We start from the raw sequence: 56,147 nt of genomic DNA, 5'->3' as shown, positions 1-56,147 counted from the left end.
GCGTTTTTATTTTCAGTTCTCCGTCCTTTTTTCAGTCTTGAGCCCAGGGAGCGTCCATGTTTGTCCAGATTCTAGGTTCCGCCGCCGGCGGTGGTTTTCCGCAGTGGAACTGCAACTGTGGGAACTGCGCCGGATTTCGCGACGGTAGCCTGCGGGCCCAGGCGCGCACTCAATCCTCCATCGCGATTTCCGATGACGGGATGAACTGGGTGCTGTGCAACGCCTCTCCGGATATCCGCGCGCAGTTGCAAAGCTTCGCCCCCATGCAACCGGGCCGCGCACTGCGGGACACCGGCATCGGCGCCATCATCCTCATGGACAGCCAGATCGACCACACCACCGGCCTGCTCAGCCTGCGTGAAGGCTGCCCGCACCAGGTCTGGTGCACCGACATGGTCCATGAAGACCTGAGCACCGGTTTCCCGCTGTTCAAGATGCTCAGCCACTGGAACGGCGGCCTGAGCTGGAACCGCATCGAGCTGGACCAGAGCTTCAGCATCCCCGCCTGCCCCAACCTGCGCTTCACGCCGCTGCCCCTGCGCAGCGCAGCGCCACCCTATTCGCCCCACCGTTTCGACCCGCACCCGGGGGACAACATCGGCCTGATCGTCGAAGACCTGCGCAGCGGCGGCAAACTCTTCTACGCGCCGGGCCTGGGCAAGGTCGACGCGCCACTCCTGGAGATCATGGCCGCCAGTGATGTGCTGCTGGTGGACGGCACCCTGTGGGAAGACGATGAAATGCAGCGTCGTGGCGTGGGCACCCGTACCGGCCGGGAAATGGGCCACCTGGCGCAGAACGGCCCCGGCGGCATGCTCGAAGTGCTGGAACAGTTGCCCCGCCAGCGCAAGGTGCTGATACATATCAACAACACCAACCCGATCCTCGATGAAGACTCCGCCGAACGTGCCGAACTGGTACGCCGAAAGGTGGAAGTGGCTTACGACGGAATGAGTATTGAGCTGTAGGGCGAATCGCCCACAAGCTCGCCCCACGAGCCTTGGCCCTTTTGCGTAGGAGCGGGCTTGCCCGCGAAAGGGCTGCCCCCCGGAGAACACACATGACCGACACCCCGCTGTCCGCCGCCGAATTCGAGCAGGCACTGCGCGCCAAAGGCGCCTACTACCACATCCATCACCCTTATCACGTGGCGATGTATGAAGGCCGGGCGACCCGCGAGCAGATCCAGGGCTGGGTCGCCAACCGGTTCTATTACCAGGTGAACATCCCCATGAAGGACGCGGCGATCCTCGCCAACTGTCCGGACCGGGAGATTCGCCGCGAATGGATCCAGCGCCTGCTGGACCATGACGGCGCCCCGGGCGAGGACGGCGGCATCGAGGCCTGGCTGCGCCTGGGCCAGGCCGTGGGCCTGGATCCGGACCAGTTGCGCTCCCAGGAACTGGTGCTGCCCGGTGTGCGCTTTGCCGTGGACGCCTATGTCAATTTTGCTCGCCGGGCCAGTTGGCAGGAGGCGGCCAGCAGCTCGCTGACCGAACTGTTCGCGCCGCAAATCCACCAGTCGCGCCTGGACAGCTGGCCCCAGCATTACCCATGGATCGACCCCACTGGCTACGAGTACTTCCGCACCCGCCTGGGCCAGGCCCGCCGCGATGTCGAGCACGGCCTGGCGATCACCCTGCAGCACTACACCACCCGTGCCGGCCAGGAACGCATGCTGGAAATTCTCCAGTTCAAACTGGACATCCTTTGGAGCATGCTCGACGCCATGAGCATGGCCTATGAACTGAACCGCCCGCCCTATCACAGCGTCACCGATCAGCGGGTCTGGCATAAGGGGATCACCCTATGAGTTTCGACCGCAGTAAAACCCCACGCTGGCGCCCCGGCTACCGCTTCCAGTATGAACCGGCGCAAAAGGGCCACGTCCTGCTGTACCCCGAGGGCATGATCAAGCTCAACGACAGTGCCGCCCTGATTGGCGGCCTGATCGATGGCGAACGTGACGTGGCGGCGATCATCAGCGAGCTGGAAATCCAGTTCCCGGGGGTGGCCGAGCTCGGTGAAGATATCGAGCAGTTCATGGAGGTCGCCCGTGCTCAGCACTGGATCGAACTCGCCTGAAGCGGCGGTTCTGCCCGGCAAACCGGAAGTTGGCCTGCCGCTGTGGCTGCTGGCCGAGCTGACCTACCGCTGCCCGCTGCAGTGCCCCTACTGCTCCAACCCCCTGGACTTCGCCGAGCAGGGCAAGGAGCTGAGCACCGAGCAGTGGATCAAGGTATTTCGCGAAGCGCGGGAAATGGGTGCAGCGCAGCTGGGTTTCTCCGGCGGCGAGCCGCTGGTGCGCCAGGACCTGGCCGAACTGATCGGCGAGGCGCGCAAGCTGGGCTTCTATACCAACCTGATCACCTCCGGCATCGGCCTCACCGAGCAGAAGATCAGCGACTTCAAGAAAGCCGGCCTGGACCATATCCAGATCAGCTTCCAGGCCAGCGACGAACAGGTGAACAACCTGCTGGCCGGTTCGAAAAAAGCCTTCGCGCAGAAGCTGGAAATGGCCCGTGCGGTCAAGGCCCATGGCTATCCGATGGTGCTGAACTTCGTCACCCACCGGCACAACATCGACAAGATCGACCGCATCATCGAGCTGTGCATCGCACTGGAAGCCGATTTCGTCGAGCTCGCCACCTGCCAGTTCTACGGCTGGGCCCAGCTCAACCGCGTGGGCCTGCTGCCGACCAAGGAGCAATTGGTGCGCGCCGAGCGCATCACCAACGAATACCGCGCCAGGCTGGAAGCCCAAGGGCATCCCTGCAAGCTGATCTTCGTCACTCCGGACTACTACGAGGAGCGCCCCAAGGCCTGCATGAACGGCTGGGGCAGCATCTTCCTCACCGTGACTCCGGACGGCACCGCACTGCCTTGCCACGGCGCGCGGCAGATGCCGGTGCAGTTCCCCAATGTGCGCGACCACAGCATGCAGCACATCTGGTACGACTCATTCGGTTTCAACCGCTTTCGCGGGTACGACTGGATGCCCGAACCCTGCCGCTCCTGCGACGAGAAGGAAAAGGACTTCGGCGGCTGCCGCTGCCAGGCCTTCATGCTCACCGGAGATGCCAGCAATGCCGATCCGGTGTGCAGCAAATCGCCACACCATGGGATGATCCTCCAGGCCCGTGAAGAATCTGAAACGGCCACCCACACCATCGAGCAACTGGCTTTTCGCAATGAACGAAACTCCCGCCTCATCGCCAAGGGTTGAGCCCTTCAGCGCCAGCCAGGCCACTACGGCCGGGGTCGATTTTGCCGAACTGCAACTGACGACCCACGGCCTGTTCTGGAATGAATATCGTCCCGAGGACGGCCGCTGCCGAATCTGGCAACGGCATCAGGGCCAGGCCCAGTGCCTGACGCCAACCGGCTTCAGCGTGCGCAGCAGGGTCTATGAATACGGTGGTGGCGCCTTCTGCCTCAGCGATGATGCCCTGCTGTTCGTCAACGAGGCGGACCAGCAGCTGTATCGCCAGCCCCTGGCCGGTGGAGCGCCCAGCGCCTTGACTCAAGGCACGTGCCGCTACGGTGACCTGCGATGCCACGCTGGCCAGGTGCTGGCCGTTGAGGAGTGTGCCGAACAACACCAACTGGTGAGCATTGACAGCATCACCGGTCAACGCCGGCTACTGGCTGCCGGGGCCGACTTCTATGCCGCTCCTACCCTCAGCCCCAATGGTCTGCGCCTGGCCTGGATCGAGTGGGACCGGCCCCATCAACCTTGGACCAGCACCCGCCTGATGCTTGCTGAGCGCCTGGGCAACGGGACCTGGGGGGATCCCCGCTGCGTGGCGGGCGATGGCGAGCCAGAGTCACTGCAACAGCCGCGCTTCGACCAGCACGATCATCTGTATTGTCTCAGCGATCGCGGCGGTTTCTGGCAACCCTGGACCGAGTCGAGCGATGGTTTGCGGCCGTTGCCCAGCACCGCCGCGGACCATGCCCCGGCGCCTTGGCAACTGGGAAGTTGCACCTGGCTGCCCCTGGGCGGCGATGCCTGGTTTGGCAGCTGGACCGAGCAGGGTTTTGGCCGCCTCGGGCTGCGTCAGGACGACGGTTTCCAGCAGGACTTTAGCGGCAACTACAGCCGCTTCCGCAGCCTGGCGCTGGACCAGCACTACCTGTACTGCATCGCGGCCTCGCCTGTCAGCCCCTCGGCCGTTATCGCCATAGACCGCAAGACCCGGCAGGTCCAAGTCCTGGCGGGAGGGATTGCCCCTCTGCCGGCGGAACGCATCAGCCGCCCGCAGACCCTGTGCTACCCCAGCGGCGACGGCCAGGCCCACGGTTTCTTCTACCCGGCGATGAACGGTGTCAACCGGCCGCCCCTGGTGGTATTCATCCACGGCGGCCCGACTTCGGCCTGTTACCCGATACTCGACCCGCGTATCCAGTTCTGGACCCAGCGCGGCTTTGCCGTGGCCGACCTGAACTACCGCGGCAGCACCGGATATGGCCGGGCCTATCGCCAGGCCCTGCACCTGCGCTGGGGCGAGGTGGATGTGCAAGACGCCTGCGCCGTGGTGGCCCACCTGGATGAGCAGGGGCTGATCGATCCGCAACAGGCATTCATACGCGGCGGCAGCTCGGGGGGCTACACCACCCTCTGCGCCCTGGCCTTCGCCAAGGTCTTCTGCGCCGGGGCCAGCCTCTACGGAGTCAGCGATCCGATCAGCCTGGCCCGCGCCACCCACAAGTTCGAAGGCGACTACCTGGACTGGCTGATCGGCGATCCTGAACGCGACAGCGAACGTTATCTGGCCCGTACTCCCCTGGCCCACGCCAGCAGCATCGGCGTGCCGGTGGTGTTTTTCCAGGGCGAGCAGGATGCGGTGGTGGTGCCCAAGCAGACCCGCGACATGCTCAAGGCGCTACAGGACCAGGGCATCGCCGCCGAGGCCCACTACTATCCCGATGAGCGCCACGGCTTTCGCAAGGCCAGCAACCAGGCCCACGCCCTGGAGCAGGAGTGGCGGTTTTACCGCCGAGTGCTGCAGGCACAGCACTGATCAGCTACTGCCCGTTCCCCTGGAACGGGCAGACCATCAGCGTTTGGCGATGATGTACACCGCATGCACGATCCCCGGAATGTAGCCGCACAGGGTCAGCAGGATGTTCAGCCAGAAAGCGCCGCCAAACCCCACTTGCAGGAAGACCCCCAGGGGCGGCAAGAGAATGGCGAAGATGATGCGGATCAAGTCCATGGGCAGCTCCTGATAACAATCGGCTCGAATGAGCCTTACCTGCAATCGACCTTGGCCATACGCCAGGGTTCAGGGCGATTCGAGGCCGCGCTGCCACTCGGGCGAGGATCTGGAGGCCATGTTCCTGCACCACGCTCAACAGCTTGAGGGCCATGGCGCCCGTACAACGAGCCGTTACTTGAAGGAGGTTGCAAGAACAAAGAAGGGGTTTGAAAAAGCTGGAGATAAAAAAACGCCCCGTGCGAAAAATCGGACACGGGGCGATGCGTTATACCGCGAGACGGTTCAGGAAGTCAGTCAACGTAAGGTCGCATGTGGCCCGGAAAGGTAATCCAGCACCCGGAACAGCGTGGGTGCCAGACCACTGCAATGCGGGATTCCGGCGAGAATCGCCTGTTGATCCTCGACGCTATCGGGCTCGGCGCTGTGTTCAGCGCTCAGCCAACCGTTGGGGCGCGCCTGCAAAAGTGCCTCGATGCTGTGCAAGTCGCTCTGCAACAGGCATTGCAAGCCGATGGCCCGCTCCTGCCAGATAAAGCCCTGGTGATCGCAGGCCGCCGAGCGATAGAGCGGCAACGCGCCCTTGGGCAGATCGAAGCTTTCGCCGTGCCAATGAAAGGCCATCAGACGTTCCGGCAAGGCCAGCCCCAGAGGCGAGTCCTGGGCATTGGGGTACTTTTCCACAGGCCACCAGCCAATCTCCCGCGCTGCACTGGGGCGAACCTGCGCCCCCAGCGCCTGCGCCAGGAGCTGGCCACCCAGGCCGATACCCAGCACGCGCTTGCCGGCAGACAGGGCCTTGCGCAACAGGCGTTTTTCCGCGGCCAGCCACGGAGTCTGGGCCTCGTCGTGCACACTCATGGGCCCACCCAGAGCGATCAGCAGGTCGAAACTGTCGAGCCGCGGCAAACGTGCCTGGGCGTACAGATGGCAGATGTGCACGGCGCTCGCCCGCTCCAGCAGCCACTGGTTGATCCGCCCCGGCCCGGAGGCAGGCGAATGTTGCAGGATCAGTACACGCATCAGACGGCCACTCCCTTGCGACAGTGCAATTGCGCCGTGCGCACCCGGGAAAAAGCCCGGGCCAGGCGCAGGAGCATCTCGTCGATATTGCCTTTGCTGACACTCAATGCCGGGGTAAAACGCAGGCAGTCCGGTTGCGGCGCGCTGAGCAGCAGGCCTTCATGCAAGGCAGCCTTGACCACCGCGTCGGCGGACTCATCCGCCAGGGTCATGCCCCAGAACAAACCCTGCCCCCGCACTTGGCCCTGTGCATACCGGCTCGCCAGGCGGGTCAGTCCCTGCCCCAGGTACTGGCCGTTATGGCGCGCCTGCTGGAGAAAGCCATGCTCCTGCAGGCTGTCCAGGACCGCCAGGCCGGCCGAGGTCATCAGCGCATTGCCATGGTGAGTGCCATCCAGCTCGCCCGCCTCGAAACAGCAGGCCTTGCCCCGTGCCAGCAACGCCGCCAGTGGCACGCCACCGCCGAGCCCCTTGCCCAGAGCGATGATGTCGGCACGCACGCCATACAGCTGTTCGGCCAGCAGGGTGCCGCAGCGGCCGATGCCAGTCTGGACCTCATCGAGAATCAGCAGGATGCCCAGTTCACGGCACAGGCGCTCGACACCCTTGAGGTAATGCTCGGTCGCCGGAATGACACCAGCCTCACTCTGGATCGGCTCCAGCATGATCGCCACGGTTTGCGCATCCACCGCCGCGTGCAAGGCCGGCAGATCGTTGAACGGCACCTGGCTGAAACCCGGCAGCCCGGGGCCGAACCGATTGCCCGGAGCGCCGCTGCCAGCCGCCGACAACGCAGCAAAGCCACGACCATGGCAGCTCTGGCTGGCGGTGATGATGCCAGCCGCGCCGCCACGATGCAGTTGCCCCCATTTACGCGCCAGCTTGATTGCGGCCTCGCAAGCTTCAGTGCCGCTGCTCAGCAGGTAGGCCTGGTCGCTGCCGGTGCTGCGGCACAGGCGATCGGCCAGCTTGAGCATGCCACGGTTGTAGAACCCGGAACCCGGGTTGATCAGCGACTGCGCCTGCTCGGCAAGCGCGGCGACCAGGACCGACGGGCTGTGGCCAAGACTGTTGGCGGCCCCGGCCTGGGTGAAATCCAGGTAAGTGCGGTCTTCACTGTCCCACAGCCAAGAGCCCTGGCCGCGCACGAAGACCGGCTGGGGGCGCTGCACACTGGGCATCAGGCACTCGTTGGAAAAGGCCGGGGCCGAAGCGTTTGCATAGGGCTCGGCGGCCAGATCTTCCAGGCTCGGCACAGTGCGGCGCAGGTTGAACAGATTCATGCCCGCAGGCCCTCCAGCGGCAGCCCCAGCAGGCGCGCGGACCAGTCTTCAACCCGGCCAGTACGCATGCGCTTGATAGCGATATCACGCCAGCGCGAGGAAAGCGCCGGGCAATCAATGAGGGTTTTCAAGCCAGCATGTTCCAGAGGTTCCTGGAAAAAACAGCGCAGGGCCCAGGCCACGGTGAGGCCGGGGTAACTGCGCTGAATCAGTTCAAAAGGTTCATCCGCTTGTACGAAACCTGGCTTGAGGACCCGGTAAAACCAGCCGCAACGACCATTGTCCTGGGCCTGTTGCGGCAGATTGGCCAGGCCCCAGCGATGGCTCAGGCGATAGCAGGGCGAACGCGGTTGGCTGACCTGCAATAGCGCACCGCCCCAGCGAAACAGATCTCCCAGGCACACCTGTTCTTCGGTGAGGCCATGGGTGGACAGGTTTTCACCGAAGGCCGGCGCGCACCAGGCGAACTGTGGGTAACGTTTGCGCCAGTGGTCATAGTGTTCAGCGGGGTAATGATGCAAGGCGCGCTCGGGACCGGTGTGAAAGCGCGGATCGCCGTGCTCATCGCTGCCCAGGCCTTGTGGCCACAACCAGAGTCGGTTGGCAACCGGGTACTTGTCGGTGTCGCAGACCAGACCCTGGCCGAGATTTTTTGCCTTGCCTATGTAAACACCATCGACGCAAACGGTATTCATCGCCCTTCGTGGCCCTGTAAGCCTTGTGAATAGGCGCTAGACTAGGCCTCTCAGGGGCTTCGGGCCATTTCGTTTTTTAAGCTTTTTCGATAAGAAATACTTATGGATTTTAAGCAACTGCGTTATTTCGTCGCGGTGTATGAAGAAGGTCATGTGGGACGTGCCGCCGAACGGCTGTCGATCTCGCAACCGGCGCTTTCCCAGCAGATCCGCCAGCTGGAACAGAACCTCGACGTCAGCCTGTTCGAGCGCAGCAGTAAACGCCTGTTGCCGACACTGGCGGCGCATACGCTGTACAACCACGCCCTGCCCCTGCTCGACGGCTTGCAACAGGCCCGCGAAGCCTTGCGCAACTTCAAGGGCCAGGCGCTGCGCACCTTGGCGATCGGCGTACTGCAAACCGTGCATACCAGCCTGGTGCCGCAGATGCTTGAGCGTGTACGCAAGGCCCAGCCCCATCTTGTGGTGCAGATCTATGAATTGACCGGCCTGGAGATCGAAAGGCGCCTGCTCAATGGCTCGCTGGATATCGGCATCAGCTACTTGCCGCCACGCCAGCCAGGTCTGCATGGGGTACCGCTGTACGAAGATGAACTGACCCTGGTCATCCCGGAGCAGCATCCGCTGCGCGAGTTCAAGAAGGTCTCCATGAGCCAGGCAGCAGAGTTGCCGATGCTGTTGTTGGGAGAGGAGTTCCAGATCCGCCAGATCTGGCAGGCTCAACTGGCCAATCTGGGGCGGCGCCCGCAGGTGCAGGCGGAGCTGAACAACATGGCCGGGATTCTCGACAGCCTGCCCCATACACGGCTGGCCACCGTGCTTCCCGGGCGCTCCCAACAGCAGCACGGCAACAAGGAACTGTTGTGGAAACCGCTGAGCGAGCCCAGGGTGCCGCTAAAGGTGGGGTTGGTCTGCCGGGATCTGCAGCGTCAGCAAGGGACGCTGGAGCTGCTGCGCAGTTTGTTGGAAGACTCGATGAATGCGCAGGAACCGCGCCTGGGGGGAACTTCCGCCGTTGAGGTGCCGGGATAAGCCCGCCAAAATAAAAAACCCGGACAAAAGAAAACCCCGCCGAAGCGGGGCTTTGCAGACTGTTTCCCTGACATCCTTTTCACTCCACCATCCTGGCGGAATCCTACGTGTCCGTGTTGTTGCTTTGCGCTTCCTGCGCGACGTCCATGTGAAGTAGATTAGCTTCAGCCGTCATCTACCGATATGGACGATCAGCAGCACGTTATGTAAGAGATGACTTACAAACGCCCTTGCTGGTTAAAACTGCTCAGCCTGCAACAGGAACAGCGATTCGCTACCGGCCTTGACCGAGGCGCTAAGCGAGTGGATACGCGGCAGCAGGCGGGCGAAGTAGAACCGCGCCGTCCCCAGTTTGCTGGCATAGAAGTCATCTTCCTGCTCCTTGCCCAACGCAGCCTTGGCCATCAGTGCCCACATGTAGGCGTAGGCGGTGTAGCCAAATACCTGCAGGTATTCCACCGACGCTGCCCCGATTTCGTTGGGGTTGCTGGCGGACCGGTCCAATACCCAGGCGGTCAGCTCATCCAGATTGTCCAGCGCCGCGTTCAGCGGGCGGGTGAACTCCCCCCATTGCTCATCCGCCGTAGCGGTGAAATGGCGGATCTCGTCGGCGAACAGCTTATAGAACGCACCGCCGCTCCCGACGATCTTGCGTCCCACCAGATCCAGAGCCTGGATACCGTTGGTGCCCTCGTAGATCTGGGTAATCCGTACATCGCGCACCAGTTGTTCCTGGCCCCACTCACGGATATAGCCATGGCCGCCGAAGATCTGCTGGCCATGAACCGTGGTTTCCAGACCCAGGTCGGTCAGGAAAGCCTTGGCCACCGGGGTCAGCAATGCCACCAGGCTTTCCGCGCGCTTGCGGGTATCCGGATCTTCGCTGAACTTGGCGGTATCCAACTGCATCGCCACGTAGGTGGAAAATGCCCGGCCGCCTTCGTTTGCAGCCTTCATGGTCAGCAGCATGCGCCGCACATCCGGGTGCACAATGATCGGGTCGGCTACCTTGTCCTTGGCTTGCGGGCCGGTAGGCGAGCGGCTCTGCAGGCGATCACGGGCATATTCAATAGCGTTCTGGTAGGAACGCTCGCCAGTGGCCAGCCCCTGGATACCTACCCCCAAACGCTCGTAGTTCATCATGGTGAACATGGCCGCCAGGCCCTTGTTCGGTTCACCCACCAGGTAACCGATGGCCTGATCGAAGTTCATCACGCACGTGGCCGAAGCCTGGATGCCCATCTTGTGCTCGATCGAACCACAGGTCACCGGGTTGCGCTCGCCCAGGCTGCCATCGGCATTGACCATGAACTTGGGCACCAGGAACAGGGAAATACCCTTGGGACCAGCCGGCGCATCCGGCAGCTTGGCCAGCACCAGGTGAATGATGTTTTCCGTCAGGTCGTGCTCACCACCGGTAATGAAGATCTTGGTTCCGCTGATGGCATAGGAACCGTCGGCCCGAGGCTCGGCCTTGGTGCGGATAATCCCCAGATCGGTACCGGCATGGGGCTCGGTCAGGCACATGGAGCCTGCCCAGACACCGGCATACATGTTCGGCAGGTAGGTGGCTTTCAGCTCTTCGCTGGCATGGGCGTTGATCGACAGGCAGGCCCCGGCAGTCAGCATCGGGTACAGGCCAAAGGCCAGGCTCGCGGAGTTGACCATTTCCTCGACCTGGGCCGATACCGCCTTGGGCATGCCCATGCCGCCGAACTCGGGATCGCCACCCACACCGACCCAACCACCTTCGGCGTAGGTCTGATAGGCCTGTGGAAAACCTTCAGGGGTGGTCACCACGGTGTTGTCCCAGTGGCAACCTTCCTCGTCGGCACCGCGACTCAGCGGAGCGATGCTTCTGGCGGTGACTTTGCCCGCTTCCTCCAGAATCGCCTCGACCGTCTCGACATCCACAGTCTCAGCCAGAGCCGGCAACTGGGCCCAGAGTTTGGCGACCTCGAAAACTTCATTGAGGACGAAGCGCATATCGCGCAAGGGCGCTTTGTAGTCAGCCATGGCAAACCTCGCAAGAACTAAAAAAGCGGGCCGAAACGGACCCATTTAGAAAACCAGAGTGTACCCGAACAACTTTTGCGACACATAGGGTCAACTAGTGACCTTTATGTAATTTTTAGTCACAGATATTCCCAAGCACGAAAAAACCCGCAGCAGCGGGCTTTGTTCGTGCCGCCCTAGCAGTTACAAGGCGAACAACTGCGCGGGAAGCTTCATCAGGCAATCACTGCCGGCCTCGATGGCCGCCCGATGAGCCCCCGTACGGGGCAGCAGGCGCTTGAAATAGAACTCGCAGGTGATCAGCTTGGCGGTGGCGAAGTCCTGGTCGCCCTGCCCGGCGTCCAGTTGCTGCTGGGCGACCAGAGCCATGCGCAACCAGAAATAGGCCAGGACGATGTAGCCGCTGTACATCAGGTAATCCAAGGCCGCGGCCCCCACTTCGTCGGGGTTGTTCATGGCTGCCATGCCGACCTTGGTGGTCAACTCGCCCCACTGACGGTTCAAGGCATCGAGTTGCGCGACATAAGCCTGGAGCTGCGGATGCTCGGCATGCGCGCTGCAGAACTTGTGCACAATCCGGGTAAAGCCCAGCAGCAGCTTGCCCTGGCTGCCCAGCACCTTGCGGCCCAGCAGGTCCAGGGCCTGGATGCCATTGGTACCTTCATAGATCGGAGCAATGCGGCAATCACGTACCAACTGCTCCATGCCCCATTCGCGAATAAACCCATGACCGCCGAACACCTGCATGCCGTGGTTGGTCACTTCCAGCCCGGTCTCGGTCATGAAGGCCTTGCAGATCGGGGTGAGGAACGCCAGGAGGTTCTCGGCGTCCTGGCGCTGGGCTTCATCGCGGCTCAGATGCGCCACATCCAGCAACTGGGCGGTGAAGTAGGCCAGGGCCCGGTTGCCTTCGTTGAACGCCTTCATGGTCAGCAGCATGCGCCGCACATCAGGGTGGACGATGATCGGGTCCGCCGCCTTGTCCGGAGACTTGGGGCCGGTCAGCGACCGCATCTGCAAACGATCGTTGGCGTATCTGATCGCCCCCTGGAAGCTGGTTTCACCCAGACACAGGCCCTGCATTCCGGTCCCCAGGCGGGCGTGGTTCATCATGGTGAACATGCAGTTCAGGCCTTTGTTGGCCTGACCAATCAGAAAGCCCCTGGCACCGTCGAAGTTCAGTACACAGGTCGCGGACGCCTTGATCCCCATCTTGTGCTCGATGGAGCCGCAGCTCACGCCATTGCGCTCGCCGGCCTCACCTGCCGCATCCGGCAGGAACTTGGGCACGATGAACAGCGAAATACCCTTGGTTCCGGCCGGCGCGTCCGGCAGCTTGGCCAACACCAGGTGAACGATGTTCTCGCTCATGTCGTGCTCGCCGGCGGAGATGAAGATCTTGCTCCCCGTCACCGCATAGCTGCCGTCTGCCTGGGGCACCGCGCGAGTCTTGATGATGCCAAGATCAGTGCCGCAATGGGCTTCGGTCAGGCACATGGTGCCGGTCCATTGCCCGGCGGTGAGCTTGCCCAGGTACAACTGCTTCTGTTCCGCGCTGCCATGGGCATGAATAGCCGACATGGCACCGTGGGTCAGGCCCGGGTACATGCCCCAGGAGGTGTTGCTGGAGCCCACCATCTCGCTGATCACCAGCCCCAGCGAGTGGGGCAGTCCCTGGCCGCCATAGGCCGGATCGGCGGCCAACCCGTGCCAGCCGCCTTCAACGTACTGGGCGAAGGCCTGCTTGAAGCCCTTGGGCGTGGTGACCACGCCGTTATCAAAGTGGCAACCTTCCTCGTCACCGGAACGGTTCAACGGGGCCAGGACGTTTTCGCAGAATTTCGCGCCTTCCTCGAGGATGGCACTGACCATGTCCGGGCTGGCGTCAGTGGCCCCCAACGCCGCGTAACTGGCATGAAAGTCGAAGACGTGATCGATCAGAAAGCGCATGTCGCGCAAGGGGGCTTGATACTCGGGCATGGTGGTTTCTCCGGCAGCAGATCAGACCAACCTACTGCCGCCGCCCTCAGCCTGCCAATGACTGTGCAGGCGCTGAATGCGCCATCATCACTCAACCCGCAGCTGTATCCATGCGCACCGCACCGCGGCGGTTCTGCCCGAATGCAATGACACAGTTACGCCCCGCCCCCTTGGCGCTGTAGAGCGCCTGGTCTGCAGCCTTGAGCACTTCCTCCGGAGTCCGGTGCTCTGCCAGCCGCTCGGCGACGCCGATACTGATGGTCACCGAGACACTGGACGCGGCAGCGACACCGCGACGCTGGCGACCCTGCTGGTCGTCCTGAGGGCGGTTGTCCTGATTACGCAGTTGAATGTTGTAGGTGGCGATGATCTCGCGAATCATCTCCAGATGCGGCATGCATTCGTCCATGGTCTTGCCGGCGAACACCACGGCAAACTCCTCGCCTCCGTAACGGTAGGCCCGGCCGCCCCCGGTGACTTTCGAGAGCTTGCTGGCCACCAGGCGCAACACCTGGTCGCCCACATCGTGCCCGTGGGTGTCATTGAATTTCTTGAAGTGATCGACGTCGGTCATCGCCAGCACATAGTTGCGCCCCAGGCGCTGCATGCGCTCGTTAAGCGCGCGGCGTCCCGGCAGGCCGGTCAGCTCGTCGCGGAACGCCATCTGGTAGGCCTCGTGGGCGACAGCAGCAGCGATCATCAGCATCACCTGGCTGCACATGATGTTCAGGGTGAACGGCAGGATGAAGGTCTTGGGCAGCATCCAGAACAGCCCCAGGAGCCCCACCAGTTGCGCCGCGTGCAGCGGACGCGGGCTGCGCCAGTACTGGATCGCCAGCAGCAGGAAGGCTGCGAAGAACACTGGATACGACAACTGGATCAAACTCATCCAACTGCCATGCAGGGCCGGCCAGCGGATCTCCGCCAACCAGTTCAGCAGAGCCTGTGGGTAACTCTGCTCGAGCCCCAGAGCCACACTGCCGAAAGCCAGCAGCACGGCAAAACGCGCCACCATGTCCTGGAACAGGTGCGTGCGCTCCTGCCAGGCAGCGAACAGGCCGAACAACAGGGGCAGCAACAGGCAGCAGAGATGGAACACCACCGCCGCGTCTTCCCGGACCCTGCCGTTGTCCCGGTAGTAGTCGGTCTGGGTGTCCAGCAGGAAATAGGCGATGTACACGGTGACCATCAAGAACAGCTCGCGCTGGCGCCGATACACCGCGCAATACGCCCCGCCCAGCAACAGCACCAAGGTTGGCAGCACGTTGAACAGCGAGGTGAAGAAGACGTTGAGGTCCTTGACGTAGGCGGCCGCCAGCCCCGCAAGCAGAAGCAGTAAAGACGGTACAAAGTGACTGAAACGTACAGCGAAAGAACGCGGCAAGGGTAAAACTCCGACCCGGCTGATCAATGAATGGCATTGTGCCTTCATTTGTTGAAGTTAAGCACACGCGGTGTGATGGACATCACATTGCCATCTCTTTAACGGCAGGAAATCGCTTCTGCTTAGCGATTTAGTCGGGAATTTTCATGAAGATTCTGCGGGCATAAAAAAACCGCTCGCCCCAAGGGGCGAACGGCTTTTCGAACCACTGCGGTCGGGCTTAGTAAGCCAGGCCGAAGTCTTCTTCCTTCATGTCCATCAGGTTGTTGGCACCCGAAAGCATGGTTGCAACGTGAGTTCGGGTACGCGGCAGGATGCGCTGGAAGTAGAAACGCGCAGTCTGCAGCTTGGCGGTGTAGAACGCCTCTTCGGTGGTGCCGGCTGCCAGCTTTTCAGCCGCCAGGCGTGCCATGTCGGCCCAGAAGTAGGCCAGGCAGGCATAACCGGAGTACATCAGGTAGTCCACGGAGGCCGCGCCGACTTCTTCGCGATCTTTCATGGCAGCCATACCGACCTTCATGGTCAGCTCGCCCCATTCTTTGTTCAGTGCAGCCAGGGGTGCGACGAATTCCTTGACGGCTTCGTTGCCTTCGTTGTTCTGGCAGAACTTGTGGACGATCTTGGTAAAGCCTTTCAGAGCCTCGCCTTGAGTCATCAGCACTTTACGGCCCAGCAGGTCGAGTGCCTGGATACCGGTGGTGCCTTCGTACAGCATCGAGATACGGCTGTCGCGAACGTTCTGCTCCATGCCCCACTCGGCGATGAAGCCGTGGCCGCCATAGATCTGCACACCGTGGTTGGCGGATTCAAAACCAACTTCAGTCATGAACGCCTTGGCGATCGGAGTCATGAACGCCAGCAGTGCGTCGGCTTTCTTCTTCTCTTCTTCATCCACACCGTACTTGACGATATCGACCTGCTTGGCAGTGAAGTAGACCATTGCCCGGTTGCCTTCGGCGAAGGCCTTCATGGTCAGCAGCATGCGGCGCACGTCAGGGTGCACGATGATCGGGTCGGCAGCCTTGTCCGGCGCTTTCGGGCCAGTCAGGGAGCGCATTTGCAGGCGATCGCGAGCGTACTTCAGGCCGCCCTGGAAGCCGATTTCGGCATGGGCCAGGCCTTGCAGAGCGGTACCCAGGCGCGCGGTGTTCATGAAGGTGAACATGCAGTTCAGGCCTTTGTTCGCCGGGCCGATGAGGAAACCGGTGGCCGCGTCGAAGTTCATCACGCAGGTGGCGTTACCGTGGATCCCCATCTTGTGTTCCAGGGAACCACAGCTCACGGCGTTGCGCTGACCTACGCTGCCATCAGCGTTAGGCAGGAACTTGGGCACGATGAACAGCGAAATACCCTTGGTACCGGCCGGTGCGTCCGGCAGGCGGGCCAGAACGATGTGGACGATGTTGTCGGCCATATCGTGTTCACCGGCAGAGATGAAGATCTTGGTGCCAGTGACTTTGTAGGAACCATCGGCCTGAGGTTCGGCCTTGGTGCGCAGCATGCCCAGGTCGGTGCCGCAGTGCGGCTCGGTCAGGCACATGGTACCGGTCCACTCGCCGGACACCAGCTTGGTCAGGTAGGCCTCTTGCTGCTCGGCAGTACCGTGCTCGGAAATGGTGTTCATCGCGCCATGGGACAGGCCAGGGTACATGCCCCACGACCAGTTGGCTTCGCCAACCATTTCGCTGACCGCCAGGCCCAGGGATTCAGGCAGGCCCTGACCACCGTGCTCAACGTCGTGAGCCAGGCTTGGCCAGCCGCCTTCGACGAATTGCTTGTAGGCTTCCTTGAAGCCGGTAGGGGTCTTAACGCCGGATTCACTCCAGGTGCAACCTTCCAGGTCGCCCACACGGTTCAGCGGAGCCAGCACCTGCTCACAAAACTTGGCACCTTCCTCGAGAATGGCGTCAACCATGTCCGGAGTGGCGTCCTGGCAAGCCGGGAGGCTCTGATAATGCGCCTCATAGCCGAGCAGCTCGTCACGAACGAAGCGAATATCACGCAAGGGGGCCTTGTAGTCAGGCATAGCGATAAACCTCTGCTGATGTAACCGGGAATGAACAACCGCGTTGAGTTTTTATAGCGGTCAAACAGTTGTTTGAAACATACGTTTACGCCCAAATCTTGTCAAGCGTCGCGCCAATGCCTTTCGTCATCGAAACAAAATGCATACGCAGGCGAACACCCACGGCACTGCCATGAAGTGTAGGAGCCGACGCACCGGCAATCAGTCAGGGAAAGGAATCAGCGAGAGCCGCTATCAACAGAAAAGGCATGAAAAAGCCCGGTCTCTCTGGGAGGCCGGGCTTTTGCAGAGGGTAATCAGGCGTAGGTATCGATCAGGGTGCCGAGGACTTCATCCGAGGCCTTGGCGACATTGACGCCCAGTTCTGCCTGGATCTTGCCCATGGACATCTCCACCATGCTGCTGGCCAGATCCGATTCCTGGCTGCGATCCACAGCGCGCAGGCGGTCAACCTGAACATCCGACGACTGGCTGCCGGCAGAGCGTTCAACTGCAGTGCTGGCAATCTGGCCGGCGGCTTGATCGACGCGATTCTGCCCGGTCTGGATAGCGTTCAGCCCGGCGTAGAAAGCGGTGTTCCCGGAGATTTGCATGGGAGAACTCGACCTTGAGAATGAGTGACAGGTGTCATTGAAGCAGACCCGTCAAGAAAACACCCGTCAAAAACACTAATGGCAATATGCCTTGCAATAGGCAAAATCTAGTCCAGCAGATCCAGTTGCAAATGCTCGGCCACCGCCTCGGCGCTGGCCGGCTTGAGTTTCGGCACCCTGCCCAGGCACGGGGCCGGCAAGCGCTCGGCCAGGGTTGCGAGGTTTTCCTCCAGACGAGAGGTCTTTGGATCGATGATATTGGCCACCCACCCCGCCAGTTGCAGGCCGTCCTGAGCGATGGCTTCGGCCGTCAGCAACGCATGATTGATGCAACCCAGACGCACGCCCACCACCAGGATCACCGGCAGCCCCAGCGCCATGGCCAGATCCGACAAATTGTCCTGGTCTGCCAGGGGTACCCGCCAACCACCCGCGCCTTCGATCAGCGTGAAGTCCGCGCCCTTGGCCAGCAGATGGCGCATGGGCGTCAACAGCGACTGCACGGTCAGCGCCACCCCGGCCTCTCGCGCTGCCAGATGAGGGGCGATGGCCGGTTCGAAGGCAACCGGATTCACTTCTGCATAGGCCAACGGCAACGAAGACTGCGCCTGCAATGCCAGGGCATCGGCGTTGCGCAGGCCCTTGGCCGTCAGCTCGCAACCCGAAGCCACCGGCTTGCCCGCAGCAGTACTCAGGCCGGCCAGACGCGCCGCATGCAGCAAGCCGGCCGCAATGGTGGTTTTCCCCACATCGGTATCGGTACCCGTAATGAAGTAGGCAGGGCTCATAGCGGTTTCTCCAGCACGGCATAGACCACTTGATAAGTCGCCGGCAGGCCCTTGGCCTGTCGGAAACCCTCGTAGGCATCGATCAACCCGGCGATCCGCGCCCGTCCAGTCAAGCCGCCCGGGCGTCCGGGGTTGAGGTTGTGCGCGCCCAGGGCTTTCAACTCATGGGTCAGGCTGCGCACATCCGGGTAATACAGGACATGGGGCGCCTTTTCCAGACTGCGCACTTGCAAGCCACTGGCTTCACACAGCTGTCGATAACGTTCGAACTCACGGAAGCGATTGACGTGAACCTGGCCATCGACCTGTGCCCAACTATCGCGCAGTTCCTGCAAAGTACCCACGCACAGGCTGGCAAAAGCCAGCACGCCGCCCGGCTTGAGCACCCGCATCGCTTCACTGAGCACGGCAGAGAAATCGTCGCACCACTGCACCGCCAGGCTGGAGAAGATCAATTGGCAACTGTCGCCTTGCAACGGCAGGCGTTCAGCGTCCCCGGCGATGAAATGGTCCGCGCCACCCAAAGGCCGGGCGTGATTGAGCATGCCCTCGGCAATATCCAGGGCCAGCCCCTGGGCAGCACTGAAACGCTGCCCCAGCACCCGGCTGAAATGCCCGGTGCCGCAGCCCAGGTCCAGCCAGCACCGTGGCTCAAGGCCCGGGGGCAGACGGCTGAGCAATTGTTGCCCGACCGCACGCTGCAGCTCCGCGACACTGTCGTAGCTGGCCGCCGCGCGGGAGAACGAAGCCGCGACCTGGCGCTTGTCAGGCAGGCGACCGGGAAAGGCAGTCAGAGAAAGATCAGTCATCACCGGACTCATGCAAGAAAGCCTGGATCGCTCCCGCCACTCCATGGGGGTCCTCCAGGAGAAATCCGTGGCTGGCGTGTTCAATCAGGCCAACTTCAATATCCGGCAGCAAGGCCAGCAATTCACCGGCCGCCTCGGCAGGCACCAGAGCATCGAGCCCGGCAAACAAGTGCAACTGCGGCCCGCGAAAGCCTTGCAAGGCTTCGCGGGTATCCAACTGCGCCAGCAACTCCAGCCCGGCCATCAGCACCGCCGGCGCCGTGGTCGGCGCGCCGCTCAGGAGCAACCGCGACAGGCCTCGCGTGTCCGCGGCGCCCTGGGCGCAGAGCAAGGCAAAACGCTTGAGGGTGGTTCGCGGATCGGCCGCGCAGCCGGCCAGGAAGCCGTCGAAGGTTTCCCCGGCCATGGCACTGGCCCATTGTTCATGGGCGACAAAACTGGGATTGCTGGCCAGGGTCAGCAGGCCGCAGCAGCGCTCACCACGGCGCGCCGCCAGTTCCGACGCCAGCATGCCGCCGAGGGACCAGCCACCCAGCCAGGCATTGTCCGGCACGGCGTCATCGAGTTCGTCCAGCCAGTCCTGCGGGTCGCTGGAGGTCAACTCCGGCAAGGGCTCGATCTCCACCCGCAAGTGTTCATCCAGCCCCTGCAAGGCCGCCGCCAGAGGTTCCAGCGGCGACACGCCCAAGCCCCAGCCCGGCAACAGAATCAGTCGATCACGCATGGCTCGGCTCCGCTTGCTGTTCACTGAAACAGTCTGCCAACGCGCTTAACAATAGCTGCACCTGGGCCTCACTGTGGGCCGCGGACAAGGTCACCCGCAGCCGCGCGCTGCCGGCCGGCACGGTAGGCGGGCGAATGGCGCTGACCATGACTCCCCGTTCACGCAGCATCTGCGACAGGCGCACGGCCCGAGCACTGTCGCCCACCAGGATCGGCTGGATCGGGGTGAAACTGTCCATCAGCTGCAGGCCGATCTGCTCGGCGCCCTGGCGGAATTGACGGATCAAGGCCGCCAGGTGCTCGCGCCGCCAATGCTCGCTGCGCAGCAGCTCCAGGCTTTTCAGGGTGGCGCAGGCCAGGGCTGGCGGCTGGCTGGTGGTGTAGATATAAGGCCGGGCAAACTGGATCAGGCTTTCGATCAGATCCTCGCTGCCGGCGACAAAGGCTCCGGCGGTGCCGAAAGCCTTGCCCAGGGTGCCCACCAGTACCGGCACCTCATCCAGCCCCAGGCCGAAATGCTCCACCAGCCCGCCGCCATTGGCCCCCAGCGGCCCGAAACCATGGGCATCGTCCACCATCAGCCAGGCGCCACGGGCCTTGGTTGCCCGAGCCAGGGCCGGCAGATCGGCGACATCGCCGTCCATGCTGAACACCCCATCGGTGACCACCAGGGTATTGCCGGTGGCCTTTTCCAGACGCTTGGCCAGGCTGTGCGCATCGTTGTGCAGATAGCGGTTGAAGCGCGCACCGGAAAGCAGCCCCGCATCAAGCAGCGACGCGTGGTTGAGACGATCCTCCAGCACCGTATCGCCCTGCCCCACCAGCGCCGTCACCGCCCCCAGGTTGGCCATATAGCCGGTGGTAAACAACAGCGCCCGAGGGCGGCCAGTGAGTTCGGCCAGCACCTCTTCCAGGGCGTGATGGGGCGTGCTGTGGCCGATCACCAGATGGGAAGCACCACCGCCCACGCCCCAGCGGCTGGCACCGGAGCGCCAGGCTTCGATCACTTGCGGATGGTTGGCCAGGCCCAGGTAGTCGTTGTTACAAAAGGCCAGCAATGGCTGACCGTCGACCACCACTTGCGGCCCCTGGGGGCTCTGCAGCAGCGGGCGCTGGCGATAGAGGTGTTCGGCACGGCGAGCAGCAAGGCGCGCGGCGAGATCAAAAGACATGCAGGCCTCGATGTTGGCTTACGGACAGTTCATCGCCAGGAGCTGGCTTGCCGGCGAAGCAGGCGACGCGAAATCCATGAGGCTCGCGAGATTCGCCGGCAAACCGGCTCCTACGGCAGAAGGTCAGACGGCGGCGTTGTAGAACTGCTCGCTGCTTTTCTGCTCCACCAGGGCCTGTTCGATGGCGGCCTGGTGCACCTCGTCGGCGTGTTCTTCGCGGGCTTCGGGCTGGATGCCCAGGCGCGCGAACAACTGCATGTCCTTGTCGGCCTGCGGGTTGGCGGTGGTCAGCAACTTGTCGCCATAGAAAATCGAGTTGGCGCCGGCGAAGAACGCCAGGGCCTGCATCTGCTCATTCATCGCCTCACGGCCGGCCGATAGCCGCACATGGGATTGCGGCATGAGAATCCGCGCCACCGCGAGCATGCGGATAAAGTCGAAGGGGTCTACCTCTTCGGCATTTTCCAGCGGCGTACCCGCCACCTTCACCAGCATGTTGATCGGCACCGACTCCGGATGCTCCGGCAGGTTGGCCAGCTGGATCAGCAGGCCGGCGCGGTCATCCAGGGATTCGCCCATGCCGAGAATGCCGCCGGAACAGATCTTCATGCCCGCGTCACGCACATAGGCCAGGGTCTGCAGGCGCTCGCTGTAGGTGCGGGTGGTGATGATGTTGCCGTAGAACTCCGGCGAGGTATCGAGGTTGTGGTTGTAGTAGTCCAGGCCGGCCTTGGCCAGCGCCTCGGTCTGGTCCTGATCGAGACGGCCCAGGGTCATGCAGGTTTCCAGGCCCATGGCCTTCACGCCTTTGACCATCTCCAGCACATAGGGCATGTCCTTGGCCGAAGGGTGCTTCCAGGCCGCGCCCATGCAGAAACGGGTAGAACCGATGGCCTTGGCCCGGGCGGCCTCTTCCAGGACCTTCTGCACCTCAAGGAGCTTTTCCTTTTCCAGGCCGGTGTTGTAGTGACCGGACTGCGGACAATATTTGCAATCTTCCGGGCAGGCGCCGGTCTTGATCGACAGCAGCGTGGAAACCTGGACCCGATTGGCGTCGAAATGCGCGCGGTGCACCGTCTGCGCCTGGAACAGCAAGTCATTGAAGGGCTGGACGAACAGGGCTTTGACTTCAGCCAAAGTCCAGTCATGACGCAGGGTGGCGGTGGTGCTGGCGCTCATGGGCGATTCCTTGATTATGCTTGGCAAGCGGCGCAGGACAGGAAAGCCCACAGCCGCGACACGGATGTTGGGCATATTTAAGGAAGAGCCATGCACTGTCAACCCAGATACAAAGGACCGGTTTACATCTGGTTAAAAAACAATCAGACATGTTTATTGTGTGACGAACCCAGCTATTCGGCCCTGGCCCTGTGTGCTCCCTGCCTGGACGAGCTGCCCTGGCTCGGCGCCCAGTGTTCAGTCTGCGCCCTGCCCCTGCCTGGGCCCGGCTTCACCTGTGGCCAGTGCCTGCAAGAGCCGCCGGCGTTTCAGCGGGTGATCGCACCCTGGCGCTACGATTTCCCGGTGGACAGCCTGATCAGTCGTTTCAAGCACCATGAAAAATGGCCTTTTGGCCGGCTGATGGCCGAACTTCTCGGCCAGTTCCTCCACTATCGCTTCGATGAAGGCCTGCCACGGCCTGATTGCCTGCTGCCGGTGCCACTGTCCCGCAGGCGGCTGCGCCAGCGCGGCTTCAATCAGGCAGGCATGCTGGCCCAGTGGCTGGGCGCTTCGTTGCAATTGGTGGTGCAACCCAAGCTCCTCCTGCGCACCCAAGACACCCCCGCCCAGCAGGGCCTGGATGCCCGGGCCCGCCAGCGCAACCTGCGCCAGGCCTTCGCCCTTGCAGATCAGGCCCAGGTTGCAGGACGACACCTGGCCCTGGTGGACGATGTCCTGACCACCGGAGCCACCGCCCAGGCCCTTGCCCGTTTGCTGATCAACGCCGGTGCCCGTCGGGTGGATATCTACTGCCTGGCCAGGACCCCAAGCCCCGGCACCGGCGACTGACTTGACTCTCGTCGCCCAAGCCGCAAACTCCCAGTCCACCCCCAGTGTTCAAAGCGCCCCCCGCCATGTCCTTGCCCACTCTGTTGACCCAGCACATCGTCCGCCGCCCGCAACGCATTGCCTTGCTGCAACACATCGCCGAACAAGGCTCCATCACCCGCGCGGCAAAAAGCGCCGGCCTGAGCTACAAGGCAGCCTGGGATGCCATCGACGAGCTGAACAACCTGGCCCAGAGCCCGCTGGTGGAGCGCAGCGTCGGCGGCAAGGGCGGCGGCGGCGCCAAGCTGTCCGCCGAGGGCGAGCGAGTGCTGCGTCTTTACCAGCGCCTGCAAGCTCTGCAGGCCCAGGTACTGGAAGCAGCGGAAGACACCAGCGACCTCGACTTGCTCAGCCGCCTGATGCTGCGCACCAGCGCGCGCAATCAGTTGCATGGCAAGGTCCGGGCTGTCGAAAGCCAGGGCTGCAACGACCTGATCGTCCTGGAACTGCCCGAGGGCCTGCAACTCCAGGCGCAGATCACCCACGACAGCACCCTGCGCCTGGAACTGCTGCCGGGGACCGAAGTGGTGGCACTGATCAAGGCTGGCTGGCTGGACGTACAAGCTGCGGGCGCCCAAGTAACAACTGGACACAATTGCCTGAGGGGCACGATCGAGCAGATTCTCGACGCCGAGGACGGCCCCTGCGAGGTGCGAATTGCCCTGCCCAATGGTCAGACGTTGTGCGCCCTGGCCGAGCCGTTGCTGCTCAAGACCCTGGAGTTGAAGGAATCCTCGACCGTCCAGGTGCAGTTCTCACCGTCCCACGTGCTGATCGGAACCCCGCTCTGACCAAGGCTCCACCGCCATTTCACTGCAACATATTCGTCATGGGGGCTCATTAAGGTGGCTGCAAAAACCTGCAGGGAGCCTGATATGAGCCTGTTACTAGAAGAAGACCAACCCACCGACCTGGAACAGATGGTCGGCCTCAGCCGCCGCGGTTTCATCGGTGCCGGCGCCCTGTGCGGTGCAGCGCTGTTCCTGGGCGGCAACCTGTTGAGCCGCAGCGCCCTGGCCGCCAGCGTCAGCGCCGGCACCAGCCAGTTGCTGGGCTTTGCCGGCATCCCTGCCGCCACCAGCGACAGCATCACCTTGCCACCTGGCTACAAGTCCTCGGTACTGATCAGTTGGGGCCAGCCCCTGGCCAAGAACGGCCCGGCCTTCGACCCCAGCGGCAATGGCACCGCCCGGGCCCAGGAAGTGCAGTTTGGCGACAACAACGACGGCATGAGCCTGTTCGCCTTCCCGGACGACCGCCACCGCGCGCTGATGGCCATCAATAACGAATACACCAACTACCGCTACCTCTACCCCCATGGCGGCTTGCCGCAATCCGCCGAAGACGTGCGCAAGGCCCAGGCCAGCGAAGGCGTGTCGGTGATTGAAGTGCAGCGCAAGAATGGCCAGTGGCAGTTCGTCCAGGGCTCGCGCTACAACCGACGGATCCATGGCAACACGCCGATCCGCCTGAGTGGCCCCGCAGCCGGTCACGATCTGCTCAAGACCAGCGCCGACCCCAAGGGCAGGAAAGTCCTCGGCACCTTCCAGAACTGCGCCAACGGCAAGACCCCATGGGGCACCTACCTGACCTGCGAAGAGAACTTCACCGACTGCTTCGGCAGCAGCAACGCCGAGCAGAAATTCGACGCCGCGCAGAAGCGCTACGGCGCCGTGGTGGCCAGCAAGGAGATCAACTGGCACCTGCACGATCCGCGGTTCGACCTGGCGAAGAACCCCAACGAACTCAACCGTCACGGCTGGGTGGTGGAAATCGATCCGTTCGACCCGCAATCGACCCCGGTCAAGCGCACCGCCCTGGGTCGCTTCAAGCACGAAAACGCCGCCCTGGCCGAAACCCGCGACGGCCGCGCCGTGGTCTACATGGGCGACGACGAACGTGGCGAATTCATCTACAAGTTCATCAGCCGCGACAAGATCAACCACCGCAACCCCAAGGCCAACCGCGACCTGCTGGACCACGGCACCCTGTACGTGGCCCGCTTCGATGCCGGCGACGGCAACCCGGACCACCCCAAGGGCCAGGGCCAGTGGATCGAGCTGACCCACGGCAAGAACGGCATCGACGCCAGCAGCGGCTTCGCCGACCAGGCCCAGGTGCTGATCCAGGCTCGCCTGGCCGCCAGCGTGGTCCAGGCCACGCGCATGGACCGCCCGGAATGGATAGTGGTCAGCCCCAAGGACGGCCAGGTCTATTGCACCCTGACCAACAACTCCAAGCGTGGCGAGGACGGCCAGCCGGTAGGCGGCCCCAACCCGCGGGAGAAGAACGTCTACGGGCAGATCCTGCGCTGGCGCACCGGCGGCGACGATCATGGTGCCATGAGTTTTTCCTGGGACCTGTTCGTAGTGGCCGGCAACCCGGGGGTGCACGCCGGCCAACCCAAGGGTGGGTCGTCCAACATCACCCCGCAGAACATGTTCAACAGCCCCGACGGGCTGGGTTTCGACAAGGCCGGGCGCCTGTGGATCCTCACCGACGGCGACTACAGCAACAGCGGCGACTTCGCCGGCATGGGCAACAACCAGATGCTCTGCGCCGACCCGGACAGCGGTGAGATCCGCCGTTTCATGGTCGGGCCGGTGGGTTGCGAAGTCACCGGCATCGCCTTCGCCCCGGACCAGAAGACCCTGTTCGTGGGTATCCAGCACCCTGGGGAAAACGGCGGTTCGACCTTCCCCGAACACCTGCCCAACGGCAAGCCACGCTCCTCGGTCATGGCCATCACCCGGGAAGACGGCGGCGTCATCGGCGCCTGACCCCGCCTCGCGCCCAGCCGGCTTCTGCACCCGCAGGAACCGGCTGGGCGGCGAACCCGACGCACGGCCGAACCACCGGCAAACCCTCCCCCGCTGGCTCCCCGTCTGCGTTACCATGCTTGGCCGGACGCGGCAGCCTGCTGCGCGCAGGAGTAAGCATGTCGCACCCGTTTGAAACACTGACCCCCGATCTGGTCCTGGACGCCGTTGAAAGCATCGGCTTTCTCAGCGACGCCCGCGTGCTGGCGCTCAACAGCTACGAAAATCGCGTCTATCAAGTCGGTATCGACGAAAGCGAGCCACTGATCGCCAAGTTCTACCGGCCCCAGCGCTGGACCAACGAAGCGATCCTGGAAGAACACCGCTTCACCTTCGAACTCGCCGAATGCGACGTGCCGGTGGTGGCGCCGATCATTCACGACGGCACCAGCCTGTTCGAACACGCGGGCTTTCGTTTCGCCCTGTTTCCCCGCCGCGGCGGGCGCGCCCCGGAGCCAGGCAACCTGGACCAGCTCTACCGTCTCGGCCAGTTGCTGGGCCGCCTGCACGCGGTGGGTGCCACCCGCCCGTTCGAACACCGCGAAGCCCTGGGGGTGAAGAACTTCGGTCACGATTCCCTGGCAACCCTGCTGCAGGGCAACTTTATCCCCAAGAGCCTGCTGCCAGCCTACGAGTCGGTGGCCCGGGACCTGCTCAAGCGGGTGGAAGAGGTCTACCAGGCCACGCCACACCAGAACATCCGGATGCACGGCGACTGCCACCCCGGCAACATGATGTGCCGCGACGAGATGTTCCATATCGTCGACCTGGATGACTGCCGCATGGGCCCCGCGGTGCAGGACCTGTGGATGATGCTCGCCGGCGACCGCCAGGAATGCCTGGGCCAGTTGTCCGAGTTGATGGATGGCTACAGCGAGTTCCATGATTTCGACCCGCGGGAGCTGGCCCTGATCGAACCACTGCGAGCCTTGCGCCTGATGCACTACAGCGCCTGGCTGGCACGACGCTGGGACGACCCGGCGTTCCCCCACAGTTTCCCCTGGTTCGGCAGCGAACGTTATTGGGGCGATCAGGTGCTGGCCTTGCGCGAACAGCTGGCGGCCCTCAACGAAGAACCCCTCAAGCTGTTCTGACCCGGCCTGCAGGAGCCGGCTTGCCAGCGAAGGGGGCCCGAGAAATCGCCTTCGCCGACAAGCCGGTACCCACACAAGGGCGCCAGCCGTAGGAGCTGGCTTGCCAGCGAAAGGGCCCGAGAGATTGCCCTCGTCGGCAGGCCGATGCCCACAGTGGGCGGCAGGGTAAAAGTCAGGACAGGTCTAGACAATTGTCCTTACAATTGCGGCTTTGTTAGCTGCCTAAGCAAGGATTCTGCATGCAAGCCGCCAACCCGCGTCGCGGGTACATCCTGGGTCTGACCGCCTACATCATCTGGGGTCTGTTCCCGCTCTATTTCAAAGCTATCGCCAGCGTTCCCGCGGTCGAGATCATCATCCACCGGGTGCTCTGGTCGGCGCTGTTCGGCGCCCTGCTGCTGATGGTGTGGAAGCACCCCGGCTGGTGGCGCGAACTGCGGGACAACCCCAGGCGCCTGGCGATCCTGGCCCTGAGCGGCACCCTGATCGCCGCCAACTGGCTGACCTACGTCTGGTCGGTAAACAACGGGCGCATGCTCGAAGCCAGCCTGGGCTACTACATCAACCCACTGGTCAACGTGCTGCTGGGCATGCTGATTCTTGGCGAACGCCTGCGGCGCATGCAGTGGCTGGCGGTGATCCTGGCGGCGGTGGGCGTGGCCCAGCAAGTGTGGCAGGTAGGCAGCCTGCCCTGGGTCTCGCTGATGCTGGCGCTGAGCTTCGGCTTCTACGGGCTGATCCGCAAGCAGGCGCCGGTCAAGGCCCTGCCCGGCCTGGTGGTGGAAACCTGGATGCTGGTGCCCATCGCTCTGGGTTGGCTGCTGCTGCACCCCGATGCCAGCAGTGCCCATGCCGAGTTCTGGAGCAGTTCCCAGGCCTGGTGGCTGGTGGCTGCCGGCCCGGTGACCCTGGTACCTCTGGTGTGCTTCAACGCTGCCGCACGGGACCTGCCCTACACCACCCTGGGTTTCCTCCAGTACCTGGCTCCCACCCTGGTGCTGCTGCAGGCCGTGCTGCTGTTCGACGAGCACCTGTCCTCCAGCACCCTGCTGGCCTTCATGTTTATCTGGGCCGGCCTGGCGGTATACAGCGTGGATGCCTGGCTCAGCCTGCGCGGGCGTCGCTGATCAATAAACGTACAAAGCCCTGCAGGCCACGCTCTTCGTGGCTTGCAGCGGTTCTTCCCAAGGTTATCCACAACCTGATCCCCGCCCTTTGTGCACAAGCCCTTGAAACTGCTGGTTTTTTGATCAACTGGCGCAACGCCGCGCTGGCTCTGGGCCAGGGCCTGGTCTCTACAGGTTATCCACAGGCACATGCACGGTTTACTGGGATAACCCTCACAAGGGCTCAGGGCTCGCTGCGCAGGACCAATTCCACCATCAAGTCGTCCGCCAGGGTTTCCAGGCGCGCCTGCAGCACTTCCAGGGACAGGGTCAGCGGCACCGCAAGGATCGCCTCGGCGTGGAACAGCGGCTCGCTGCTCATGGGCGCTGGGCGCACCTCGGTCACCAAGCGCTCCAGGTTCACCCCCTGCTCGGCCAGCAGCCGGGTGATGTCGCGCACGATTCCCGGGCGGTCGTTGCCCACCAGTTCCATGGCGATGGGTTTCCAGGTGCAGGACTGCTCCACGCCGCTTTCGGCGATCAACACGCGAATGCCCTGGGCCGACAAGCCTTGCAGGGCATCCACCAGTTCATCGTAGGCTTCGGCCGGCACTGCCACCCGCAGGATCCCGGCGAACTGCCCGGCCATGCGTGACAGGCGGCTTTCCAGCCAGTTGCCGCCATGCTCGGCGATGCACTGGGCAATGCGCTCGACCTGGCCGGCCTTGTCCGGGGCGAATACCGTGAGAACGAGATGGTCCATGGCGCAGCCCTCTTTGAGCAATGAAAGATCCAGTATAGGCAGCCTCATTCCCCGCGCCTTCCAGCCCATATGGCAGCAGCTTGTGCAGGACAGCGAATGTGCCCGCAAGGCCGACGCAAATCCCGAACGCCCATTCGCCGGCAAGCCGGCTCCTACGAGGGTGCGCAAGGCAAAACACAAATCGTGTACAACTTTTTGCATTTATATGGAACAATCCACCGGCTTTTTGAGAACATCGCATTCCCCTGCGTGACCGCACTGCACTTTAAAGTCGCGGAACGACGCTTTTAGTCTAATTTTCACAACCGCAGTTCATCATGTAGTATGCCGCAGCGCGCACTACATAACGTTGGAACGATGTCCGCCAAGGCCTGATCGCAACCCCCGCAACAGCCCGTCAGCAAGGCTCCGCCGTTGATTGGAAGGACCCAGCCGCCAGCGATGGCATGTACTGGAGAACAGGGTTGTGCTTTAAATGGCCGCCGGCTTCATTGTTAATTTGAAGAGCTGAAAAGCGAAATAGCTGAGCAGAGTGAGGCAAGCAATGACTGAGCACGTTCAAGTCGGTGGCCTGCAGGTCGCCAGAGTCCTGTTCGACTTCGTGAACAACGAAGCCATTCCCGGTACCGGCCTCACCGCCGACTCGTTCTGGGCCGGTGCAGACAAGGTCATTCACGACCTGGCGCCGAAGAACAAAGCCCTACTCGCCAAACGCGATGACTTCCAGGCACGTATCGATGCCTGGCACCAGTCCCGTGCCGGCCAGGCGCATGACGCTGTGGCTTATAAAGCCTTCTTGCAAGACATCGGTTACCTGCTGCCAGAAGCGGCGGATTTCCAGGCCACGACGCAAAACGTCGATGAAGAGATCGCCCACATGGCCGGCCCGCAGCTGGTGGTGCCGGTGATGAATGCGCGCTTCGCCCTCAACGCTTCCAACGCTCGCTGGGGCTCGCTGTACGACGCCCTGTACGGCACCGATGCCATCAGCGAAGCCGATGGTGCGGAAAAAGGCAAAGGCTACAACAAGGTCCGCGGTGACAAGGTCATCGCCTTCGCCCGCGCCTTCCTCGATGAATCCGCGCCGCTGACTGCCGGCTCCCACGTGGACTCGGTGAGCTACAAGATCGTCGGCGGCAAGCTGGTGGTCGGCCTCAAGGGTGGCAGCAACAGCGGCCTGCGCAACGACGCGCAACTGATCGGCTACCAGGGCGACGCTGCGGCCCCTACCGCGATCCTGCTCAAGCACAACGGCCTGCACTTCGAGATCCAGATCGACGCCACAAGCCCGGTCGGCCAGACCGACGCCGCCGGGGTCAAGGACCTGCTGATGGAAGCGGCCCTGACCACCATCATGGACTGCGAAGACTCGGTCGCCGCAGTGGATGCCGACGACAAGGTGGTGATCTACCGCAACTGGCTCGGCCTGATGAAAGGCGACCTGGCGGAAAAAGTTTCCAAGGGTGGCAAGTCCTTCACCCGCACCATGAACGCCGACCGCGAATACACCGGGGTCAATGGCGAGCCGGTGAAACTGCACGGTCGTTCGCTGCTGTTCGTGCGCAACGTCGGCCACCTGATGACCATCGATGCGATCCTCGACAAGGATGGCAACGAAGTGCCGGAAGGCATCCTCGACGGCCTGGTCACCAGCCTGGCGTCGATCCACAACCTCAACGGCAACACGTCGCGCAAGAACAGCCGCACCGGCTCGATGTACATCGTCAAGCCGAAGATGCACGGCCCTGAAGAAGCGGCGTTCACCAACGAGCTGTTCGGCCGCATCGAAGAGGTGCTGAACCTGCCGCGCAACACCCTGAAAGTCGGGATCATGGACGAGGAGCGCCGCACCACGGTCAACCTCAAGGCCTGCATCAAGGCGGCCAGCGAGCGCGTGGTGTTCATCAACACCGGCTTCCTCGACCGTACCGGCGACGAAATCCACACCTCCATGGAAGCCGGCGCCATGGTGCGCAAGGCCGACATGAAGGCCGAGAAATGGATCGGCGCCTACGAGAACTGGAACGTCGATATCGGCCTGAGCACCGGCCTGCAAGGTCGCGCGCAAATCGGCAAGGGCATGTGGGCGATGCCGGACCTGATGGCAGCGATGCTCGAACAGAAAATCGCTCACCCACTGGCCGGTGCCAACACTGCCTGGGTTCCATCCCCGACCGCCGCTGCGCTGCACGCGCTGCACTATCACAAGGTCGACGTATTCGCCCGCCAGGCCGAACTGGCCAAGCGTGCCCGCGCCTCGGTGGATGACATCCTGACCATCCCGCTGGCGGTCAACCCGAGCTGGACGCCGGAGCAGATCAAGAACGAACTGGACAACAACGCCCAGGGCATTCTCGGTTACGTGGTGCGCTGGATCGACCAGGGCGTGGGCTGTTCGAAAGTGCCGGACATCAATGACGTCGGCCTGATGGAAGACCGCGCCACCCTGCGTATCTCCAGCCAGCACATCGCCAACTGGCTGCGCCACGGCGTGGTCACCCAGGAGCAGGTGCTCGAAAGCCTCAAGCGCATGGCTCCGGTGGTTGACCGGCAGAACGCCAGCGACCCGCTGTACCGCCCCCTGGCACCGGACTTCGACAGCAACATCGCCTTCCAGGCCGCCCTGGAACTGGTGATCGAAGGCACCAAGCAGCCAAACGGCTACACCGAGCCGGTCCTGCACCGCCGGCGTCGCGAGTTCAAGGCCAAGAACGGTCTGTAAGCCCGCGTAACCAGCAGTAATTAAAAAAGCCCCGGTCGCAAGGCCGGGGCTTTTTTTCGCCTGTGTGGCAAGGGATCGGCTAGAGCACCACGCCCAGCTCGTGCTTGACCAGAGCCAGCAGCTTGGTGGTGTCGATCGGTTTGAGCAGGAAGTCCACCACGCTCAGGTGCATGGCGGCGATGGCATCGCGGACATCGGCGTCGCCGGAAATGATGATGATCGGCAGCGCCGCCCGCTCCGATTCACGCACCTGGCGGATCAGGTCCAGGCCATTGCAGGGCGCCATGCGCAGATCGGTGATCAACAGGCCGATGGATTTATTCGATTCAAGCAACTCAAGTGCGGCCTTGCCACTGGCCGCCGTGATGCAACGGATGCCATCCAGGCCAAGAATCTCCGCAAGCAGCTCCCGTGCATCCTTGTCGTCATCGGCGATCAGCACCCGCTGGGGCGGCAGATCCGGTTCCAGCATGACCGCACTCAGGGCCTCGCGCTCGGCGTCACTCAAAATATCGTGGTCGGGCATACATTTCTCTACATGAACAGATCAATCCCCTAGCACAGTGGTCAGACATCGCTAAGCAGGCCTCCAATGTGCACTTCGTCGGAAAAATTGCCAAGAGTCTTGATCAGAGCTTTTTCGCATTGATTGCCGACGCTTCAAAGCCAAATGTCCGGCCCCTAGGGCGCTACCTAGACTTACGTCCAATGGGCACCCCAGACGTTGCAGCCGACCATGCCGTGATCCGACCACAACAAATCCAAAAAGACTGCGGTAATCGTTATGAGTAAAGCGGACGCCTTCACCCAGGCCGGGAAGACCGCGGTGTTGCAGAACATCCAGGGGACCGTGCAGTTCCTGCAACGGTTCCCGCCGTTCAACCAGATGGAGCAGCTGCATCTGGCCTACCTGGTAGAACAATGCCAACTGCGCTTCTACGGCCCCGGCGACAGCATCATCAAGCCGGCCGACGGCCCGGTCGAGCACTTCTATATCGTCAAGCAGGGCCGCGTGGTGGGCGAACGCACACACGCCGCCAAGGGCAGCACCGAGACCACCTTCGAAATCACTTCCGGCGAGTGTTTCCCCCTGGCCGCGCTGCTGGGCGAGCGCGCGACCCGCACCGAGCATCGCGCCGCCGAAGATACGTTCTGCCTGCAACTGAACAAGGGCGCTTTCATCAAGCTGTTCGCCCTGTCCGCGGAGTTTCGCGACTTCGCCCTGCGTGGAGTCAGCAGCCTGCTGGACCAGGTCAACCAGCAAGTCAAACAGAAAGCCGTGGAAACCCTCGGCACCCAGTATTCGCTGAACACCCGCCTGGGCGAGCTGGCCATGCGTCATCCGGTGGCCTGTTCACCGCAGACGCCGCTGCGCAAAGCCGTGGCGCTGATGCATGAGCAGCAGGTCGGCAGCATCGTCGTGGTGGACGAACGCAAGGCCCCGCTGGGGATCTTCACCCTGCGCGACCTGCGCCAGGTGGTGGCCGACGGCACCCAGGACCTCAACCAGCCCATCGAACAGCACATGACCCAGGCGCCGTTCTTCCTCAGCCCGGACCACAGCGCCTTCGACGCCGCCATCGCCATGACCGAGCGGCATATCGCCCACGTCTGCCTGGTGAAAGAACAGCGCCTGTGCGGGGTGGTTTCCGAGCGCGATCTGTTTTCCCTGCAGCGGGTCGACCTGGTGCACCTGGCGCGGACCATCCGCAACGCGCCCCGGGTCGAACACCTGGTGGCGCTGCGGGGCGAGATCGGCCAGTTGGTGGAGCGCATGCTGGCCCACGGTGCGTCGTCGACCCAAATCACCCATATCATCACCCTGCTCAACGATCACACCGTGTGCCGGGTGATCGAGTTGACCCTGGCGGACAAGGGCGACCCGGGCGTGCCTTTCAGCTGGCTGTGCTTTGGCAGTGAAGGCCGGCGCGAACAGACCCTGCACACCGACCAGGATAACGGCATCCTGTTCGAGGCCCGGGACGCGGCCCACGCGGCAGAAATTCGCGGCAAGCTGCTGCCCATTGCCCAACAGATCAACCAGAGCCTGGCCCTGTGCGGCTTCACCCTGTGCAAGGGCAACATCATGGCCGGCAACCCCGAGCTGTGCCTGTCCCGTGCTGAATGGGCCCGGCGCTTCGCGGCCTTCATCCGCGAGGCCACCCCGGAAAACCTGCTGGGTTCGAGCATCTATTTCGACCTGCGGGTGGTCTGGGGCGATGAACAGAGCGCCGAACAACTGCGTCGGGGCATCCTCGACCAGGTGGCGGACAACCGTCTGTTCCAACGCATGATGGCGGAAAACGCCCTGCGCCAGCGCCCGCCCGTGGGGCGTTTTCGCGAGTTCGTGCTGGCCAGGAAAAATGGCGAAAAGGCCACCCTGGACCTCAAGGTCCAGGGCCTCACCCCCTTCGTCGACGGTGCCCGGTTGCTGGCCCTGGCCAACGGCATCGGCGCGATCAATACCCTGGAGCGCCTGCGCCAGCTGGTGTCCAAACAAGTGATCGAGCCCCTGGACGGCGCCGCCTATGAAGAGGCCTATCACTTCATCCAGCAGACCCGCATGCAGCAGCACCAGCGCCAGACCCGGGAGAACCAGCCCTATTCCAACCGGGTCGACCCGGACAGCCTGAACCACCTGGACCGGCGCATCCTGCGTGAATCCCTGCGCCAGGCCCAGCGCCTGCAAAGCAGCCTGGCCTTGCGGTACCAGCTATGAGCCTGTTTGCCTGGTTCCGCCCCGCAGTCAGCCTGCTGAGTGCCGAGCAGCAACAGCGTCGCGATCGGCTACCGGCCTTCACCGAGCTGAATGAAAGCAGCCTGCGAGAGCAGCGCTGGGTAGTGGTGGACGTGGAAACCACCGGCCTCAACCTCAACCGCGACCAGGTGCTGTCCATTGGCGCGGTGGTGATCGAAGACGGTGCCATCGACTTCAGCCAGCAGTTCGAGCGCACCCTGCAACGCCAGGGCCACAAGCTCAGCCCCAGCGTACTGATCCACGGCCTGGGGCCCAGCGCCATCGCCGCCGGCTGTGATCCGGTGGAGGCCCTGCTGGATTTCATGGAGTTCGTCGGCGACAGCCCGCTGCTGGCCTTTCATGCCCCGTTCGACCAGCACATGCTCGGCCGGGCGCTGAAGGACAGCCTGGGCTACCGCCTGCAACACAGCTTCCTCGATGTAGCGGACATGGCGCCGTTGCTGTGCCCCCAGGCCCAGATCCGCGAAGCCGGGCTGGACGACTGGGTGCGCTGGTTCAACCTGCAAGTGGTGGAGCGGCATAACGCGGCAGCCGATGCCCTGGCCACCGCGGAGCTGGCGCTGATCCTGTTCAACCGCGCCCGCCAGCAGCAGATCCACAGCCCGCTGAACCTGCAACAGCGCCTGGGCCAGTGGAAACGCCGGCAGCAGGCACCTTCGTTCTGAGCCACCGCACTGTGGCGAAGGAGCTTGCTCCCGCTCGGCCGCGCCGCGGCCGTAGAACCTGAGTCCTGGATCTAACAGATACAACGCCTTGGGCGTGCTGCGCACGCCAACGGGAGCCAGTTCCCTCGACACAACTGGTTCCTTGTCTTGGGCACCCGCCCTCTTCAGCCACAAGGCAGCCGACCAGCGTCAATTGCGCCACTGTTTCGCCTCTGCCACAATCGCGAATAATTCTCGTTAGTTTAAACTTCTCGATTGGTGAGTTCCGTTGTCGTCAGTCCAAAGCCCTCACAATGAGCTGGTTGGTGCGTTGTATCGCGACCATCGTGGTTGGCTGTTGGCCTGGCTACGGCGCAACGTTGCCTGCAGCCAGCGGGCCGAGGACCTGAGCCAGGACACCTTCGTGCGCCTGCTGGGCCGCGACGAACTCAAGGCGCCCCGGGAGCCGCGGGCGTTTCTGGTGGCCATCGCCAAGGGCCTGCTGTTCGACTATTTCCGGCGCGCCGCGCTGGAACAGGCTTACCTCAGCGAACTGATGCTGATCCCCGAAGGCGAACAACCATCGCCCGAAGAACAGCAGATGATCCTCGAAGACCTCAAGGCCATCGACCGCCTGCTGGGCAAGCTCTCCAGCAAGGCGCGCATGGCCTTCCTCTATAACCGCCTCGACGGCCTGAGCCACGCCGAGATCGCCGAACGCCTGGGGGTCTCGGTGCCAAGAGTGCGCCAATACCTGGCCCAGGGCATCCGCCAGTGCTACATCGCCCTGTACGGGGAGCCGCTATGACCCCCATGAGTTCCAAGCCGGTGTCGGCCCAGGTGCTGGATGCCGCCATCGCCTGGCAGCTGTCGCTGGATGGCGGCGCCAGTGCCGTGGAGCGCGAAGAGTTTGCCAAGTGGCACGCTGCCCATGAAGAACACGCCCGCGCCTGGCGCCAACTGGGCATGCTCGACCAGCGCTTTGGCGTGGCCACCGGCCCGGCCCGCAACGCCTTGCTGCAATCGCGCGAAGGCTTGCGCCGGCGGGTACGCAAGCTGGGTCGCGGGGTCGCCAGCGTCGTGCTGTTCGGCGGCCTGGCGCTGTTTGCCGGGGAACGCTACCTGCCGATGGACTACTGGCTGGCAGACCAGCGCACCGCCACCGGCGAGCAGCGCACCCTGCGCCTGGCCGACGGCACGGTGATCAACCTCAATACCCACAGTGCGCTGGATGTGCGCTTCGACGAGAAGCAGCGGCGGATCGTGCTTCAGGAAGGCGAGATCCTGATCGAGACCGGGCACAACGACAGCCGGCCGTTCATCGTCGAAACCCGCGACGGCCGTATGCGCGCCCTGGGCACGCGGTTCCTGGTCAAGCGCGAGGACCAGGGCACCCGCCTCGGGGTGCTGCAATCGGCGGTGGCGGCGCGGCCGCAAGCCGGTCAGGACGAGCACGTGTTCAAGGAAGGCCAGCAAGTGCTGATGCGCCGCGATGGCCTCGGCCCGCTGCAGGCCCTGAACCTGGGGGCCGACGCCTGGACCCGGGGCATGCTGGTGGTGGACAACGCCCGGCTCGGTGACCTGATCGATGAACTGGGCCGTTATCGCCGTGGTCACCTGGGCGTCGCACCGGAAGTGGCCGACCTGCGCATCACCGGCAGCTTCCCGCTGCAGGACACCGACCTGGCGCTCAATGCCCTGCTGCCGACCCTGCCGGTGAAGATCGAACGGCATACCCCCTGGTGGGTGACGGTGGTGGCCAAGGCCGACGCCAAGCACTGAGGTCGGTGTCGCAGCCTTCGCCGGCAAGCTGGCTCCTGCACCGATCCCGTAGGAGCTGGCTTGCCGGCGAATTAGCCTCAATCAGTCTAAATCTAAATTATTTTCAATCCGCCCCTATCACTTTTCCAATCTCGTCCGGCACCTAGGCAATTGCGAAACATTTCCATTCAGGAGCCGCCGTATGTCCCGCCCGCTAGACACCCTGTTGCGCCCCAGTCTCTTGGCCGTTGCCATCGCCCTCTGCGTCCCCCTGGCCAGCCCGACGCTGATGGCCGCCGAACAGTCCACCAGCGTGCGCGCCTACAACCTGCCGGCCGCACCGCTGGCCAGCACCCTGAACCAGATCGCCAGCCAGGCCGGCCTGGCCCTGAGCCTGAATCCGTCCCTGGCGGCGGGCAAGACTTCGGCCCCGGTCAAGGGCCAGTTCGATGCACCGGGCGCCCTGCGTGAGGCCCTGCGTGGCACCGGCCTGCAACTGGAGCACAGCAGCGCCGGCACCTACAGCCTGGTGGCCACGCCGGAAGGCGTGGTGGCCTTGCCGCAAACCAATATCACCGGCCAGCAAGCTGGCGAGAGCGCCTGGGGCCCGGTCGACGGTTACCTCGCCACACGTACCGCCGCCGGCACCAAGACCGATACCTCGCTGGTTGAAGCTCCGCGCTCGATTTCCGTCGCTACCCGCCAACAGATGGAAGACCGCAACGTTCAGAATCTAGACGATGCCGTACGCTACATGCCCGGGATTGTTTCTGCCAGCTATGGCAGCGACACCCGCTATGACTGGATGCGTGTACGTGGCTTTGAACCCACACAATTTCTCGACGGCCTGCCCCTGCCCCGCGGTGTGTATGCCAATCCGAAAGCGGAAACCTGGAACCTCGACCGCCTTGCCCTGCTGCGCGGCCCGGCGTCCTCGGTGTATGGGCAGACCCCACCGGGCGGCCTGCTGGATATGGTCAGCCGGCGCCCAAGCGCAGACACCAGCCACGCCGTCCAGATTCAGTACGGCAGTGACAACTACCGCCAGATCAACTTCGCCAGCACCGGCAAGATCGACGATGAAGGCCAGTTCCTTTATGGGCTCAGCGGTGTCGTTCGCGACGCCGGCACCCAGGTCGACCACATCGACAACAAGCGTTACAACATCGCTCCCAGCCTGACCTGGAACATCGATACCGATACCAAGCTGACCCTGCTCACGCAGTTCACCCGTGACGATACGGGTGCCACCAGCCAGTTCATGCCGATCCAGGGCACCAAGATCAAGTCGCCACTGGGCGACGTTTCCCATCACAAGAACCTGGGTGACCCGGACTACGAGTTCTACGATCGGACCTACTACGCGCTAGGCTACGCCTTCGAGCACCGCCTCAACGATGTCTGGCAGTTCCGTCAGAACCTGCGCTACACCAAATCGGAGCTGTCCTTCCAACAGTTGACCGTTGGTTCTTACGCCTACTCCCCGGCTGATGCAGCGGGCAACATCAGCCGTACCTCGACCAACGTCGACGAAGACATCGGCCAGTTCGCGGTCGACAACAATTTCCAAGCGGACTTCACCACTGGCGACATCAGCCACACCGTGCTGCTTGGCCTGGATCACCAACGTACCGATACCTCCTACCTGTCGATCTACGGTAACGGGGGAACCACCAACATCTTCAACCCGGTCTATGGACAGTCGATTGTTCGTCCGTCGCGCGCCGACGCCTATTACGACTACGACCAGAAGACCATTCAGACCGGCCTCTACGTCCAGGACCAGATGGCCCTGGACAACTGGCGCCTGACCCTGGGTGGCCGTGAGGACTGGGTGCACCAAGGCACCACCTACCTCAACAAGAAAGACGTGACCAACACTGATCGCAGCAAGAACTTCAGCGGCAATGCGGCGCTGAGCTATGTGTTCGACTCGGGTGTTGTGCCGTACATCTCCTACGCCGAATCGTTCCAGCCAGCGAGCAACGCCAGCGTTTCACCGACCGAATCGTATAAACCCACGGAAGGCAAACAATGGGAGCTGGGGGTCAAATATCAGCCACCAGGTTCGAACACTCTGCTGAGCGCGGCGGTCTACGACCTGACACAGAAAAATGTCCTGGTGACCAGCATTGGCGCCGGTGGCGAATCGATCACCAACCAGACCGGCGAAGTGAAGGTCAAAGGCCTGGAACTGGAGGCGGTGTCTGACGTAACCGAAAACCTCAAGGTCATCGCCGCGTATACCCTGGCCAAGTCTGAGGTGCAAAAAGGCATCTACAAAGGCAACCGCTTGCAACTGATGCCAAACCAGCAAGCCTCCCTGTGGACTGACTACACCTGGCATTCCGGCGTACTCGATGGTTTCGGCATCGGTGCGGGCGCCCGCTACACCGGCAATACCTATGGCGACCAAGCCAACACCTGGCTGGGCAAGGCCGACGCCTACACGGTGTTCGATGCTGCCGTGCATTACGACCTCGGCCGCCTGGACAACAGCCTCAAAGGAGCGTCGCTGAAACTCAACGCCACGAACCTGTTCGACAAGGATTACCTTTCCACTTGCGATGGTTCCTACTGCTATTTCGGCGATCAGCGTAGCGTGGTCGCCAGCGCCACCTATCAATGGTAACCAGCTGAGTTAACAACCAGGCCGTCCGACAAGGGCGGCCTTGGTGTGTCTGAAGGCTAAGAAATGAAAAGCAAGACAATCCGCCGCTGGTCCTTTATCCACACCTGGACCAGCCTGATCTGCACGGTGTTCCTGCTGATGCTGGCGCTCACCGGCCTGCCGCTGATCTTCCACCACGAGATCGACCACCTGCTGGGGGATTCCCCCGAACTGCGGGAGATGCCTGCCGACACCCCGCACCTGGACCTTCAACAACTGGTCAAGGCCGCCGAGGCTCATCGCCCGGGTGAGGTCATGCAGTACTTCGGCTGGGACGAGGACGAACCCAATGGCGTGACGACCATCATGGCCAGGACCGCCGGCACCGAGCCCAACGCCTCCCACACCTTCATGCTCGACGCCCGCACCGGCGAGGCCGTGGCCATGCCCTCGGCCAATGGCGGGTTGATGATGGTCATGCTGCGCCTGCATGTGGACATGTTCGCCGGGCTGCCGGGCAAGCTGCTGCTGGCCTTCATGGGCATCCTCTTCGTGCTGGCGATCATCTCCGGCACGGTGCTCTACCTGCCGTTCATGCGCCGCCTGAAGTTCGCCACGGTGCGCCAGGACAAGTCCAGCCGCCTGCGCTGGCTCGACCTGCACAACCTGATCGGCGTGGTAACCCTGACCTGGGCCCTGGTGGTGGGCGTTACCGGCGTGATCAGCGCTTGTGCCGACCTGATCATCGCCGCCTGGCGCAACGACAGCCTCAGCGCCATGGTCGCGCCCTACCGCGACGCGCCGCCACTGACCTCACTGGCGCCGGCCAGCCGCCTGCTGGATATCGCCAGGGAAGCCGCCCCGGGCATGCAGCCGGACTTCATCGCCTTCCCCGGCACACGCTTTTCCAGCGAGCATCACTACGCGGTGTTCCTCAAGGGCAGCAGCCACCTGACTTCGCACCTGCTGACCCCGGTGCTGATCGACGCCAGTAGCCTGCAGGTCACCGCCGTGGCCGGGCGGCCCTGGTACATGGACGCCATGGGCATGTCCCAGCCGCTGCATTTCGGCGACTACGGCGGCATGCCGATGAAGGTGCTGTGGGCGGCGATGGACGTGCTGACCATCATTGTCCTGGGCAGCGGCCTGTACCTGTGGCTAGCCCGCCGGCGAGCCGGCAAGTCGATGCCGCAGGTGCGCCCATGAAACCCCGGCAATCGAACTTCTGGAAGGTCTTCGCCGCGCCCCTGGGCATTGGCCTGCTCTGCGCCGCCGGGTTGTTCGCGGCGCTACTGGGAGACGGGGCCTGGGACAGCCTGAGCTGGCTGGGCCTGGGCCTACCGACGCTGATCGCCCTGCGCGGCCTGTTGCGGCGCAAGCCGGCGGCCTGAACCTGGCGCCGGGAAACCACGCCACAGGTACATCGAGAGCCCGAGGCCGATCAGCATCACCGGGATGAACAGGCGATTTTCCAGCAGCGCCTCGATGGCCACCAGCACGCTGAACAACGCCAGCCCCAGCAGCGGCACATAGCTGGCCGCCAGGCTCCAGCGCCAGGGCTGGGTCACCGGGTCGGGCCCGCGCCAGGCCAGCAGTGCGCAGCCCAGGCCCGGCAGGGCCAGTGCCGGCAGGGCCCAGTACCAGGCCATGTAGGCGAACGCCATGACCAGCTCCGGCTCCCCTTCACCCTTGCGGCGGAACTCGTATTGCAAGGCCAGATACACCGCCAGCGCGCCCAACAGGGTCAGGGCCAGGCTGTACAACCCGTGTAGAAGATAGGACCTGCGCACTCATCACTCCTCGTCTGTACCGCCAATCGCCCCTGTGGCCAATGCCACAGGCTGCGCTAAGATCCCCGGGCTGCGAGACTTCCACCCGCGAGGAATATCCATGTCCACCCCAAGCATGACGCTGTTCCACAACCCGGCATCACCTTACGTACGCAAAGTCATGGTGCTGCTGCATGAAACCGGGCAGTTGAACCGGGTCGCCCTGCAAGCCAGCCAGTTGAGCCCGGTAGCTCCGGACGCCGCGCTGAACCAGGACAACCCCCTGGGCAAGATCCCCGCCCTGCGCCTGGACAACGGCCAGGTGCTGTACGACAGCCGGGTAATCCTCGACTACCTGGACCAGCAGCACGTCGGCAACCCGCTGATCCCCCGGGACGGCTCGGCCCGCTGGCGGCGCCTGACGCTCGCGGCCCTGGCCGACGGGATCATGGACGCCTCGGTACTGGTGCGCTACGAGCTGGCCCTGCGTGCCCCGGAAAAACACTGGGAACAGTGGCTCGACGGCCAGCGCGACAAGATCCGCCGAGCCCTGGCGGTGCTGGAAGCCGAAGCGATTGCCGAACTGGCCAGCCACTTCGATATTGCCGCCATCAGCGTTGCCTGCGCCCTGGGCTACCTGGATTTCCGCCACCCCGACCTGGAATGGCGCCAGGACCATCCCCAGCTGGCCGCCTGGTACTTCGAGATCAGCCAGCGCCCGTCGATGCTGGCGACCCGGCCGCCGGTCTAATCGGTCAGGCGATCGGGCCTCTTCGTCGGCAAGCCGGCTCCTGCAGCACGGGGCATGGCTTGCTGGCGTACCAGCCACCAGGCATCGAGCGGAAACAACTGGCCGATGCGCTGCGCCAGATGCTCCCGCTGGCGCTGATCCTCACGCAAACCCAATGACCTACTCATGGACGGCCTCCAGATCGAACTGCAAAGGCTGCGCTGCCTTGCGCTGGCCAATGCCATACCAGTCCAGCTTGCGGGTCAGCACCATGAACACGCCCAACAGCCCGAACAGCAGCAGCGAGCCCATCAGCAGCGCGTAATCCTCGGCGCTGAGCAGGCCATAGAGCAGGCCGTACAAGGCCGCCAGCGCGATCGCGAACAGCGCGCCGTTACGCCAGCTGTGCAGCACATGGCTGACATAGAAGCCGATCAGCCCCACACAGGCTGCCGCCGACACGCCATAGGCCAGCGCAAAGCCCAGGTGCTCCGATAGCGACAGCAGCAACAGGTAGAAGAACGCCAGGGCCACGCCCACCAACCCGTACTGGATCGGGTGCACCGACAGGCTCTTGAGTACCTCGAAGAGAAAGAAGCCGGCGAAGGTCAGGCCGATGAACAGCAAGGCGTATTTGATGGCCCGGTCGCTCTTCAGGTACTGGTCCACCGGGTCGATGAAACTCACGCCGAAGCTGCGGCCGTTGAAGTCCTGGCATTGCGTGCCGAATGCGCAACGCTCCATGGCCTGTTCCAGGTTGGTGGAGAAGAACGAGGTCTGCCAGATGGCTGAAAAGCCCTGCTCGGTCACTTCACGCTGCACCGGCAGGTAGTTGCCGATAAAGCTCGGGTGCGGCCAGTTGGCCGTCAGCAGGACTTTGCTGGTCTTGCCCACCGGCAGCACCTGCAACTGGCCGGTGCCCTGCAGGCGCAGGTCGAAGGCGAAATCCAGGCGGGTGTTCTTTTTCAGGTCCAGGGGCGGCAGCAGCACATGCACGCCTTCATCCAGCCAGCTGACAAAGGTGCCGGGGGCGAAGTCTAGGGTCTGGCCGTTGAGTTGCAGTTGCAGGGCGTTCTCGATGCCGCGGATATCGCTGATGCCCACCGCCAGGAAGGGCTGGTCGAACTGGTAGTCGGCAAAATCTTCCTTGATCCCGTATTGCTCGGGCACGGCGAAATGGCCGCTGATGTGGTTGTCGGCGTGGAACAGCCGAGCCTCGTAGATGCCCCGGGCACGCAGCTCGGTCTGGGCCTTGCCGTCCAGCTCGAAGTGTTCCGGCAGGAAGAACATGCGCCCTTGCTCCTCGCCGATGTCCTGATAGCGCTTCTTGGTCTTTTCGTCGGTCTTCCAGGTGCGCACGGTCTTGCGGTAATCCACCACCATCACCGGGCCGCGGATCTGCTGCTGGGTGCTGGAGCTGCGGGCAATATCGTCGAGCACGCTGTCGCGCAGGCTCTGGCGCTCGCTGATCAGGCCGCTGATCATCAGCAGCGGTATCAGCAACAGCAGGATCAACAGGCCAATGGCCCCGAGTTTGAAGGTCAGGTTGCGGTTCATGAGGCTCTCCCGGTTCGAATGGAGGAGAGTCTGGAACGCGGCTATGGGGGTTTTATGGAAGCAATGTGGAGAGTCTGTGGAGAATCCCCGCTCAGGGCAGGCGCAAGGTCACCTGCACCCCGCCCGGAACGTTGTCGATACGCATCTGGCCGCCATGCAACTGCACCACTTCCTCGACGAAGTTCAGCCCCAGGCCGGTGCTCTTGCGTCCGCTGTCCGGGCGCGGCAGGGAATAGAAGCGCTCGCACAGGCGCGGCAGGGCATAGTCCGGAATCGGCTCGCCCTGGTTGAACAGCACCAGCTCCACGCCCTCCTCCACAGGTTGCGCGCTGCAACGCAACAGGCCGCCCACGGGGCTGAAGTCCAGGGCATTGGTCAGCAGGTTGCCCAGGGCCTGGCGCAGCAGGAACGGCTCGCCGGACCAGGCCAGGTCCGCCGGCACCCGAAGTTCCACCTGCAGTTGCTTGCCTTCGATACGCCCGTGCTGGCTGTTCAGCAGCTCCTTGCACAACGGCGCCAGGGGCACATTCACCCGCTCTTCCAGGCCCTGGCGCTGCTCCACCTGCGCCAGGTTCAGCAGGCGCTCGATCAACTGCTGCATGCGCGCGCTTTCGCTGTCGATATTGCCGACGAAACGCTGGCGCTGTTCCAGGGGCATTTCGCCCTGCAGCAGCTCCGCCGCCCCGCGAATCGCCGCCAGGGGGCTTTTCAGTTCGTGGGTCAGGGTATGCACGTAGCGCTCGACGTAGGCCTTGCCTTCGAGCTGGGTGCGCATGTGTTCCACCGCCGTGGCCAACTGTTCCATTTCACCGCCGCGATAGTGCGGCAACTCGGCCCGGCGCCCTTCGCTGACCGCCAGGGCATAGGCGGTCATGCGCCGCAGCGCGGCGCTCAGCCACCAGGACAGCAAGGCACCGAACAGCAGGCCCATGGCGATCAGCCCGGCGCCGTACCACAGCAGGCGCCGCTCGGTGCGATCGACATAGGGCTGCAGGGAACTGTTGGGCTTGGCCACAGTGACCACGCCGATGATCTGGCCGTTGTCGCGGATCGGCGCACCCACGTGCATCACCGAGGAATTGGGATCGTCGGCCAGCGAGCGCGACGAGCGCGCGCCGTACTGGCCGCGCAGGGTCAGGTACACGTCGTTCCAGCGCGAATAGTCCTGGCCCACCGCCAGGCCGCTGGAATCCAGGACCACGATGCCCTTGGCGTCGGTCACGTAGATGCGGTGGTTGACCTGATTCTTCGGCAGGCCCCAGATGGTCGCCGCCGGTTGCCGCTCGCCATAGGCACGCAACAGCTGCGGCCAGCGGTTCTCGCTGAGGGTGCCGGCCTTGAAGTCATCCCGCAGGATCTCCGCCAGCAGGTTGGCGGTGTCCACCAGGGTTTCCTCGGTGGACTGGCGGACCCCGGGGCGGATCTCCTTCATCACCGTGCTCAGCACGAAATAGCCGGTCAGGCTGATGAACAGCAAATAGACCAGGAAGATCCGCAGCCCCAAGGTCATCAGGCGTGGCTCGGGCTGTAGCTGTAGCCCAGGCCGCGATGGGTCTGGATCGGCTCGGCCTGGGCCGCCACCAGGCGCAGCTTGGCCCGCAGGCTTTTGATATGGCTGTCGATGTTGCGCTCATAGCCCACATCCGCCATTACCCCCAGGGCGTCCAGCAACTGCTCGCGGCTGAACACCCGCTCGGGCTGTTCCAGCAGGCATTGCAGCAGGCGGAACTCATGCCGGGTCAGGCTCAGGGGCTGGCCACGGTAACTGATCTGCACCCGCTCAGGGTCAATCACGAACAACGCCGCGACCGCCTCGGGAGCCACCCGCGGGACCATGCGCTTGAGGATCGCCTTGACCCGCGCCGCCACTTCCCGCGGGCTGAAGGGCTTGACCACATAATCGTCGGCACCGATTTCCAGGCCCACCACCCGGTCGATCTCGCCGTCCCGGGCACTGAGGAACATCACCGGCACCTCGCTGAAGCGCCGCAGTTGCTTGCAGGTTTCGAAGCCGCTGATATCCGGCAGGCCGATGTCGAGGATGATCAGGTCCGCCGGGCTCGCCTGTTGATGCTCCAGGGCCGCACGGCCCAGGCTCAGCCAGGTGGTAGTGAAGCCTTCGCCTTGCAGGGCAAAGATCAGGGTGTCGGCAATCGCCGCTTCGTCTTCGACAATCAGGATATGGGGCATGGCATCCAAGCACGCAAATTCAGTGGGCGAACGGTGCCGGATGCCTGGTAAGTCGTCAATCAGCAGTCGGGTTTATCGGCGGTATAACGCCGCGCCGGGTTCACCGCCGCACCGAATTCGCGCAGGGCCTTGGCGCCAATCAGCAGCGGGTAGTTGAAGCTGCTGCGGTCGGTGAGGTTGACCTCCACCGTGCGCTTGACGTTGCCCAGGCACATTTCCAGTTCCACCACCGGGCGCTTGGCCGCCTGCGGCTCTTCCCGGTCATCGTCCTCGTCGGAACGGCTCTTGATCTTGCTGATGCGCGCCACCTTGTGTTCGTAGACCTTGCTGCCAGCGTCCTTGGTGGCCAGGCGGAAGCGCACCCAGTCCTCGCCATCGCGGGTGAAGGTCTGGATATCCTTGGCCGACAGCGAAGCGGTCAGGGCCCCGGTGTCCATCTTGGCTTGCAGGGTTTCGCCGATTTCCGGCAGGCGGATGTATTCGTAACGGCCATACAGGGTCGGCTCGGCAGCCATCACCGGCAGCGCCAACAGAGACACAAGAGCAAGGACAGATTTCACGACGGTGGATTCCTTGAAGAAAGTGGGCAGCGGGATTTTAGACCGCCGCCAACGAATTGGTTCTACCCGAGCCCCGTAGGAGCCGGCTTGCCGGCGAAAGGGCCCCGATAGACACCCCAGCCAATTGCCACCCACCCTACCCGCCCCCAGGTGAAACATTCGTCAGCACACTAGAATTTGGCCTGCCCGCCGAAGCTGCTTATCATGGCGCGCCCAAAAGATTGCAAAGAGTGCCTTATGCGCCGCCTGCTCACCGGCTGTTTCGTCACCCTGCTCCTGCTGCTCAACACCCTGGTGCTGTTCGGCCCGTTGATGGTGTTCGCCCTGCTCAAGCTGGTCCTGCCCGGGCGCCTGCGCGACTACGCCTCGGCCGCGGTGATGTGGATCGCCGAGACCTGGGCCGAGATCGACAAGCTGATCTTCGCCCTGTGCATCCCCACCCGCTGGGACATACGCGGCGGCGAGGGCCTGCGGGTCGACACCTCCTACCTGGTGGTGAGCAACCACCAATCCTGGGTCGACATCCCGGCCCTGATCCAGACCCTCAACCGGCGCACGCCGTTCTTCAAGTTCTTCCTCAAGAAGGAACTGATCTGGGTGCCGTTCCTGGGGCTGGCCTGGTGGGCCCTGGACTACCCCTTCATGAAGCGCTACAGCAAGGCCTTCCTGGCCAAGCACCCGGAACTGCAAGGCAAGGACCTGGAAATTACCAAGGCTGCCTGCGAGCTGTTCAAGCGCCAGCCGGTGACCGTGGTCAACTACCTGGAGGGCACCCGCTTCACCCCGGCCAAGCGCCAGCAGCAGGGCTCGCCCTTCCAGCACCTGCTCAAGCCCAAGGCTGGCGGCGTGGCCTTTGTCCTCGCGGCCATGGGCGAACAGCTGGACGCCATGCTGGATGTCACCGTGGTCTATCCCCAGGAACGCATTCCCGGTTTCTGGGACCTGATCTGCGGCAGCGTGCCCAAGGTGATCATCGACATCCGCACCCGCGAACTGGACCCCGCGCTGTGGCAGGGCGATTACGAAAACGACCCGGCGTTCCGCCAGCAGGTGCAGGACTGGGTCAACCGGCTGTGGACCGACAAGGACCAGCGCATCAGCGAGTTGCTGGGCGAAAGCCGCTGATCAATCGCTGATCACGTGGGGCAGGAAGCGGCTGCTGTCCTTGGTGATCGGCGAGTTGTCCTCACGAATGCCGATACCCGCCGGCTGGTCCCCGATCACCCAACTGCCGATCACCGTGTGGTTGCCGGCAAACACCGGCAAGGGGTGGAACTGCTGGCGGATGCAGGGCCCGCCGCCGTAGGGCCCGGCCTCGATCAAATGCTCGCCGCCTTCGGTGCAGATTTCCACATTGGCGCCCTCTCGGGAAAAGAACGGCTTGCGCACCCACCCCGGGCCCAGGCTGGCGGCGGGGTCGTCGTCGATAAACGCCGGCAGCAGGTTCGGGTGCCCCGCATGCCGTTCCCAGAGCAGGGCCAGCGCGCCCTTGTTGGAGAGAATGGCTTTCCACGGGGGCTCGACAAACTGCGTGCGGCTGCCGGCAATGGCCGGGCCAAAGGCTTCGTTGAACAGGTGCTCCCAGGGGTAGAGCTTGAACAGGCTGTCGATGGGGGTGCCCAGCAGGTCGACGAAACGCCCGCCGGCATTCAGACCGATGTCCTCGATGTCGAGCAACCGCGTCCCCAGGCCAGCCTGACGGGCAATGTCGCGCAGGTATTCGACCGTGCCGCGGTCTTCGAGCGAATCCCTGACCGAGGCAAAGTGCATCGGCGACTTGAAGCCGCCCTGGACGAAGGCCTGGAGCAGCTTGTCCTCGATGCTGTTGAACTGGTCGCAGCCGGCCGGCAATTGCCCGCGCTGCATCTGCTGTTCGAGCCAGACGTACTGGAAGAAGCTCGCCTCGTACAGCGAGGTCGGCGTGTCGTAGTTGGTTTCCAGGAGCTTGGCCGGGCCGGTGCCGTCGTAGCACAGGTCCATGCGCCCATAGAGGTGGGGGTCGCCCTGCTTCCATGACTGGCGGATCAACTCATGAAAGGCCGCAGGGATAGCCAGGCGCTCCAGCAGTTCCTCGCTGTCCACCACCTCGGCCACCAGGGCCATGCACAGCTCGTGCAGTTCCTGGGTCGGGTCTTCCAGGTCGTCCTCGATCTGCCGCAGGCTGAAGCGGTAGTAGGCCGACTCGTCCCAGTAAGGCTCACCGTCGAAGGTGTGGAAGGCAAAACCCAGTTGCTCCGCCGTGGCTTGCCAGTCCGCACGCGGGGTGCTGGGGATGCGCTTCAAGAACCGAAGCTCCAACTGCTGCGGCTGGAGGAACCGAAGCCGCTGCGGCTGACCACTTCATGGGCGCCGGCCAGCGGGTTGCCGGCGCTGGTGAAGTGTTCCGGGCTGGATATCCCGAAGCGCCCGCCACTGGCGCCGGAGAAGGTCTTGCCGGCCTCCACCTGCTGGCTGAGGGTGCTCAGCTGGGTACCGCCACGACCATCGCGCTGCTTGTACAGGGCCTCGCTGAAATAGCGCGGTTCAGGGGTCGAATCCAGGCCGATCCAGCGCCAGAAGCGCGAGCCCGAGCTGGAGCCACCACCACCACCACCACCACCACCACCACCACTGGAGCTGGTCTGTTGTTCTTCTTCGGGCTTGTCCGGCACCGTGCGCTGGGAGGTCAGGGCAAAACCGCTGGAAATCGGTACATAGGCTCGGTTATCGCGCGAGACCATGCAGTTGGCGGTGACGAAATCCTCCTCGCAACGTTGCAGGTCCAGGTAACGCGGGGCCACACGCTCCCCACGCTCGCGGGCGTCATCGCGGGCGGCCTGGCAAATGGCAGACGGAATCTGTGCCCGTTCGCATTCGCTGACGCTGCTGAAATTCTGGGTCTGGCGCACTTCCCGGGTCGCCTGGGGCTGGCCGTCACAGGCGGCCAGGGCAAACGGCACGCTGCCCAGCAACACCAGGCGCACGCTCTTGCTGCGTTTCATGGCCGCGCCCTCAGACCGAAGGGGTCATGCAGGCCGCGTTCAGCAGGCCGACACCGACAGAAACCGATGCCACCAGGATCGCCGCCGCGTACTCCTGGCTGGCAATGCGCTGGGACAGGCCCTTGAGGATCAGGCTGACCACAAAGAACGCCAGCAGCTGCACCACCGCGGCGATGCCGGCCCAGAGCAGGAAGTCGATGATCGAGATTGAATGGGAAATAGCGCTGGCCACCGGAATGGCAAAACCCAGCAAGGCACCGGACAGGGCGATGGAAGCCGCGCTGTTGCCCTCGCGGATCAGGGCGAATTCGTTATAGGGGGTCAGGCGCGTATAGATGAACGCATAGAGGGCAAAGACCAGGGCCGCGCCCAGCATGTAGAGCATGAAACCGAGCACCGCATCGGCGGGCAGAGACATCTTCAGTGCATCCATGAACATCGCGTTCAAGCTTCCTTGGAAAACGGGGCGCGAGATATAGCACAGGCCCGATTCGGCGAAAACTCCGGGAAAGGTAAAGACCAGGATTGCAGGAAACTGGGAGGGCCCCGGCGCGCCAGGCGCCGGGGCCGGAGCGCGCTACTTGGCCACGCCCCAGATGCCGCTCAGGCTTTGCAGCAGGGAGCCGCCAACGCCCTGCTGGCCCAGGTACTGCAGGATCACCGGCGCAAACTGGCCGATCATGCCGCTGTCCATGCCCAGGGCGCCGAAGGCGTTGTTCAGGTCATTGGTGTCCTTGACGTCGCCCAGGGCGCTGTCCAGGCCCTTGGTCTGCCCGGACGACTGGCCCAGCAGGCCGCTCAGGGCACCCAGGCTGCCCAGGGCGTTGCTGCCCGAGAGCTTGTCCAGGCCCGGGACACTTTTGCTCAACTGGGAATAGTCGGTGCTGCTCAACTGGTTCTTCGCCAGGCCAAGCATGGCGCCCGTACCGCCGATGGCTTGCTGGGGAGTGACATTCAGTTGCGAACCCAGGGCTCCGAGCAGGCCGGCGGTCTGGGAAGTGGGGGCCGCGGCGGCAGCCTTGTCGCCGCCCTGCATGCCGGAAATGGCATTGGCCGCGTCGTTCAGGCTGAAACCGCCGGCCAGGGCCGAACCGGCTGCCAGGGTCATCAGGGTAGCCAAGGCGAAACCGCGTGGAATATTCATCGAAACAACCTCATGGGGCAGGAAACCACCCGTGTTCGGATGGCTGGAAAACAGCCTTTTGACTGAAGCTTCGGGCGAATGTTCCGAAAGTGACGCAGCGGCGCCCGCACCCTGTGGATTTTAGTCGAGAATCACGCATCCACGGCTCGCCGCTCTGCGTATATGCAGCAACGACGACCGGCGCAGGCACATCGGCACCGGCCGTAGCAGGAGGTCGCAACCCGTGAATGGAACAACCGCCCACCCTGGACTACCCTCTGGCTGGATCGACCGATGCCAGCCGTGGTCCATTCATTTGCCACCTGCCTGGAGAACCGCCATTTCCGCTCTCGACCCCGATCAACTGCGGCACTTGCTGGCCCAGTGCTCACTGGGCGATCGCCGCGCCTTCGAAACCCTGTACCGCAGCGTTGCCCCGTACCTGAATGGGGTGGCCCTGCGCTTCATGGGCCGCCGCGACCTGGCCGAGGAGGTGCTGCAGGAAAGCTTCGTGCGCATCTGGAACAACGCCGTGCGCTACCAGCCGCACCTGTCCGCCCCCCTGACCTGGATGATCAACATCACCCGCAACCAGGCCATCGACCAACTGCGCAAGCACCGCGAGCGGCCCCTGGGCGAGGGGGAGCAGCAGCAACTGATGGACGACGCCCCCTCGGCCCACGAACAACTGGACAGCGCCCGCCAGGCCCGGGCCCTGAACCGCTGCCTGGAAAGCCTGGAGGGCATGCAGCGCCAATCCATCACCGTGGCCTACTTCCAGGGCCTGTCCTGCTCCGAACTGGCCGAGCAACTGGCCGCGCCCCTGGGCTCGGTCAAGTCCTGGATCCGCCGCGGCATGGAACGCCTGCGCAGGTGCCTTGAATCATGAACTATCGAACCCCCGAACGGCGCCGCGCCCTCGCCGCCGACTACGCCATCGGCCTGATGCAGGGCGCCGCGCGCCGGCGCTTCGACATGCTCCTGCTGGACGACCCGGCCCTGCGCGAGGAACTGGCGCAGTGGCAGGAGAGCCTCGCCAGCCTGACCGCAGGCCTGCCCGAGCAGGAAGTGCCGGAGCATGTGTGGCAAGGCATCCAGGCGCGTATCCAGCCCCAGGTCCTGCACATGCCGCAGAAAAACCCGCTGTGGATGCGCCTGCGCCTGGCGATCGCCGCCTGCGCCGTGCTGGCCACCCTGTACATCGGCTTTATCCGGCAGGACGACCAGGTACGCTACAGCGCCACCCTGCTCAGCGCCGACCAGCAACCGGCCTTGCAGATCAAGGCCCACGCCCAGTACCTGCAGGTGGAACCCCTGACCCTGGCCGCCATCGGCCTGGACCGCAGCCTGGAACTCTGGGCGATTCCTGCCGATGGCAAGCCTATTTCCCTGGGCGTGGTACCGGTGGGCGGCAAGGGCCGGATCAACCTGACCCAGGCCCAGCGCGACCTGCTGGGTACCCCGATCGCCCTGGCGGTGAGCCTGGAACCCCACGGCGGCTCGCCTACCGGGCAACCCACCGGGCCGGTGCTGTACCAGGGGCAATTGGCGGCGCTCTGACGGCAATCTTCGCCGGCAAGCCGGCTCCTGCAAGGCTTGTGTAGGAGCTGGCTTGCCAGCGAAGCCGCCAACGCTAAACTGCCCTGCCCACTCACCAGCAGGGTCTGCGCCAGCCCCGGGTTGCCGCACAAGCCCCCCGCACCTTCCGGCACTTGCAGTGAAACGATCTCCAATCAGAACGGCCCTCTACAGCTGCATCGCCCTGGCCCTGGCCATCCCCCTCGTCATCTGGATCATCGGCCGCCCCATCGACGGCAACCGTTGCTCGGACGCAGCCCATGCCACCGGCCCCCTGACCGAGGTCATCAGCCAGTACTTCCAGGAGACCCACGGCGCCGACTGGCAAGAGGAGATCCACTCACTGATCATTCTCGAAGTCCCGGCGGCCCAGACCCTGGCTCGCCAGCCCCAGGCCCATTACTGCGAAGCCCTGGGCCTGCTGGAAAACCCGCAACGAGCGCCCACGGAAAAATTCCATACCGCCGTGCTGATGCTCTCGCTGCCCATCGGCTACTACCTGGATTTCATGGACCGCATTCACCAGTTGTATCAGCGCGGGCTCATCGACCAATCCGTCCTGAGCATGGTGCTTTTCCCAAGAGGCACGGCGCTCAACTACTGGTGGCTGCCCCAGTGGCGATCGCGTTTCCAGCGGGATGCGCCAGGTGTGTTTAGCGAGGCCGCCGCGCAGTACATCCTCAGTGGAGAACACTGGGTCGACTACCCGGGCAAGGGTTTCTGACTCGGTATCGGCAGCGCCCGACGCAAGATCGCCAAGCAAGGTCCTGCGGACCTTTGCGCAGCCTCGCAAGCTCGACAGCGGCTACTGGGGGGTGTTTTTAGCCACAGGGTACGAAGTGCTCGCGGCGGTCTCGGGCTTATGCCACAACGCAAAAGGGCGACCCGTGGGTCGCCCTTTTTCTTCTATCGCCTCAAGTCTCAGGCAGCACTGAACAGCTTGTGCGGATCGATGACGAATTTCTTCGGCACGCCGGCATCGAACTCGCCATAGCCGCGCGGGGCGTCGTCGAGGCTGATGACTTCAACCCCTACCACGTCGGCAATGTTGATGCGGTCCCACATGATGGCCTGCATCAGTTGGCGGTTGTACTTCATCACCGGGGTCTGGCCGGTGTGGAAGCTATGGGACTTGGCCCAGCCCAGGCCGAAGCGGATGCTCAGGCTGCCCATCTTCGCCGCGGCGTCCACAGCGCCCGGGTCTTCGGTGACGTACAGGCCGGGGATACCGATCTTGCCCGCCACCCGCACTACGCCCATCAGGGAGTTGAGCACGGTGGCCGGGGCTTCGTGCTGGGCACCGGCATGGCCGTGGCCCCGGGCTTCGAAGCCCACGGCGTCCACGGCGCAGTCCACTTCCGGCTCGCCCAGCAAATCGGCGATCTGCTCGTGCAGCGGGGTGTCCTTGGACAGGTCGGCAATTTCAAAACCCTGGGCCTTGGCGTGGGCCAGGCGTACCGGGTTGACGTCACCGACGATCACCACCGCGGCCCCCAGCAGGCGCGCCGAAGCAGCGGCCGCCAGGCCCACCGGACCGGCACCGGCCACGTAGACGGTGCTGCCAGGGCCGACACCGGCGGTGACGGCGCCGTGATAACCGGTGGGCAGGATGTCGGAAAGGCAGGTCAGGTCGCGGATCTTCTCCATGGCCTTGTCGCGGTTCGGCAGTTTCAGCAGGTTGAAGTCGGCGTAAGGCACCAGCACGTATTCGGCCTGGCCGCCGGTCCAGTCGCCCATATCGACGTAGCCATAGGCACCGCCGGCGCGAGCCGGGTTGACGGTCAGGCAGACCCCGGTGTGCTGTTCCTTGCAGGAGCGGCAGCGCCCGCACGCCACGTTGAAGGGCACCGAGACCAGGTCGCCGATCTTCAGGTTCTCGACGTCGCTGCCCTTCTCGATCACCTCGCCGGTGATTTCATGGCCCAGCACCAGGCCGACCTGGGCGGTGGTACGACCACGGACCATGTGCTGGTCCGAACCGCAGATGTTGGTGGAGACCACGCGCAGGATGACGCCGTGCTCAATCTTCCTGCCGCGCGGGTCCTGCATTTTTGGATAGTCGATTTTCTGTACCTCGACCTTGCCGCTGCCCAGATACACGACACCACGATTACCAGACATGCTTTCACCTCGCTGTTGTTGTTATGGAACCGCGTAACCCAAAGGGGAAACACGTGGATTGCTCGGGTACAGATGCTGTTTCGTTTTCAAAATCGCTTTCGCGCGAACAGGCGCAACGCCTGTAGGAGCGAGCTTGCTCGCGAAGGGCTGCGCAGCAGCCCTGGGAATCATCAGAGCACCACCGTCCGGTTGCCGTTCAGGAACACCCGCCGCTCGATGTGATAACCCACCGCCCGGGCCAGGGTCAGGCCCTCGATATCCCGGCCCTTGGCGATCAGGTCCTCGGGGTAATAGCTGTGGTCCACCACCTCCACGCCCTGGGCGATGATCGGGCCTTCGTCCAGGTCGTTGTTGATGTAGTGCGCCGTGGCTCCCACCAGTTTCACCCCCTTGTTGTAGGCCTGGTGATAAGGCTTGGCGCCCTTGAAGCCCGGCAGCAGCGAGTGGTGGATGTTGATGGCCTTGCCATCGAGCTTGCGGCACAGCTCCGGCGACAGCACCTGCATGTAGCGGGCAAGGATCACCAGTTCGGCGCCGGAGTCCTCGATCACCTGCCATACCTGGCGCTCCTGGGACGGCTTGTCGTTGGGATCGAGGGGGAAGTGGTGGTAGGGAATCTGGTGCCAGTCGGCCAGGGGCTTGAGGTCCGGGTGGTTGGACACCACCGCCACCACGTCCATGGGCAACTGGCCGATGCGCTGGCGGTAGAGCAGGTCGTTGAGGCAGTGGTCGGCCTTGGAGACCATGATCACCACCTTCGGCCGGTAGTGCGGCGCGGTCAGTTCGAAGTTCATCTCGAAGGCCTTGGCCCGCTGTGCCAGGCCCTCGCGAAAACCCTGCTCGTTCAGGCCATCGGGCTGGCGGAACTCCACGCGAATGAAGAAACGGCCCGAGAGCCGGTCATCGAAGGAATGGTGCTCGGTGACGTAGCAGCCCTGCTCGAACAGAAAGCGGGTCACCGCGTCCACCGTGCCGAGCACGCTGGGGCAGTCGGCGGTGAGGATCCATGTGTCGGGGGCGCGGCTCATGCGGGATAACTCCTGTTCGTTAGGGCAACCGCAGCGCGGTCGGTTCTCTGTAGGAGCGAGCTTGCTCGCGAAAAATCCAAGGGCGCTGTGGTCTTCCGGAAAATCCATCCTTCGCGAGTTCGCGAGCCAGCTCGCTCCTACCAGGCCAAGCTAGGCTCAGGCCTGGACGCTCAGGCCATATTCGGCCGCGGCATCCTGCAGCCACATCCACCAGTAATCGGAAAAGCTGCGGCGCACCAGCAGCTCCCAGGTGTCTTCGCCGGTACGGCGGATCACCAGTTGCGACTTGGCGAACACCGTGCCCACGGCCTTGCCCACCGGGAAGTTGTTGGGGTGCACGTCGTAGCTGGTGGACTTCATCAGCACCTGGCGCACGTTGGGCCCGGACAATTCGAGAATCTGCTGGCCGCCGCTGACGTTGACGATCTGGATATGCAGGTCGCCCAGGGCGGCCCGCAGGTTCTGCTCGGCGGCGAACTCTTCGCCGCTGGGCACGATCAGCAGCCACTCATCCGGGCCCAGCCATTGCAGGCTGGTCTCGCCCTTGACCACTACGCTCAGGGCGCCCGGCAGTTCGATGCCCAGGGCCTTGTGCACGCCGGCGGCGAAGGCCGGATCGTGGCCGTCGCCACGGATCGTCAGGTGGCCGAGGAGTTTTTTCTCGCGCAGGGTCACCCCGGCGTTCTTGCGGCCCTTGCCCACCAGGCTCGGCAGATCGGCGTGGTGCAACGACGACTCGGCCTTGGCCCCGGTGGTGGGGCGCTGTTGGTAAACGTTGACTGCGGTCATAGAGCACCTGTCCTGAATTCTGTTGATAACACCCTGTAGGAGCCGGCTTGCCGGCGAAGAGGCCCTTGGGCCTTGTGGCAGCCTTGTGGCAGCCTTGAGGCCGCCTTCGCTGGCAAGCCAGCTCCTACATGAGCGTGTTGTGCCTTAGATGTTCTGGCGGTCGCCTTTGGGGTCGAAGAACACCGAGGAAACGATTTCCGCCTCGATCACCCGGCCATCGGCCAGCGGTGCGAAGACCCGCTCGCCCAGGCGCTTGAGCCCCCCCTTGACCACACCCAGGGCGAAGGAATAACCCAGGGAGTTGTGGGCATAGCTGGAGGTCACGTGGCCCACCATGCTCATCGGGATCGCCTGCTTGGGGTTGAACACCAGTTGCGCACCTTCCGGCAGCCACTGGGTCGGGTCGATCGGCTTGAGGCCCACCAGTTGCTTGCGCTGCTCGCGCACGCAGTCTTCACGGTTCATGCCGCGCCAGCCGATCCAGGAGAATGGCTTGGTCCGGCCCACGCACCAGCCCATGTTCAGGTCGTCCGGGGTCATGGAACCGTCGGTGTCCTGGCCGACGATGATGAAGCCCTTCTCGGCCCGCAGCACGTGCATGGTCTCGGTGCCATAGGGGGTCAGGTTGTACTTCTTGCCGGCCTCGACGAT

Annotated in this window: 54 protein-coding genes (1 of these 54 cut by a window edge); 24 read left to right on the top strand and 30 right to left on the bottom strand. The window is 63.5% G+C overall.

The window, feature by feature from the left end:
- Window positions 1–56: 56 nt before the first annotated feature.
- From pqqB to AC07R1_RS13945, 5 genes are all read left to right on the top strand, one after another.
- Window positions 57–968 (top strand): pyrroloquinoline quinone biosynthesis protein PqqB, encoded by a 912-nt coding sequence (gene pqqB / locus AC07R1_RS13965; protein WP_495110616.1) that lies wholly within the window; start codon window positions 57–59, stop codon window positions 966–968.
- A 92-nt stretch (window positions 969–1,060) separates the two neighbouring features.
- Complete coding sequence (gene pqqC, locus AC07R1_RS13960) at window positions 1,061–1,813, top strand: pyrroloquinoline-quinone synthase PqqC (RefSeq protein WP_011063850.1); 753 nt, start codon at window positions 1,061–1,063, stop codon at window positions 1,811–1,813.
- Window positions 1,810–2,085 carry a pyrroloquinoline quinone biosynthesis peptide chaperone PqqD gene (pqqD, locus tag AC07R1_RS13955; protein WP_011063851.1) on the top strand — a complete coding sequence of 92 codons (276 nt, stop codon included), beginning with the start codon at window positions 1,810–1,812 and terminating at the stop codon, window positions 2,083–2,085. Before pqqC ends, pqqD begins: the two co-directional genes overlap by 4 nt.
- Complete coding sequence (gene pqqE, locus AC07R1_RS13950; protein ID WP_346624736.1) at window positions 2,057–3,226, top strand: pyrroloquinoline quinone biosynthesis protein PqqE; 1,170 nt, start codon at window positions 2,057–2,059, stop codon at window positions 3,224–3,226. Before pqqD ends, pqqE begins: the two co-directional genes overlap by 29 nt.
- The gene (locus AC07R1_RS13945) at window positions 3,192–5,024 is read left to right on the top strand and encodes a S9 family peptidase (RefSeq protein ID WP_258611245.1); all 1,833 of its coding nucleotides are present in this window, start codon (window positions 3,192–3,194) and stop codon (window positions 5,022–5,024) included. Before pqqE ends, AC07R1_RS13945 begins: the two co-directional genes overlap by 35 nt.
- Window positions 5,025–5,060: 36 nt before the next feature.
- On the opposite strand, the gene AC07R1_RS13940 is transcribed toward AC07R1_RS13945, so the two are convergent.
- From AC07R1_RS13940 to AC07R1_RS13925, 4 genes are all read right to left on the bottom strand, one after another.
- A complete protein-coding gene (locus AC07R1_RS13940; RefSeq protein WP_011063854.1) occupies window positions 5,061–5,219 on the bottom strand; it encodes a YqaE/Pmp3 family membrane protein in 159 nt (52 codons plus the stop codon).
- A 297-nt stretch (window positions 5,220–5,516) separates the two neighbouring features.
- A complete protein-coding gene (locus tag AC07R1_RS13935; protein ID WP_011063855.1) occupies window positions 5,517–6,242 on the bottom strand; it encodes a type 1 glutamine amidotransferase in 726 nt (241 codons plus the stop codon).
- Complete coding sequence (locus AC07R1_RS13930) at window positions 6,242–7,525, bottom strand: aspartate aminotransferase family protein (RefSeq protein WP_495110615.1); 1,284 nt, start codon at window positions 7,523–7,525, stop codon at window positions 6,242–6,244. Before AC07R1_RS13930 ends, AC07R1_RS13935 begins: the two co-directional genes overlap by 1 nt.
- Window positions 7,522–8,220: an MOSC domain-containing protein gene (locus tag AC07R1_RS13925; protein ID WP_019094526.1), complete on the bottom strand. Its 699-nt coding sequence runs from the start codon at window positions 8,218–8,220 to the stop codon at window positions 7,522–7,524. Before AC07R1_RS13925 ends, AC07R1_RS13930 begins: the two co-directional genes overlap by 4 nt.
- Window positions 8,221–8,322: 102 nt before the next feature.
- Between AC07R1_RS13925 and AC07R1_RS13920 the strand changes: the two genes are divergently transcribed.
- On the top strand, window positions 8,323–9,252 hold the full coding sequence (locus AC07R1_RS13920) for a LysR family transcriptional regulator (RefSeq protein ID WP_011063858.1): 930 nt from the start codon (window positions 8,323–8,325) through the stop codon (window positions 9,250–9,252).
- Between the two features lie 237 nt (window positions 9,253–9,489).
- Here AC07R1_RS13920 and AC07R1_RS13915 read toward each other — a convergent pair whose 3' ends face one another.
- From AC07R1_RS13915 to bioB, 10 genes are all read right to left on the bottom strand, one after another.
- On the bottom strand, window positions 9,490–11,268 hold the full coding sequence (locus AC07R1_RS13915; RefSeq protein WP_019094528.1) for an acyl-CoA dehydrogenase C-terminal domain-containing protein: 1,779 nt from the start codon (window positions 11,266–11,268) through the stop codon (window positions 9,490–9,492).
- Between the two features lie 183 nt (window positions 11,269–11,451).
- Window positions 11,452–13,248, bottom strand: a complete 1,797-nt coding sequence (locus tag AC07R1_RS13910) for an acyl-CoA dehydrogenase C-terminal domain-containing protein (protein ID WP_011063860.1) — start codon at window positions 13,246–13,248, stop codon at window positions 11,452–11,454.
- Window positions 13,249–13,339: 91 nt separating this feature from the next.
- A complete protein-coding gene (locus tag AC07R1_RS13905) occupies window positions 13,340–14,632 on the bottom strand; it encodes a GGDEF domain-containing protein (protein WP_011063861.1) in 1,293 nt (430 codons plus the stop codon).
- A gap of 220 nt (window positions 14,633–14,852) precedes the next feature.
- Window positions 14,853–16,658 carry a phenylacyl-CoA dehydrogenase gene (locus AC07R1_RS13900; protein WP_015637270.1) on the bottom strand — a complete coding sequence of 602 codons (1,806 nt, stop codon included), beginning with the start codon at window positions 16,656–16,658 and terminating at the stop codon, window positions 14,853–14,855.
- 296 nt (window positions 16,659–16,954) lie between these two features.
- Complete coding sequence (locus AC07R1_RS13895; protein ID WP_011063863.1) at window positions 16,955–17,251, bottom strand: hypothetical protein; 297 nt, start codon at window positions 17,249–17,251, stop codon at window positions 16,955–16,957.
- Between the two features lie 107 nt (window positions 17,252–17,358).
- Window positions 17,359–18,039 carry a dethiobiotin synthase gene (bioD, locus tag AC07R1_RS13890; protein WP_011063864.1) on the bottom strand — a complete coding sequence of 227 codons (681 nt, stop codon included), beginning with the start codon at window positions 18,037–18,039 and terminating at the stop codon, window positions 17,359–17,361.
- Window positions 18,036–18,848 (bottom strand): malonyl-ACP O-methyltransferase BioC, encoded by an 813-nt coding sequence (bioC, locus tag AC07R1_RS13885; RefSeq protein WP_053154238.1) that lies wholly within the window; start codon window positions 18,846–18,848, stop codon window positions 18,036–18,038. Before bioC ends, bioD begins: the two co-directional genes overlap by 4 nt.
- The gene (locus AC07R1_RS13880; RefSeq protein ID WP_041120124.1) at window positions 18,841–19,572 is read right to left on the bottom strand and encodes an alpha/beta fold hydrolase; all 732 of its coding nucleotides are present in this window, start codon (window positions 19,570–19,572) and stop codon (window positions 18,841–18,843) included. The genes bioC and AC07R1_RS13880 overlap by 8 nt, the downstream gene beginning before the upstream one ends.
- Window positions 19,565–20,743, bottom strand: a complete 1,179-nt coding sequence (gene bioF / locus AC07R1_RS13875) for an 8-amino-7-oxononanoate synthase (RefSeq protein WP_495110614.1) — start codon at window positions 20,741–20,743, stop codon at window positions 19,565–19,567. Before bioF ends, AC07R1_RS13880 begins: the two co-directional genes overlap by 8 nt.
- Before the next feature lie 123 nt (window positions 20,744–20,866).
- A complete protein-coding gene (gene bioB / locus AC07R1_RS13870; protein WP_011063868.1) occupies window positions 20,867–21,922 on the bottom strand; it encodes a biotin synthase BioB in 1,056 nt (351 codons plus the stop codon).
- Between the two features lie 90 nt (window positions 21,923–22,012).
- Between bioB and AC07R1_RS13865 the strand changes: the two genes are divergently transcribed.
- The 5 genes from AC07R1_RS13865 (at window position 22,013) to rarD (ending at window position 27,832) form a co-directional block, all read left to right on the top strand.
- Window positions 22,013–22,753 carry a ComFC family protein gene (locus AC07R1_RS13865; RefSeq protein ID WP_103290315.1) on the top strand — a complete coding sequence of 247 codons (741 nt, stop codon included), beginning with the start codon at window positions 22,013–22,015 and terminating at the stop codon, window positions 22,751–22,753.
- Between the two features lie 65 nt (window positions 22,754–22,818).
- On the top strand, window positions 22,819–23,583 hold the full coding sequence (locus AC07R1_RS13860; RefSeq protein ID WP_011063870.1) for a TOBE domain-containing protein: 765 nt from the start codon (window positions 22,819–22,821) through the stop codon (window positions 23,581–23,583).
- 84 nt (window positions 23,584–23,667) lie between these two features.
- Window positions 23,668–25,572 carry a PhoX family protein gene (locus AC07R1_RS13855; protein ID WP_053154247.1) on the top strand — a complete coding sequence of 635 codons (1,905 nt, stop codon included), beginning with the start codon at window positions 23,668–23,670 and terminating at the stop codon, window positions 25,570–25,572.
- Between the two features lie 158 nt (window positions 25,573–25,730).
- On the top strand, window positions 25,731–26,705 hold the full coding sequence (locus AC07R1_RS13850) for a stress response kinase A (RefSeq protein ID WP_495110613.1): 975 nt from the start codon (window positions 25,731–25,733) through the stop codon (window positions 26,703–26,705).
- A gap of 239 nt (window positions 26,706–26,944) precedes the next feature.
- Window positions 26,945–27,832: an EamA family transporter RarD gene (gene rarD / locus AC07R1_RS13845; RefSeq protein WP_011063873.1), complete on the top strand. Its 888-nt coding sequence runs from the start codon at window positions 26,945–26,947 to the stop codon at window positions 27,830–27,832.
- Between the two features lie 223 nt (window positions 27,833–28,055).
- Here the strand turns inward: rarD and AC07R1_RS13840 are convergent, their stop codons facing one another.
- Entirely contained in the window at window positions 28,056–28,574 is a 519-nt protein-coding gene (locus tag AC07R1_RS13840; RefSeq protein ID WP_011063874.1) for a glycine cleavage system transcriptional repressor, read from the bottom strand.
- A gap of 544 nt (window positions 28,575–29,118) precedes the next feature.
- On the opposite strand from AC07R1_RS13840, the gene AC07R1_RS13835 reads away from it, so the two are divergent.
- Window positions 29,119–31,296: a malate synthase G gene (locus tag AC07R1_RS13835; RefSeq protein ID WP_495110612.1), complete on the top strand. Its 2,178-nt coding sequence runs from the start codon at window positions 29,119–29,121 to the stop codon at window positions 31,294–31,296.
- Window positions 31,297–31,375: 79 nt separating this feature from the next.
- Here the strand turns inward: AC07R1_RS13835 and AC07R1_RS13830 are convergent, their stop codons facing one another.
- Window positions 31,376–31,822 carry a response regulator gene (locus AC07R1_RS13830; RefSeq protein WP_015637278.1) on the bottom strand — a complete coding sequence of 149 codons (447 nt, stop codon included), beginning with the start codon at window positions 31,820–31,822 and terminating at the stop codon, window positions 31,376–31,378.
- Window positions 31,823–32,080: 258 nt separating this feature from the next.
- Here AC07R1_RS13830 and AC07R1_RS13825 point away from each other — a divergent pair, with 258 nt between their 5' ends.
- The 7 genes from AC07R1_RS13825 (at window position 32,081) to AC07R1_RS13795 (ending at window position 40,461) form a co-directional block, all read left to right on the top strand.
- On the top strand, window positions 32,081–34,015 hold the full coding sequence (locus AC07R1_RS13825) for a putative nucleotidyltransferase substrate binding domain-containing protein (protein ID WP_492575323.1): 1,935 nt from the start codon (window positions 32,081–32,083) through the stop codon (window positions 34,013–34,015).
- A complete protein-coding gene (locus tag AC07R1_RS13820) occupies window positions 34,012–34,719 on the top strand; it encodes a 3'-5' exonuclease (protein ID WP_011063878.1) in 708 nt (235 codons plus the stop codon). Before AC07R1_RS13825 ends, AC07R1_RS13820 begins: the two co-directional genes overlap by 4 nt.
- A gap of 268 nt (window positions 34,720–34,987) precedes the next feature.
- A complete protein-coding gene (locus AC07R1_RS13815) occupies window positions 34,988–35,506 on the top strand; it encodes an RNA polymerase sigma factor (protein ID WP_011063879.1) in 519 nt (172 codons plus the stop codon).
- Window positions 35,503–36,480, top strand: coding sequence for a FecR domain-containing protein (locus AC07R1_RS13810; RefSeq protein ID WP_495110611.1), 978 nt, complete (start codon window positions 35,503–35,505; stop codon window positions 36,478–36,480). Before AC07R1_RS13815 ends, AC07R1_RS13810 begins: the two co-directional genes overlap by 4 nt.
- Before the next feature lie 181 nt (window positions 36,481–36,661).
- Entirely contained in the window at window positions 36,662–39,091 is a 2,430-nt protein-coding gene (locus AC07R1_RS13805; protein ID WP_495110610.1) for a TonB-dependent siderophore receptor, read from the top strand.
- A gap of 63 nt (window positions 39,092–39,154) precedes the next feature.
- Window positions 39,155–40,276 carry a PepSY-associated TM helix domain-containing protein gene (locus AC07R1_RS13800; RefSeq protein WP_495110609.1) on the top strand — a complete coding sequence of 374 codons (1,122 nt, stop codon included), beginning with the start codon at window positions 39,155–39,157 and terminating at the stop codon, window positions 40,274–40,276.
- A complete protein-coding gene (locus tag AC07R1_RS13795; RefSeq protein ID WP_011063883.1) occupies window positions 40,273–40,461 on the top strand; it encodes a hypothetical protein in 189 nt (62 codons plus the stop codon). The genes AC07R1_RS13800 and AC07R1_RS13795 overlap by 4 nt, the downstream gene beginning before the upstream one ends.
- Here the strand turns inward: AC07R1_RS13795 and AC07R1_RS13790 are convergent.
- The gene (locus AC07R1_RS13790) at window positions 40,408–40,860 is read right to left on the bottom strand and encodes a hypothetical protein (RefSeq protein ID WP_011063884.1); all 453 of its coding nucleotides are present in this window, start codon (window positions 40,858–40,860) and stop codon (window positions 40,408–40,410) included. The two genes, AC07R1_RS13795 and AC07R1_RS13790, sit on opposite strands and share 54 nt — an antisense overlap.
- Window positions 40,861–40,960: 100 nt before the next feature.
- On the opposite strand from AC07R1_RS13790, the gene AC07R1_RS13785 reads away from it, so the two are divergent.
- Window positions 40,961–41,590: a glutathione S-transferase gene (locus tag AC07R1_RS13785; protein WP_011063885.1), complete on the top strand. Its 630-nt coding sequence runs from the start codon at window positions 40,961–40,963 to the stop codon at window positions 41,588–41,590.
- Here the strand turns inward: AC07R1_RS13785 and AC07R1_RS13780 are convergent.
- From AC07R1_RS13780 to rloA2, 5 genes are all read right to left on the bottom strand, one after another.
- Window positions 41,587–41,757, bottom strand: coding sequence for a hypothetical protein (locus AC07R1_RS13780; RefSeq protein WP_155246651.1), 171 nt, complete (start codon window positions 41,755–41,757; stop codon window positions 41,587–41,589). The two genes, AC07R1_RS13785 and AC07R1_RS13780, sit on opposite strands and share 4 nt — an antisense overlap.
- The gene (gene creD, locus AC07R1_RS13775; protein WP_248765481.1) at window positions 41,750–43,126 is read right to left on the bottom strand and encodes a cell envelope integrity protein CreD; all 1,377 of its coding nucleotides are present in this window, start codon (window positions 43,124–43,126) and stop codon (window positions 41,750–41,752) included. Before creD ends, AC07R1_RS13780 begins: the two co-directional genes overlap by 8 nt.
- Before the next feature lie 91 nt (window positions 43,127–43,217).
- Window positions 43,218–44,636: a two-component system sensor histidine kinase CreC gene (gene creC, locus AC07R1_RS13770; protein ID WP_019094051.1), complete on the bottom strand. Its 1,419-nt coding sequence runs from the start codon at window positions 44,634–44,636 to the stop codon at window positions 43,218–43,220.
- The gene (gene creB, locus AC07R1_RS13765) at window positions 44,636–45,316 is read right to left on the bottom strand and encodes a two-component system response regulator CreB (RefSeq protein WP_011063888.1); all 681 of its coding nucleotides are present in this window, start codon (window positions 45,314–45,316) and stop codon (window positions 44,636–44,638) included. Before creB ends, creC begins: the two co-directional genes overlap by 1 nt.
- A 59-nt stretch (window positions 45,317–45,375) precedes the next feature.
- A complete protein-coding gene (rloA2, locus tag AC07R1_RS13760) occupies window positions 45,376–45,876 on the bottom strand; it encodes a retropepsin-like aspartic peptidase RloA2 (protein WP_011063889.1) in 501 nt (166 codons plus the stop codon).
- A 237-nt stretch (window positions 45,877–46,113) separates the two neighbouring features.
- Here rloA2 and yihG point away from each other — a divergent pair, with 237 nt between their 5' ends.
- Window positions 46,114–47,001, top strand: a complete 888-nt coding sequence (yihG, locus tag AC07R1_RS13755) for a 1-acylglycerol-3-phosphate O-acyltransferase, YihG family (protein ID WP_011063890.1) — start codon at window positions 46,114–46,116, stop codon at window positions 46,999–47,001.
- Here the strand turns inward: yihG and AC07R1_RS13750 are convergent, their stop codons facing one another.
- From AC07R1_RS13750 to AC07R1_RS13735, 4 genes are all read right to left on the bottom strand, one after another.
- The gene (locus AC07R1_RS13750) at window positions 47,002–48,159 is read right to left on the bottom strand and encodes a glutathionylspermidine synthase family protein (protein ID WP_015637287.1); all 1,158 of its coding nucleotides are present in this window, start codon (window positions 48,157–48,159) and stop codon (window positions 47,002–47,004) included. It lies immediately after the preceding gene.
- Window positions 48,156–48,857 (bottom strand): DUF1190 domain-containing protein, encoded by a 702-nt coding sequence (locus AC07R1_RS13745; RefSeq protein ID WP_072443638.1) that lies wholly within the window; start codon window positions 48,855–48,857, stop codon window positions 48,156–48,158. The genes AC07R1_RS13750 and AC07R1_RS13745 overlap by 4 nt, the downstream gene beginning before the upstream one ends.
- Before the next feature lie 10 nt (window positions 48,858–48,867).
- On the bottom strand, window positions 48,868–49,296 hold the full coding sequence (locus tag AC07R1_RS13740) for a DUF350 domain-containing protein (RefSeq protein WP_011063893.1): 429 nt from the start codon (window positions 49,294–49,296) through the stop codon (window positions 48,868–48,870).
- Window positions 49,297–49,434: 138 nt separating this feature from the next.
- Window positions 49,435–50,001 carry a DUF2780 domain-containing protein gene (locus AC07R1_RS13735; RefSeq protein ID WP_011063894.1) on the bottom strand — a complete coding sequence of 189 codons (567 nt, stop codon included), beginning with the start codon at window positions 49,999–50,001 and terminating at the stop codon, window positions 49,435–49,437.
- 223 nt (window positions 50,002–50,224) lie between these two features.
- On the opposite strand from AC07R1_RS13735, the gene AC07R1_RS13730 reads away from it, so the two are divergent.
- From AC07R1_RS13730 to AC07R1_RS13720, 3 genes are all read left to right on the top strand, one after another.
- Window positions 50,225–50,869, top strand: coding sequence for a sigma-70 family RNA polymerase sigma factor (locus AC07R1_RS13730; RefSeq protein ID WP_011063895.1), 645 nt, complete (start codon window positions 50,225–50,227; stop codon window positions 50,867–50,869).
- Window positions 50,866–51,540, top strand: a complete 675-nt coding sequence (locus AC07R1_RS13725; RefSeq protein WP_011063896.1) for an anti-sigma factor — start codon at window positions 50,866–50,868, stop codon at window positions 51,538–51,540. The genes AC07R1_RS13730 and AC07R1_RS13725 overlap by 4 nt, the downstream gene beginning before the upstream one ends.
- A gap of 157 nt (window positions 51,541–51,697) precedes the next feature.
- Window positions 51,698–52,282 (top strand): hypothetical protein, encoded by a 585-nt coding sequence (locus AC07R1_RS13720; protein WP_019094048.1) that lies wholly within the window; start codon window positions 51,698–51,700, stop codon window positions 52,280–52,282.
- A gap of 197 nt (window positions 52,283–52,479) precedes the next feature.
- Here AC07R1_RS13720 and fdhA read toward each other — a convergent pair whose 3' ends face one another.
- The 4 genes from fdhA to AC07R1_RS13700 all read right to left on the bottom strand — a co-directional run.
- Window positions 52,480–53,679: a formaldehyde dehydrogenase, glutathione-independent gene (gene fdhA / locus AC07R1_RS13715; RefSeq protein WP_011063898.1), complete on the bottom strand. Its 1,200-nt coding sequence runs from the start codon at window positions 53,677–53,679 to the stop codon at window positions 52,480–52,482.
- Window positions 53,680–53,849: 170 nt separating this feature from the next.
- Window positions 53,850–54,707: a formyltetrahydrofolate deformylase gene (gene purU, locus AC07R1_RS13710; protein WP_011063899.1), complete on the bottom strand. Its 858-nt coding sequence runs from the start codon at window positions 54,705–54,707 to the stop codon at window positions 53,850–53,852.
- Between the two features lie 156 nt (window positions 54,708–54,863).
- The gene (locus AC07R1_RS13705) at window positions 54,864–55,496 is read right to left on the bottom strand and encodes a sarcosine oxidase subunit gamma (RefSeq protein WP_011063900.1); all 633 of its coding nucleotides are present in this window, start codon (window positions 55,494–55,496) and stop codon (window positions 54,864–54,866) included.
- Between the two features lie 144 nt (window positions 55,497–55,640).
- On the bottom strand, window positions 55,641–56,147 hold the 3' portion of the coding sequence (locus AC07R1_RS13700; RefSeq protein ID WP_015637299.1) for a sarcosine oxidase subunit alpha. It continues 2,511 nt past the right edge of the window; the window shows 507 of its 3,018 coding nt (coding positions 2,512–3,018); the start codon falls outside the window, past its right edge — the gene reads right to left on this strand; the stop codon is at window positions 55,641–55,643.

It is taken from the genome of Pseudomonas sp. GW821-FHT07F01 (assembly GCF_059418825.1).
This window is presented reverse-complemented; position numbering and strand designations above follow the sequence as displayed.

Excerpts from the sequence above, each read along its gene's own strand:
- pqqB (WP_495110616.1), top strand. The coding sequence starts at position 57 with ATGTTTGTCCAGATTCTAGGTTCCGCCGCCGGCGGTGGTTTTCCGCAG.
- pqqC (WP_011063850.1), top strand. The coding sequence starts at position 1,061 with ATGACCGACACCCCGCTGTCCGCCGCCGAATTCGAGCAGGCACTGCGC.
- pqqD (WP_011063851.1), top strand. The coding sequence starts at position 1,810 with ATGAGTTTCGACCGCAGTAAAACCCCACGCTGGCGCCCCGGCTACCGC.
- AC07R1_RS13945 (WP_258611245.1), top strand. The coding sequence starts at position 3,192 with ATGAACGAAACTCCCGCCTCATCGCCAAGGGTTGAGCCCTTCAGCGCC.
- AC07R1_RS13940 (WP_011063854.1), bottom strand. The coding sequence starts at position 5,219 with ATGGACTTGATCCGCATCATCTTCGCCATTCTCTTGCCGCCCCTGGGG.
- AC07R1_RS13935 (WP_011063855.1), bottom strand. The coding sequence starts at position 6,242 with ATGCGTGTACTGATCCTGCAACATTCGCCTGCCTCCGGGCCGGGGCGG.
- AC07R1_RS13930 (WP_495110615.1), bottom strand. The coding sequence starts at position 7,525 with ATGAATCTGTTCAACCTGCGCCGCACTGTGCCGAGCCTGGAAGATCTG.
- AC07R1_RS13925 (WP_019094526.1), bottom strand. The coding sequence starts at position 8,220 with ATGAATACCGTTTGCGTCGATGGTGTTTACATAGGCAAGGCAAAAAAT.
- AC07R1_RS13920 (WP_011063858.1), top strand. The coding sequence starts at position 8,323 with ATGGATTTTAAGCAACTGCGTTATTTCGTCGCGGTGTATGAAGAAGGT.
- AC07R1_RS13915 (WP_019094528.1), bottom strand. The coding sequence starts at position 11,268 with ATGGCTGACTACAAAGCGCCCTTGCGCGATATGCGCTTCGTCCTCAAT.
- AC07R1_RS13910 (WP_011063860.1), bottom strand. The coding sequence starts at position 13,248 with ATGCCCGAGTATCAAGCCCCCTTGCGCGACATGCGCTTTCTGATCGAT.
- AC07R1_RS13900 (WP_015637270.1), bottom strand. The coding sequence starts at position 16,658 with ATGCCTGACTACAAGGCCCCCTTGCGTGATATTCGCTTCGTTCGTGAC.
- AC07R1_RS13895 (WP_011063863.1), bottom strand. The coding sequence starts at position 17,251 with ATGCAAATCTCCGGGAACACCGCTTTCTACGCCGGGCTGAACGCTATC.
- bioD (WP_011063864.1), bottom strand. The coding sequence starts at position 18,039 with ATGAGCCCTGCCTACTTCATTACGGGTACCGATACCGATGTGGGGAAA.
- bioC (WP_053154238.1), bottom strand. The coding sequence starts at position 18,848 with ATGACTGATCTTTCTCTGACTGCCTTTCCCGGTCGCCTGCCTGACAAG.
- AC07R1_RS13880 (WP_041120124.1), bottom strand. The coding sequence starts at position 19,572 with ATGCGTGATCGACTGATTCTGTTGCCGGGCTGGGGCTTGGGCGTGTCG.
- bioF (WP_495110614.1), bottom strand. The coding sequence starts at position 20,743 with ATGTCTTTTGATCTCGCCGCGCGCCTTGCTGCTCGCCGTGCCGAACAC.
- bioB (WP_011063868.1), bottom strand. The coding sequence starts at position 21,922 with ATGAGCGCCAGCACCACCGCCACCCTGCGTCATGACTGGACTTTGGCT.
- AC07R1_RS13865 (WP_103290315.1), top strand. The coding sequence starts at position 22,013 with ATGCACTGTCAACCCAGATACAAAGGACCGGTTTACATCTGGTTAAAA.
- AC07R1_RS13860 (WP_011063870.1), top strand. The coding sequence starts at position 22,819 with ATGTCCTTGCCCACTCTGTTGACCCAGCACATCGTCCGCCGCCCGCAA.
- AC07R1_RS13855 (WP_053154247.1), top strand. The coding sequence starts at position 23,668 with ATGAGCCTGTTACTAGAAGAAGACCAACCCACCGACCTGGAACAGATG.
- AC07R1_RS13850 (WP_495110613.1), top strand. The coding sequence starts at position 25,731 with ATGTCGCACCCGTTTGAAACACTGACCCCCGATCTGGTCCTGGACGCC.
- rarD (WP_011063873.1), top strand. The coding sequence starts at position 26,945 with ATGCAAGCCGCCAACCCGCGTCGCGGGTACATCCTGGGTCTGACCGCC.
- AC07R1_RS13840 (WP_011063874.1), bottom strand. The coding sequence starts at position 28,574 with ATGGACCATCTCGTTCTCACGGTATTCGCCCCGGACAAGGCCGGCCAG.
- AC07R1_RS13835 (WP_495110612.1), top strand. The coding sequence starts at position 29,119 with ATGACTGAGCACGTTCAAGTCGGTGGCCTGCAGGTCGCCAGAGTCCTG.
- AC07R1_RS13830 (WP_015637278.1), bottom strand. The coding sequence starts at position 31,822 with ATGCCCGACCACGATATTTTGAGTGACGCCGAGCGCGAGGCCCTGAGT.
- AC07R1_RS13825 (WP_492575323.1), top strand. The coding sequence starts at position 32,081 with ATGAGTAAAGCGGACGCCTTCACCCAGGCCGGGAAGACCGCGGTGTTG.
- AC07R1_RS13820 (WP_011063878.1), top strand. The coding sequence starts at position 34,012 with ATGAGCCTGTTTGCCTGGTTCCGCCCCGCAGTCAGCCTGCTGAGTGCC.
- AC07R1_RS13810 (WP_495110611.1), top strand. The coding sequence starts at position 35,503 with ATGACCCCCATGAGTTCCAAGCCGGTGTCGGCCCAGGTGCTGGATGCC.
- AC07R1_RS13805 (WP_495110610.1), top strand. The coding sequence starts at position 36,662 with ATGTCCCGCCCGCTAGACACCCTGTTGCGCCCCAGTCTCTTGGCCGTT.
- AC07R1_RS13800 (WP_495110609.1), top strand. The coding sequence starts at position 39,155 with ATGAAAAGCAAGACAATCCGCCGCTGGTCCTTTATCCACACCTGGACC.
- AC07R1_RS13795 (WP_011063883.1), top strand. The coding sequence starts at position 40,273 with ATGAAACCCCGGCAATCGAACTTCTGGAAGGTCTTCGCCGCGCCCCTG.
- AC07R1_RS13785 (WP_011063885.1), top strand. The coding sequence starts at position 40,961 with ATGTCCACCCCAAGCATGACGCTGTTCCACAACCCGGCATCACCTTAC.
- AC07R1_RS13780 (WP_155246651.1), bottom strand. The coding sequence starts at position 41,757 with ATGAGTAGGTCATTGGGTTTGCGTGAGGATCAGCGCCAGCGGGAGCAT.
- creD (WP_248765481.1), bottom strand. The coding sequence starts at position 43,126 with ATGAACCGCAACCTGACCTTCAAACTCGGGGCCATTGGCCTGTTGATC.
- creC (WP_019094051.1), bottom strand. The coding sequence starts at position 44,636 with ATGACCTTGGGGCTGCGGATCTTCCTGGTCTATTTGCTGTTCATCAGC.
- creB (WP_011063888.1), bottom strand. The coding sequence starts at position 45,316 with ATGCCCCATATCCTGATTGTCGAAGACGAAGCGGCGATTGCCGACACC.
- yihG (WP_011063890.1), top strand. The coding sequence starts at position 46,114 with ATGCGCCGCCTGCTCACCGGCTGTTTCGTCACCCTGCTCCTGCTGCTC.
- AC07R1_RS13745 (WP_072443638.1), bottom strand. The coding sequence starts at position 48,857 with ATGAAACGCAGCAAGAGCGTGCGCCTGGTGTTGCTGGGCAGCGTGCCG.
- AC07R1_RS13740 (WP_011063893.1), bottom strand. The coding sequence starts at position 49,296 with ATGTTCATGGATGCACTGAAGATGTCTCTGCCCGCCGATGCGGTGCTC.
- AC07R1_RS13735 (WP_011063894.1), bottom strand. The coding sequence starts at position 50,001 with ATGAATATTCCACGCGGTTTCGCCTTGGCTACCCTGATGACCCTGGCA.
- AC07R1_RS13725 (WP_011063896.1), top strand. The coding sequence starts at position 50,866 with ATGAACTATCGAACCCCCGAACGGCGCCGCGCCCTCGCCGCCGACTAC.
- fdhA (WP_011063898.1), bottom strand. The coding sequence starts at position 53,679 with ATGTCTGGTAATCGTGGTGTCGTGTATCTGGGCAGCGGCAAGGTCGAG.
- purU (WP_011063899.1), bottom strand. The coding sequence starts at position 54,707 with ATGAGCCGCGCCCCCGACACATGGATCCTCACCGCCGACTGCCCCAGC.
- AC07R1_RS13705 (WP_011063900.1), bottom strand. The coding sequence starts at position 55,496 with ATGACCGCAGTCAACGTTTACCAACAGCGCCCCACCACCGGGGCCAAG.